Raw genomic sequence first — 54,729 nt, 5'->3', positions numbered from 1 at the left:
GATCCTCCTGCCCGAGATCGCGCTCACCCACGCCTTCCTCGAGCGTTTCCAGGATCGCTTCGGCGCCAAGCCGGCCGAGTGGCACTCCGACCTGCCGCCGCGCATGCGCGAGCGGGTCTGGCGCCAGGTCGCCGAAGGCCAGGTGCGGGTGGTGGCGGGCGCCCGCTCGGCGCTGTTTCTTCCTTTCATGGAACTCGGGCTGGTCGTCGTCGACGAGGAACACGACCCCGCCTACAAGCAGGAGGACCGCGTCTTCTACAATGCCCGCGACATGGCCATCGTACGCGCCCACATCGCCGGCTTCCCCGTCATCCTCGCCTCGGCGACACCGTCGATCGAAACCCGCGTCAACGCGCTGTCGGGCCGCTACGGTCGCGTGGCGCTTCCGGCGCGCTACGCCGAGGCCGCACTGCCGGACCTCAAGGCGATCGACATGCGCCGCTCGCCGCCCGCGCGCGGGGGGTTCCTGTCGCCCGTGCTCCTCGACGCCGCGAGAAAGACGCTTTCGCGCGGCGAGCAGGCGCTGTTCTTCCTCAACCGGCGCGGCTATGCGCCGCTGACGCTCTGCTGCGTCTGCGGTCACCGCTTCCAGTGCCCGTCCTGCTCCAGCTGGCTGGTCGAGCACCGGTTTCGTGGCCAGCTCGTCTGCCACCAGTGCGGCCACACCGAAGCGCGGCCGGAGGCCTGCCCGTCCTGCGGCGCGCTCGACCATCTCATCGCCTGCGGCCCCGGCGTCGAGCGCATCGCGGAGGAAGCGGTCGGCCATTTCCCGGATGCGCGTATCATCGTCCTGTCGTCCGACCTGCTCGGCGGCGTGCGGCGGCTGCGCCTGGAGCTCGAGGCCATCGCCAAGGGCGAGGCCGACATCGTCATCGGCACCCAGCTCGTCGCCAAGGGGCACAATTTTCCCAACATGACGCTGGTGGGCATCGTCGATGCCGATCTGGGTCTCGCCAACGGCGATCCGCGCGCCGCCGAGCGCACCTTCCAGCTTCTATCTCAGGTCACCGGCCGCGCCGGCCGCACCGGCAAGAAGAGCCTCGGCCTGCTGCAGACCTACCAGCCCGACCATCCGGTGATGAAGGCGATCGTCTCGGGGGACGCGGAAGCCTTTTACGACAAGGAGACCGACGAGCGGCAGCGCGCCGCCATGCCGCCCTTCGGGCGCCTTGCCGGACTGATCGTCAGTGCCGCCACCCGGGCCGAGGCCGAAGGCCATGCACGCACATTGCGCCGCGCTGCGCCACGTGCCGGAGACATCGACGTGCTCGGGCCCGCCGAGGCACCGCTGGCGCTGATCGGCGGCCGCCACCGCTTCCGCCTCCTCGTCCACGGCGACAAGCGCTCCGACATCCAGAAGTTCGTCCGCTCGATGCTGGCGGCGGCCGACAAGCCGCGCGGCTCGGTACGGGTGCAGGTCGACATCGACCCGCAGAGCTTCTTGTGAGGAAGTCGATGCAGACTCCTCGGCGTGGTTCCCCGGCTCTTTCCGGGCATCGTTGCCGGACGGAAGACCTCCACGATCCGGTGGCGAGAGGGGCCGATCGTGCCTGGCCTGTTGCGCTACGTCTGCGATGGCGATCCGGCGCTGAGGACGATCGTACGCGTCATCCGGGTTACGACCATGCTCCTGCGTGCAGCAGCGGCCTTTCTCGGTCGCGCGGCGGACTGGCCCGACGCGGTGCTGCTCGACGGCATGCGCGAGCACTATCCAGCCATCACATTGGATGACGCTGTCGAAATCGTCGAGCATCTCACCCCGATGGAGACAGAGGCGCAACAGCACGAGCCTTCTACGGTGTCGTGACGGACGAGCCGCGTCATCCTCCCCGCAGGAAGCCCCCGAATCTCCGCCCCGCGATCCGTCGCTGGCGAATCGCGCGGCGCGCCTGCTACAAGCGCCTGCGCTGCAGCAGGAACCCATCATGGAACTGACGCTCCCCTGGCCCACCACCACCGGCGAGGCGCTGGCCTTCGCTTCCGCCGTCGCGGCCATTCTCGCCGGGCTCGCGGCACTCATTCTTCCCGGTCCGTGGGCCGGCCTGACCGGAGAGCCGCGCGATCGAGCCGTTGCCTCCTCGGCGCTCAGGGCCGCGTCCGGCTTCCCGATCGGCCTCGGCATCGTCGCGATCATGCTGGCGCAACCGCTCCTCTACCTCGCGCTGGGCGTCGGCTGGTTCTTCTGCGCGGTCGGCCGCGCCGCCGCGCTGGCGGCCGACCGAACCGCCTATGGCATGGGGCTCGTGCGCCTGGGGTTGGACATCCTTCTGGCTGCCCTGCCGCTGGCCTATGCCTTCGGCTACCTGCCGTGAGAGGCGACAGGCCCCACCGGCGCCGTTTCGATGCGACAAAACTGACCCGAAACCATATGCCTCGGGTTGTTGCGAGTCCGGAATGCCTGTGCTAGACGGCAATCAACTTTCGGCCGGGGGATCGGCACGCTCGGATTTGCGGTCGAAAAAATTCAAATAGGTCAGAGGGTTAGCCGGCGTATCCCACTCGCGCAGCAATCCTGCGGCCATCTCAGGAAGAGAAGACCGTTCGTGGCACAGTCTACTTCGCCAGTTTCCGACGTCGCCGGGCGATACGCGGGTTCGCTGTTCGAGCTCGCGCTCGAAGAGAAGAGCGTTTCCCAGGTCGAGTATGATCTGCTCGCCTTCGAGGGCCTGATCGCGGAGAGCGCAGACCTGAAGCGGCTGATCGAGAGCCCCGTGTTCTCGGCCGACGACCAGTATCGGGCGATCTCCGCGATCGTCGAGAAGGCCGGACTGCATGGCCTCATCGGCAATTTCCTGAAGGTCGTCGCCAAGAACCGCCGGCTGTTCGCCGTCCCCGGCATCATCCGGGCGTTCCGCGCCATCGCCGCCGAGCATCGCGGCGAGGCCGTGGCCGAGGTCAAGGCCGCGCATGCGCTGACGCGCGAACAGGAGGCCGAACTCAAGGCCGCGCTGGCCGAAGTCGCCGGCAAGACAGTCACCGTCAAGGTCACGATCGATCCCTCCCTGCTCGGCGGTCTCATCGTCAAGATGGGTTCGCGCCAGATCGACACGTCGCTCAAGACCAAACTCAATTCGCTCAAGCTCGCACTTAAAGAGGTCGGCTGATGGACATCCGCGCCGCGGAAATTTCCGCAATTCTGAAAGACCAGATCAAGAACTTCGGCAAGGAAGCCGAAGTGTCCGAAGTTGGCCAGGTCCTGTCGGTGGGTGACGGCATCGCCCGCGTCTACGGCCTCGACAACGTCCAGGCGGGCGAAATGGTCGAGTTCCCCGGCGGCATCCGCGGCATGGCACTCAATCTCGAAACCGACAATGTCGGCGTCGTCATCTTCGGTGCCGACCGCGACATCAAGGAAGGCGACACCGTCAAGCGCACCGGCACCATCGTCGACGTGCCGGTCGGCAAGGGCCTGCTCGGCCGTGTCGTCGACGCGCTCGGCAATCCCATCGACGGCAAGGGTCCGATCGAGGCGACCGAGCGTCGCCGCGTCGACGTCAAGGCGCCCGGCATCATTCCCCGCAAGTCGGTGCATGAGCCGATGTCGACCGGCCTCAAGGCCATCGACGCGCTGATCCCGATCGGCCGCGGCCAGCGCGAGCTCGTCATCGGCGATCGCCAGACGGGCAAGACCGCCATTCTTCTCGACACCTTCCTCAACCAGAAGCCGCTCAACGATGGTGACGACGAGAGCCAGAAGCTCTACTGCGTCTATGTCGCCGTCGGCCAGAAGCGCTCCACCGTCGCCCAGTTCGTCAAGGCGCTCGAGGAGCGCGGCGCGCTGCAGTATTCGATCATCATCGCGGCCACCGCGTCGGATCCGGCGCCGATGCAGTTCCTGGCCCCCTTCGCGGGTTGCGCCATGGGCGAGTATTTCCGCGACAACGGCATGCACGCCGTGATCGGCTACGACGACCTGTCCAAGCAGGCTGTCGCCTACCGCCAGATGTCGCTCCTGCTGCGTCGTCCGCCCGGGCGTGAGGCCTATCCCGGCGACGTGTTCTTCCTGCATTCGCGCCTGCTCGAGCGTGCCGCCAAGCTCAACGACGAGAATGGCAAGGGCTCGCTCACCGCGCTTCCGGTCATCGAGACGCAGGCCAACGACGTGTCGGCCTACATCCCCACCAACGTGATCTCGATCACCGACGGCCAGATCTTCCTCGAGACCAACCTGTTCTTCCAGGGCATCCGTCCGGCGGTGAACGTGGGTCTGTCCGTGTCGCGCGTCGGCTCGGCCGCCCAGGTCAAGGCGATGAAACAGGTCGCCGGCTCGATCAAGGGCGAGCTCGCCCAGTATCGCGAGATGGCTGCCTTCGCGCAGTTCGGCTCCGATCTCGACGCCGCCACCCAGCGCCTCCTCAACCGCGGCGCCCGCCTGACCGAACTCCTGAAGCAGCCGCAGTTCTCGCCGCTGAAGACGGAAGAGCAGGTCGTCGTGATCTTCGCCGGCGTGAACGGCTACCTCGACAAGCTTCCGGTCAACAAGGTCGGCGAGTTCGAGCGGGGTCTGCTGACGCACATGCGTGCCGACGGCAAGGCCGTGCTCGAAGGCATCCGCGTCGAGAAGGCCCTGTCGGACGATCTGCGCGCGAAGCTGAAGGCCGAGATCGACGCCTTCGCCAAGAACTTCGGCTGAGCGGTCGGGAGTAGGGTCGAGGCATGCCGTCACTCAAGGATCTGCGAAACCGCATCGCCTCGGTGAAGGCGACGCAGAAGATCACCAAGGCGATGCAGATGGTCGCCGCGGCGAAGCTGCGTCGCGCCCAGGAAGCGGCGGAGGCGGCACGGCCGTATTCGCAGCGCATGGGCGCGGTGCTCGCCAACATCGCGGCCGCCGTGTCGGGCGACGACGCACCGGCACTGATGACCGGCACCGGCAAGGATGACGTGCATCTGCTCGTCGTCGCCACCGCCGAGCGCGGCCTGTGCGGCGGCTTCAACAGTCAGATCGCCCGTCTGGCGCGCGATCACATTCGCAGGCTTCTGCGCGACGGCAAGACGGTGAAGATCATCACCGTCGGCAAGAAGGGCAACGACATCCTGCGCCGCGACTTCGCCAAGCTGATCATCGAGCGCATCGAATTGCGCGAGGTGAAGCAGGTCGGCTTCGTCAATGCCGATGCCATTGCCCGCAACATCACCCAGCGCTTTGCCGCCGGCGAGTTCGATGTCTGCACGCTGTTCTATTCGGAGTTCAAGTCGGTGATCTCGCAGATCCCGACCGCGCAGCAGATCATTCCCGCCAGCGCGCCGGTGGTGCCGACCGCCGACGTCTCGGCGTCGTCGATCTACGAATACGAGCCGGATGCGGGCCAGATCCTGTCGGACCTGATCCCGCGCAACATCTCCGTCCAGATCTTCCGCGCGCTGCTGGAAAACGCAGCCGGCGAGATGGGCGCCAAGATGACGGCCATGGACAATGCGACGCGCAATGCCGGCGACATGATCAGCAAGCTGACGATCACCTACAACCGTCAGCGGCAGGCGCAGATCACCAAGGAACTGATCGAAATCATTTCGGGCGCGGAAGCGCTCTAGAAATCGAAGAGGGTAAGAGAAATGGCTAATGCAGCTACCCCGATGGGCGCGGCCGCCACCGGCAAGATCGCACAGGTCATCGGCGCTGTCGTCGACGTGTCGTTCGAAGGCGCCCTGCCGCCCATCCTGAACGCGCTGGAAACCGACAATGGCGGAAACCGCCTGATCCTCGAGGTCGCACAGCACCTCGGCGAAAACACCGTTCGCTGCATCGCCATGGACTCGTCCGAGGGTCTTGTGCGCGGCCAGCCGGTCACCGACACCGGGTCTCCGATCACGGTTCCCGTCGGCGAAGAGACGCTCGGCCGGATTCTCAACGTGATCGGCGAGCCGGTCGACGAGGCCGGTCCGGTGCCCTCGACCACGCGCCGCGCCATTCACCAGGAAGCGCCGGCCTATGTCGATCAGTCGACCGAGGCGCAGATCCTCGTCACCGGCATCAAGGTCGTCGACCTGCTCGCGCCCTATGCGCGCGGCGGCAAGATCGGCCTGTTCGGCGGCGCCGGCGTCGGCAAGACCGTGCTGATCCAGGAACTCATCAACAACATCGCCAAGGCGCATGGCGGCTATTCGGTGTTTGCCGGCGTGGGCGAGCGCACCCGCGAGGGCAACGATCTCTATCACGAGATGATCGAATCGGGCGTCAACAAGGATCCTCACGAGAATGACGGCTCGACCGCCGGTTCGAAGTGCGCCCTGGTGTTCGGCCAGATGAACGAGCCGCCCGGCGCCCGCGCCCGCGTCGCGCTGACCGGTCTCACCATCGCCGAGCATTTCCGCGATCAGGGCCAGGACGTGCTGTTCTTCGTCGACAACATCTTCCGCTTCACGCAGGCCGGCTCGGAAGTGTCGGCTCTGCTCGGCCGCATTCCCTCGGCCGTGGGCTATCAGCCGACGCTGGCCACCGACATGGGCCAGATGCAGGAGCGCATCACCTCCACCCACAAGGGTTCGATCACCTCCGTGCAGGCCATCTACGTGCCGGCCGACGATCTGACCGACCCGGCGCCGGCCACGTCCTTCGCCCACCTCGACGCGACGACGACGCTCAACCGTTCGATCGCCGAGAAGGGCATCTACCCGGCCGTCGACCCGCTCGATTCGACCTCGCGCATGCTCGATCCGCAGATCGTCGGCGAAGAGCACTACCAGGTGGCCCGTTCGGTGCAGCAGACGCTGCAGCGCTACAAGTCGCTGCAGGACATCATCGCGATCCTGGGCATGGACGAGCTGTCCGAAGAGGACAAGATCACCGTTGCCCGCGCCCGCAAGATCGAGCGCTTCCTGTCGCAGCCGTTCTTCGTCGCCGAGGTGTTCACCGGTGCGCCGGGGCAGCTCGTGCCGCTGGAAGACACGATCCGCTCGTTCAAGGGCCTCGTGGCCGGCGAGTACGACCATCTGCCGGAAGCAGCGTTCTACATGGTGGGGTCCATCGAGATGGCGCTCGAGAAGGCCCAGCGCCTCGCGGCCGAAGCGGCATAAACAACGATTGGCGAACAGGGAGTAGCGAATAGGTCTGGCCGGCTGACGAGGCGATTGTCCTTCGCCATTCGCCATTCGCTATTCGCTAGGTTTGAATGGCACAATCCTTCAAGTTCGAGCTGGTCTCGCCGGAACGACTGCTCGTCTCCGCGCAGGCCGAGGCCGTCGTCATACCGGCGACGGAAGGCGAGATGACGGTGATGGCGAACCACGCACCGGTCATGACCACCATCAAGCCGGGCGTGGTGGCGGTCACCCTGTCCGGCGGCAAGGTCGACCGTTACGTCGTGTTCGGCGGCTTTGCCGACATCCTGCCGGAAGGCTGCACGCTTCTGGCGGAGTCGGCCATCCACGTCGACGAGATCGACCGCGCCGACATCGCGCGCCGCATCAAGGCGGCCCAGGAAGATCTGAACGATTCCGTCGACCACCATGCGCGGACCAAGGCCGAGGAATATCTTGGCCAACTGACCACGCTGCAAGGCGCCATCCTGCCGGCCTGATCGGCCTGCGTCTGATGATCTGGAGAGCCGGGCCTTGCGCCTGGCTCTTTTCGTTTATGGTCGCCCGGTCGGCGCCGGGGTCGTTCTCCACGGCCTGGCCGCGTGGCTCAGCGCGCCAGGCCGAGGGGAACCGAAAACGACCAGGTGCTGCGACCGGCGCCAGCCGGGATCGGAGGGAAGGGCGCGGCCCGGCGCACGGAATCCAGCGCCGCCTGGTCGAGGTCGGACGAACCGGAGCTCTGGCTGATGCGGACCGAGCCGAGACCGCCGTCCGCCGTGACGACGAAGGCGACGTGGACGTCGCGCTGGGCGCCGCGTCGCGCGCCGCGCGATACCGACCGGACGGCGCGGCGCAGTTTCGAAGCGACCTGCCCCGGATAATTCGAAACGGCGGCATTGCCGGCCTGGCCGCTGCCGCGACCGGTTCCGCTTGCGGCCGAATTTCCGCGTTCGCTGCCGTCGGCCTGCCCGCGGCGCGAATCGCGATCCTGCTGGCCACCCGCGCCGGACGGGCGTCGCGATTCCGGTTGGCGTTGCGTCCGCGGCGCTTCCGGCTTCGGCCGAACGGTGGCTTCGCGCGCTACGGGTCGCTCCGGGCGGGCGGTCGGCAGCGGCACGTCCTCGGGCAACGGAATTTCCTCCATCGCTTCCACCGTCTCGACGAATTCGTCCGGCGATACGGCCTCCGACACAGGCGGCACGACCGCCAGCGCGGTCTCGATCTCGCGCGGGGTTTCGGGCTGCTCGGCCGTGAGCACGTCCGCCGCTTCGGGCGCGCCATCCGCGGGCTCCGCTACGGGCTCGACGGGCGCCAGTTCGGCGTCGCGTGCGATTTCCGCGGCTGGCATTCCGGGTACCACCGGCACTGCTTCGGCGTCCGGTTCGGTCTCCGGAACCACCGTGGCCGCGACCGGAACGTCGAAGGGCTCAGCCGTGTCCAAGGGCTCCACCGCGTGGGCCGGAATGGCCACCTGGGCCGGCAGCGTGTCGTCCGGTTCGATCGCCTCGACGACAGTCGCCGGCGCGGCCTCGACCGGTTCCGCCGTGATCGCCTCGGCGGATGGAGGTTCGACGGGCGCGGTTGGCGTCGCTTCGGCCGCCGTCGCTGTCGGGGTCGGCTCCACGGCCGTTGCCCGCGCGGTCTGGACCGGCGGCAAGGGAGGCTCGACCGGCTGCGTTTCGACAGGCTCGGCGACGTTCTGGACCGGCTCTGTGATATCCGGCTCGACATCTTGCCCAGCGGAAATGGCGTCGTCCATGGAACCGAGCAGCGCGATCTCCATCGCAGCCGAGCCCTCGATCTTCACCTCGTCCGGCAATTCGCGCAACAGCCAGGCCGCAGCACCGGCATGCAAGACCCCGGAGGCTAGGATCGCAACCGTCCATTTCAGGCTGCGGCTCATGGCGCCGCCCTTTCGGTCACGACGGTGATGCGGGTGGCGCCGGCGTCGCGCAGTTCGCCCACGATCGCAATCAGTCGTTCCGCTAGCAGGTCGCGATCCGCCGCGATCTTCACGGTGAGCGGGTCTTCCGGCAGCAGGAGATCCTTCTGGCGGACGGCGGCCACGTAGTCAGCCGCCGTCACCGCGTCGCCGCGGGCGCGCATGATTCCGTCGGCGGTGACGAAGAGCGCGTCCGGCGGCTCGGCCCGTTCGGACTCCAGCGTCGAGATCAGTGTCACGTCCTTGTCGAGCGGCGGCGTCAGCGTGCCGGCGATCAGGAAGAAGATCAGCATCAGGAAGACCACGTTGATCAGCGTGATCGTGCTTTCCTGCGGATTGCGCTTCGGGGGGCGGGCCAGGCGCATGCGATCACCTCGCGACCTGGAGGTTCAGCCGTGTGCCGTTGCGGATCGCCTCCACGGCGCCGACCAGTGCCTGCGAGGTCAGCCCTTCGCGCACGAGGATGACGGCCGAGGCGGCGCCCGCGTCCTGGAGCCGGACGAGTTCGGCGAGCGCCTGCTCGCGGGGAAGGCGCAGCCCGTTCACGGACCATTCCTCGTCGACCAGCCTGATGATCACGTCGGGCACGCCGCCTGATGCACCCTGTCCCGCGCGTCCGCCGGTGATCTCCACCTCGGCGAACTTGGCGAAGGTGGAGGTCAGCATGAAGAACAGAAGGAGCAGGAAAATCACGTCGATCAGCGAGGTGACCGAGATCGGCCTGCGCCTTCGCCCGATGGCGGGGTCAATGCGCATGGTGCGGTCCCGCGACCATTGGCGCGGACGGCACGGCATTGCCGGAGGCGGCGCGAAGATCGCCCATCGCCGTCTGCGAGAAGAAGCTGGTGGCTGTGGTCTCGATCGCCACGCGCTCGTTCTCGACGCGGGTTTCGAACCAGGTCAGCACGAGCGAGACCGGCATGGCGACGGCCAGGCCCGCGGCAGTGGTGAGCAGCGCGACCCAGATGCCGCCGGCCAGAATCGACGGATCGACCGCGCTGCCGGCGCCCTGAAGCTGGCGGAAGGCTTCGATCATGCCGAGCACGGTGCCGAAGAGGCCGAGCAGCGGCGAGATCTGGGCGATGGCGTCGAGCGCGCGGAAACCGCGCTGGAGTTCGTGCAGTCGCCGAAGCGCGATGCGACCGACTTCTTCCTCGACGATCTGGCGCGGAAGCTGGCGCCCCATCGACAGGCGCATGGCGGTGGCCAGCGCGGCGCCGACGGCCGAGCGGTCCTCCTCAGCAGTCCGGCGCGCCTCGGCGGCGTTGCCGTGAACCCAGAGATACATGGCGCGCTCGGAGCGGCCGTGAAAGCCGACGCGTTCTCGCCAGAACTGCACGAGCTTGAGGAGGATCAATGCGAGAGCGATCACCGACAGCGCCAGCAGGATGGCCACGACGGGACCGCCGAGCGCGAGGAGGTCGCGCATCTGCTGGATCATGTCTTCGGTCATGGCGGCATCCTGTCGATTGGGAATATGGTGGGGGCGACCGCGCCGGCGCGGCGCGGCCGGGTGCGTCAGCTCCCGAAGGAGATGTCCGACTTCGTCTCGGCGTTCAGGTTGCGGATGCAGGCCGAGGGCTCGACGCCTTCGCCCTCGCAAGCCACCGCATCGTTGACCAGCACCCGGCCGATGCTCGTGCAATCGGCGTTCGGCAGGTCGAACTGGCGCACCTTGGTCTTGCCGGCCGGCAGGTCCTTGAAATCCAATACGGTGAGGCGCTCGACGAGACCGCCCTGATTGAACAGGACGATCTCGAAGGCGGCGCGATCGAGCGCGGCGCCAAGGCCGTTCTCCACCACGAAGGTCAGGCGGCAGCCGGCCGCCGATGGCTCCAGCCCGTTGAACTCGAGGCGGAGCGAGGGGGCGGACGCCGGCTCCTGGGCCAGCGCCGCCCCGCCCGCAGGCAGCGACAACGCCAGGAGCACGGTCAGAATGCGTCGCGATGCCGCTGCGTTCGTCATCTCACCACCCGATCTGCTTGGCGAGGGAGAGCTTGAACGTGCGGCCGATGGCGCGGTCGTTGTTCAGGAACTCCTTGTAGTCCTGGTCGAAGACGTTATCGACGCCGGCGTTCAGCTCCCAACCCTTCATCTGCCCCTCGTCCGGCTTCCAGGAAAGGAAGACGTCATGGATGTCGAAGGCCTGGGCGTAGCGGGTCGAAGTGCCGATCGGTGCATCCGTGCGACGGGCCTCGTCCTGCGGATCGGCGACGATGCGGGCGCGCCACCCGATCTTCAGGCCATGCTGGGGCAGCTTGCCGCCCAGCGTGAAGGCCAGCTCGTGCGGGGCGATGGTGGTCAGGTAGGCGTTCGCGTCCGTGTCCTTGCCGACGACGTAGGAGTAAGCCGCGTTGGCGAAGACGAAGTCGCTGTCGTAGGCGGACTCGATCTCGAAGCCGTAGATCTCGGCATTGGCGATGTTGCGGTAGCCTTCGACGTTGTTGTAGCCGGATGCCATTCCGGTGCGGAGCGCGATGAGGTTCGAGACATCGTTGTAGAAGCCGGTGACCTTGACCTGCGCCGCGTCGCCGGCCTGGATCATGTCGTAGCCCGACAGCGCGAAACCGGCCTCATAATTGTTGGACTTCTCCTTCTCGAGGCTGAGGCTCGGATTGAAGGTCGACGAAGAACTCGACGTCGAGAAGATCTCGTCGATGGTCGGGAAGCGCTCGGTGTGGGCGATCGAGCCGAACACGGCGATGGTGTCGTTGAACCGGTAGTGCGCCGCGATCTTGGGCGAGATCGCCGTATCGGTGGTGTCGTCGGTGATGGGCGTGGGCGGGCTCCCATAGGCCAGACCGTCGCCCGGCGAGAGTCGGTGCCAGTCCAAACGCACGCCGGGGATGAGCGTCAGCTTCTCGTTCCAGATGAACTCGTTCTGGACGAAGACGCCCGTCTTGAGATCGGTGCCCTCGGGGTGGAACGAGACCGGCAGCAGGGTGCCGTTGTTGAGCCAGGCCTCGGCGACACGGCTCTGGTAGGTGGTCTGCGAGCCGACGGTGAGGAAGTTCTCCCAGTTGGCGCCGCTCCACCGCATCGTGTTCTGGGCGTTGAACTGCCAGGTGTCGTAGGCATAGTCGGAATCGCAGACGATCGCAAAACTGGTGCTGAGGCCGCAGGATGACCGCAGGTCGGCGTTGCGCTGTTCGTTGCTCGTGCTCGAGTAGGAGGCCGAGACCTTCACGTCCAGCATGTCGTTGTCGGAGAAGGGGTTCTCGTAGGAGACGATCGCGGTCTGGTCGAGCACGTGGCGATCGACCAGGCCGAAAAAGGCCGCGGTGCTGGTCTGCGACAGCTGCTGGTCGTCGAGGTCGGAGTTCCAGCGCTGATAGGAGGCGCTCACCTTGCCTTCCTCGCCGACGAGGAACGTGGACTTGATCAAGCCCGACCAGGCCTCGAAATTGGTTCCGATGACGTCGTTGCCGGCCCCGTCGGAGTAGACGTCGGCCTGGCGATAGTTGCCGGAAATGAGCAGGTCGGCGCCATTGGCGAAGCGTTGGGCGAAGGTAGGCGAGAACAGCCAGGAATTGCCGTTGCTGCTCCAGCTCGACTTCAGGCGAACGGCGGTGGTTTCGCCCTCGGCGATGAAGTCTGACGCGTCCTTGGTCTCGAAATTGATGACGCCGCCGAGCGCCCCCGAACCGTAAAGGGTGGAGGACGCCGGGCCGCGCAGCACCTCGACGCGCTTGTAGAGTTCGGGATCGGAGAAGAACGAACCCATGCGGTACTGCTCGTAGAACTTCTGCACGCCGTCGACATTGATGATGATGCGGCCGCCGTCGCCCGTGGTTTCCGGCGCGCCGATGCCGCGGATGTTGAAGCTCTGGCCGAGCAGGCGATCGGACCCCGTCACATTGACGCCCGGTACCGAACGCAACACGTCGCCGATCGTCTGTGGCTGCAGTTCGTCAATGTCCTCCTGCTCGACGACCGTCACCGACTGCGGCGTATCGATCGCCACCTTCTCCACCCCCGCGCCGAGGATCAGGCGCTGGAGCGTGGTGACGCGCCCCTGCTTCTGCGCGGCGGCATCCGCCTGCGTGTCCGTCGTATCCTGCGCATGCGCGATGCCGACTGCGGCGGCGGCGCAAAGCGCTGCGCTCCCAAGCAGTCTCGTTGCGTTCCGGCTCAACAGCCCCATACCCCATACTCCTGATCATACGGTTTCGCGCTGGCTGGCCCGGGGGCTTGCTGGCTTGTCATGTCCCGCTGAACGCTTGAAACTTGAGTCTTGCGCTCCGGTATTGCGTTCCGTATTAAACCTGATAATAGCTGTCAAGAAATCAATCGCGCTTTCCGACACGCCCAGCCAGCCCTTCGGCGAGCCAGGTGCGAACAGAGGTCCCGTCAGCCATGACCCGACACTTCAATCGTGCCGAATTCACCGATCGCCGCGAGCGGGCGTCCTACGCCACGCCGCAGGATCAGGATCGCCAGCAGCGCACCTACGAGGCCGAGAGGCCGCAGGTCCGGACGCTGACGAGCCAGTCCTTGTTCCTGGGCGACCACGAGATCGGAATCGAGCATCACGGCGCGTTCTATCGCCTCAAGATCACCCGCCAGGGCAAGCTCATCCTCAACAAGTAGGTGCCTGTATGACCTCGACGACCACCAAGCCCTCTCCGGCCGACATTCGACGCGCACGCGCGGAGAACCCGAAAGCGCGGGAGCGCGACGTGGCCAGCCAACTCTGCGTTTCGGAAGCCGATCTCGTCGCCGCCTCCTGCGGCGCCGGGGTGCGGCGCATCCGCGCCGACGTCGACGCCTTCCTGACCGGCGCCCCGTCGCTCGGCGAGGTCATGGCGCTGACCCGCAACGAGAGCGCGGTGCACGAAAAGATAGGCGCCTACGAGAAACCGGTGCTGGGCAAGCATGCCTCGATGGTGCTGGGATCGGAGATCGACCTGCGCATCTTCCCGCGCAGCTGGGTGCATGGCTTTGCGGTGGAGAAGGGCGAAGGCTCGGACATCAAGCGCAGCCTTCAGTTCTTCGACGCGGCGGGCGAGGCCGTGCACAAGCTGCATTTGCGCGACGCCTCCAATGTCGAGGCCTATGAAGCCCTGGTGGCCTCGATGTTGGCGGACGACCAGTCCGACGAGATCGTCGTGACCGCCGCGCCTGCGAAGAAGGCGGACAATGACGACGACGCCCGTCCGCATGCCGACGACCTGCGCGAGCGCTGGAGCCGGATGACCGACGTGCATCAGTTCGTCACCATCCTGCGCGACCTGAAGCTTTCGCGCCGGCAGGCGGTGGAACTGGTCGGGCCGGAATTCGCCTGGCGGATCGACGATGACGCCGTGCCGGCGATGATGCGGCTTGCGGCCCACGAGGCGCTGCCGATCATGTGCTTCGTGGGCAATGGCGGCTGCATCCAGATCCATTCGGGACCGATCGCCGAGATCAAGCCGATGGGGCCGTGGATCAACGTGCTCGATCCCACCTTCCACCTGCATCTGCGGACCGACCACATCACCGACGTCTGGGCGGTGCGCAAGCCTAACGTCGACGGCCACGTCTCGTCGATCGAGGCCTATGGGGCCGATGGGCAGATGATCATCCAGTTCTTCGGCCAGCGCAAGGAAGGCTCGGATGAGCGCCGCGAATGGCGCGGGATCGTCGAGGGCTTGCCGCGCGTCCAGCAGTCGTCCGCAGCCTGAGGAGACCGTCATGACCGTATCGATCCCGGGGCGCCTGCTTCGCCGGGCCGGCGCCGTCTGCTTCACGCTCGGCCTCACCCTCGTACCGCTGGTCGCGCCTGATCGCGGTGACATTGCGCGCGCCTCGCAGGTCGACACCATTCCGGCCGAGGCGAAACGCATCGTGTCGGTCGGCGGATCGCTGACCGAGATCGTCTTTGCGCTGGGTGCGCAGGACCGGCTGGTGGCGCGCGACTCGACCAGCACATACCCCGTTGAAGCCGAAACCTTGCCGGATGTCGGCTACATGCGGGCGCTGTCGCCGGAAGGCGTGCTCTCGGTGCAGCCGGACGCGATCCTGCTGCTCGAAGGCAGTGGTCCGCCGGAAGCGGTGGAGGTGCTGCGCAAGGCGAGCGTACCGATGATCTTCGTCCCGGAGCGCTTCGACAGCGAAGGCATCCTGGTCAAGATCCGCGCCGTGGGTGAAGCGCTTGGATTGCGTGCCGAGACGAAGCGCTTCGAGGCGGAGGTCGCCGCCGACCTCGAGAAGGCCGTGGAGGCGACGGCTGGAATCGCCGAGCGCAAGCGGGTTCTGTTCGTGCTCAGCCTTCAGGGCGGCAAGATCCTCGCGTCGGGCGAAGGCACCGCGGCAGCCGGCATCATGGCGCTGGCCGGCGCCGACAACGCCATCGGCGGCTTCACCGGCTATCGCCAACTCACCGACGAGGCGGTGATCGAGGCGCAGCCGGACGTCGTTCTGGTGATGGCACGCGAGGGCGATCTCGCCATCTCGCGCGACGAGATCATCGCCCATCCCGCCATCGCGGCGACGCCGGCCGGCGAAAACGAGGCCGTCATAGCCATGGACGGGCTCTATCTGCTCGGCTTCGGCCCTCGTACGGCACAGGCAGCGCGCGATCTGGCCACCGATCTCTACGGCAACCGCGCCGGCAACTGACGGGCCCCGAATGACCGACGAGACAATGGACGCGCGTGCGGTCCTGCATCGTCCCGAGGGCGATCGCAGCGCCCGGGCGCGGCTGGCGATCATCATCTGCGCAGTGCTGCTGGTCGTCATCGCGCTCGGCAGCCTGGGCTGGGGGGCGTCCGACGCTTCGGCGCTCGGCGTCGTGCTCGACATGATCTCGGGCGGCGCCGAAAGCGTGCCGGCGCGCGACCGCATCATCGTCTGGGACATCCGCCTGCCGCGCATCATACTGGGGATGTTGATCGGCGCGTCGCTGGCCGTTTCGGGCGCCGTCATGCAGGGACTGTTCCGCAATCCTCTCGCCGACCCCGGCATCGTCGGCGTCTCGGCCGGGGCGGGGCTTGGCGCGATCGGCGTCATCGTGCTCGGCGGCAGTTTCCTGGCGCCGGTGACCGCCGCTTTCGGCATCTATGCGCTCCCCTTCGCCGCTTTCCTGGGTGGATTGGCGACGACGCTGATCCTGTATCGGGTCGCGACGCGGCGCGGGCAGACCTCGGTCGCCACCATGCTGCTCGCCGGCATTGCGCTCGGCGCGCTGGCGGGCGCGGCGTCCGGCCTGCTGGTCTATGTCGCCGACGACCGTCAACTGCGCGACCTGACGTTCTGGAACCTCGGTTCGCTGGCCGGCGCGACCTGGACCAAGATCGCGGCGGCCGGGCCGATCATCGGGCTGACCCTGGTCGCCTCGCCCTTCCTGGCGCGGGGGTTGAACGGCCTGAGCCTCGGCGAGACCACCGCCTATCATCTCGGCATTCCGGTCCAGCGGCTGAAGAACGTCGCCATCGTCATGGTGGCGGCGGCCGTCGGCGCCTCGGTCGCGGTGTCGGGCGGGATCGGCTTCGTCGGCATCGTGGTTCCGCATCTGCTGCGGCTGGCGATCGGGCCCGACCACCGCTATCTGCTGCCGGCCTCGGCGCTGCTCGGCGCCTGCCTGCTGCTCGTCGCCGACGCGGTCAGCCGCACCATCGTGGCCCCGGCCGAGTTGCCGATCGGCATCGTCACGGCGGCCGTCGGCGCGCCCTTCTTCCTGTGGATCCTGCTGCGCCGGCGCGGGCTCCTGGACCTTTGATGCCAAGAGAGTGAACCCATGATCGAAGCAATGGACGTGTCCGTCCACATCGGGTCCAGGCGGATCGTGACGGGCGCCGATTTCCAGGCCGCGCCCGGCGAGTTCGTGTCCATCGTGGGTCCCAACGGGTCCGGCAAGACGACCTTCCTGCGCGCCCTGTCGGGCGACCTCGGCTACGAGGGCGAGATCGTCATCGGCGGGCGCGACATGCGACACCTGAAACCGTGGCAACTGGCAGGCATCCGCGCGGTGCTGCCGCAGGCGGCGACGCTGGCCTTCCCCTTCACGGTGCGCGAGGTGGTGAAGCTCGGCCTGACGGCCGGCCGTTCGGGCGTCCTGCCGGGCGAGGACGAGCGGCTGCCGGAGCGGGCGCTCGCCAAGGTGGATCTCGAAGGCTTCGCCGGGCGCCTCTACCAGGAGCTGTCGGGTGGCGAACAGCAGCGGGTGCAACTGGCGCGGGTTCTCTGCCAGGTCTGGTCGCCGGTGCTCGACGGCGTTGCGCGATACCTGATCCTCGACGAGCCGGTGTCCAGCCTCGACATCAAGCACCAGCTCGTCATCATGAACATCGCCCGCGATTTCGCCCGCCGCGGCGGCGGCGCGATCGCGATCCTGCACGACCTCAATCTCGCGGCGATGTATTCCGACCGCATCTATGTCATGCATCGCGGCCGGATCGCCGCGGCCGGAACGCCTGTCGACGTGCTTCGCGACGACGTGATCGCGCGGGTGTTCGAATGCGAGCTGAGGGTCAACGTGCTCCCCTCCGGCGGCGTACCCTATCTCCTGCCGCAATCGGTGGCGCGCGCGGCGGGCTGAAGAGCGACGCTGCGTCAGGCCAGCTGGTCGGCCCTGGAGCGCGTGTCCTGGAGCGCGCGCAAACGCGGTGCGAAATCGTGGTCCTCAAGAAAGTTGCTGCAAAGTCGTCGCCGAGGCGCTAGTGCTCCGATTCTGACGTTTTGCATCACGCTTCGACAAGCCTATGAGCAAAGGGCGGATTCACGGGGCCACTCGTAAGCTCAAGCCTTTGGCGACGCTATGGGTTCGACTTTTGAACTGTCGCTTGCCGTGAACGGGACGACATGTCAGATCGCTCCAGTACGGGGTTAGCCACGGGCGCTGGAAAGGGCTTCGTCGAACGTCATGGTTGTTGCGGCAGGACTCGAGGCGCGCCGTCCGGACGCCCAGGCAGCTGACCAGGCGCCGAAATCTCCGCGCGACCGGCTGCCGTCGCTGCTCTCGCGGCTCCCGGCCTTCCGCGCCACGGTCGAGACGGCGACGCGCCGCGAGCGTATCATTGCCTATGGCGTCTCCCTCGCCATCGTGCTCGTGGCGATCGCCGCGCGGTTCCTGGTGGATCCCTACCTGCCCCCCGGCTTCCCCTATCTCACCTTTTTCCCGGCCGTGGTTCTGACCGGGTTCTTCTTCGGCATCTATCCGGCGTTGATGAACAGCGCGATTTCAGGCCTGGCCGCCTGGTACTGGTTCATCCTCCCGGTCGAGAGCTTCGCGCTGACCTCCCAGTCGGTCACGGCGCTCGGCTTCTATTTCCTCGTCATCGGCATCGATCTCGGCCTTCTGCAGCTTCTCCTCGTCGCCTATGCGGCGCAGGTGCGCGCGCGCGAGGAACTCACGCGACACCTGCAGCTTCAGCAACTGGTCTCGGCCGAAGTGGACCACCGGCTGAAGAACCTGCTTGCGACCACGAGCGGCCTCGTGGCCTTGTCGCAGCGCCACGCGACGACGCCGCAGCAGCTCGGCAACCAGCTGCGCCAGCGGATCCAGGCGATGGGGCACTCGGTCTCGGTCTTGCGCGGTTCCTCGCATGGCGGTCGCGCCGACATCCGCGACGTCATACGGGCGGCGATCGAGCCGATGGGGGTCACCGAAGGAGAGCGACTCTCTTTCGACGGGCCGCGGCTCGACATCAACGGAACGTCGATCGTCCCGCTCAGCCTGATCATGCATGAGCTGGTGACCAACGCGCTGAAGTATGGTGCGCTGTCGGCGGAAGGCGGAAGCATCCACATTTCGTGGCGCCATGTGGAGGCACAGGCGCCCCTCGGCAACGAGGCCGGATCGGCGACGATCGAACTCGTCTGGCAGGAACAGGGCGGCCCATTGGTCACGGTTCCGACGACCCAGGGCTTCGGGACCGATCTCATCCTGAGGATGGCGTCCAGTTTCGGCGGGCAATCCGACATGAAGTATGAGCCTACCGGTCTGGTCGTGCGTTTCGGAATGGATGCGCGCAGCGTTCTGGCGGATGCGGAGTAGGCGGAACTGCGTCAACTGACCGTCCGGCCGCCAGCGCTGCCCTCGGGCGGTCCCGGGTGATCGCCGATGCTATGGGTGGACAGAACGGGTTCAGGGCGGCAAAGATGCCAGTGCGAAGCCACTCCGGACGGAACGCTGCATGCCCGACGCCCAGTCAGACGATCGCCGCGCGCTCTCCGTTCCCCCAACGCCCTTCCGCCTGAAGGCGACGGTGACCTTGGCCGCGCTGCTTCTCGCCGGGCATCAACCCGCGCTGGCGGCTTGCCCGCAGGAACTCGCGATCTACACCGACCGGGACCGGCTCGCCTCGATCGAGTTCCGGCCCGTCGCGCCTGACGAGGCCGTCTACACCGGGGAATTCCGCGTGCTGTTCCCGCAGAACGACACCGTCGCCGACGGCATCGTGATGTGGACAGAGCGGGTGCCGCGACCGACCGGGATCGTCATGCATGACTGCCCCGAGGGTGACGTGACCGGTGAGGAACTCGCCGCCTGTACGGTTTGGCAGGGCGTGATCTACGCGGTGGACGAGGCCGGCGAGATCGGTCTCCTGCCGAGACAGGGACCGGCTGCGGCCAGGCTGCTGTTGCCGGATTTCGGCCCTTCGGTTCGCCATTCCGCTCTCTTCGGGGCGGACGGGATCAGCATCGTGCCGTGGGACGTCTTCGAGATGAGCGGGTGCCAGGAATGACCGACGAGAGACACAATCTCCTGATCACCGGCGGCGGACGTGGCATCGGGGCGGCGGTGGCGCGGCACGCGGCACAGCGCGGCTGGCGCGTGGCGATCAACTACGCGCGTGATTCGCTGGCCGCCGAGACGCTGGTGCGCGCCATCGAGGCGGAGGGTGGCGAGGCCTTTGCGGTGCGCGGCGACGTCGGTTCCGAGGACGAAGTGCTGGGCATGTTCGCCACCGTTGATGCCCGTTTCGGCACGCTGCATGGGCTGGTCAACAGCGCCGGCATCGTCGCGCCCAAGGCGCGGCTGGACGAGATGAACGTGTCGCGACTGGAGCGGATCATGCGTGTCAACGTGATCGGCACGATGCTGTGCGCCCGCGAGGCGGTGAAGCGGATGTCGACCCGACACGGCCATGGCGGCGGCGCCATCGTCAACGTGTCGTCGGTGGCGGCTGCGTTGGGCAGTCCCGCCGAGTACATCGACTACGCCGCGTCCAAGGGCGCGGTCGATACTTTCACCGTGGGGCTGGCGCGCGAGGTCGCGGAAGAGGGGATCCGCGTCAACGCGGTTCGGCCGGGAATCATCGCCACCGGCATTCATGCCTCCGGCGGTCAGCCGGATCGCGTCGAACGTCTGAGAAGCGTCGTGCCGATGAAGCGGGAAGGCAGCCCCGACGAGATTGCATGGGCCATACTCTGGCTTTTGTCCCGCGAAGCGTCCTATACGACGGGCGCAATTCTGGATGTCGGCGGCGGACGCTGAACGCTCGAACGAAAGGGTTTTTACATGGCTTATGACGTGGTTGTCATCGGAGGCGGGCCGGGCGGCTATGTCTGCGCCATCAAGGCCGCGCAGCTCGGCCTGAAGACGGCGGTGGTGGAGAAGCGGTCGACCTTCGGCGGAACCTGCGTGAACGTCGGCTGCATCCCCTCGAAAGCCCTGCTGCATGCGACGGAAATGTTCGCGGAGGCCAGCCATGGCTTCGACGATCTCGGCTTCACGACCGGCAAGCCCAAGCTCGACCTGCCGAAGATGATGGCGCACAAGCAGAACACCGTGGACCAGAACACCAAGGGCCTCGACTTCCTGTTCAAGAAGAACAAGATCGACGGCATCCGGGGCACGGGGCGCATCCTCGGCGCCGGCAAGGTTGCCGTGACCGCCGAGGGCGGCAGCGTTTCGGAGCTCGAGACGAAGAACATCGTCATCGCCACCGGTTCGGACGTGGCCGGCATCCCCGGCGTCAGCCTCGAGATGGACGAGAAGGTCATCGTGTCGTCGACCGGCGCCCTGGTCCTCGAAAAGGTGCCCGGACATCTCGTGGTCGTCGGCGGTGGCGTCATAGGCCTCGAACTCGGCTCGGTCTGGGCGCGGCTCGGCGCAAAGGTCACCGTCGTCGAATATCTCGACACCATCCTCGGTGGCATGGACGCCGAGGTCGCCAAGCAGTTCCAGCGTATCCTCGGCAAGCAGGGTATGGAATTCAAGCTCGGCGCCAAGGTGACAGGCGTCGTCAAGGGCAAGAAAGGCGCGACCGTGACCTTCGAGCCGGTGAAGGGCGGCGAGGCCCAGACCGTCGAGGCCGACGTGGTGCTGGTCGCCACGGGACGCAGACCGTTCACTGCCGGTCTCGGTTGCGAGGAAGCCGGCATCGCGCTCGACGAGCGCGGGCGTGTGAAGACCGACGGCCATTTCAAGACGACGCTCGACGGCGTCTACGCCATCGGCGACGTGATCGTCGGGCCGATGCTGGCGCACAAGGCCGAGGACGAGGGCGTGGCAGTGGCCGAGATCCTCGCCGGGCAAGCCGGGCACGTGAACCACGACGTCATTCCTGGCGTGGTCTACACCAGCCCGGAAATCGCCTCGGTCGGCAAGACCGAGGAGGAGCTGAAGAAGGCCGGCATCGAGTACAAGGCGGGCAAGTTTCCGTTCTCGGCCAATGGCCGCGCCCGCGCGGTGCTGAAGACGGAGGGCTTCGTGAAGATCCTCGCCGACAAGACCACCGACCGGGTGCTCGGCGTGCACATCATCGGCCAGGGCGCCGGCGAGCTGATCCACGAGGCGGCGGTGCTGATGGAGTTCGGCGGCTCGTCCGAGGATCTCGCCCGCACCTGCCACGCGCATCCGACCATGTCGGAAACGGTGAAGGAAGCCGCGTTGGCGACCTTCTTCAAGCCGATCCACATCTGATCCGATTGTCTTTGAAGACCAAGAAGGCCCCCTGCGCCATGCGCGGGGGGCCTTCTTCATTCCTGCGGATCAGGTGTTGGCGCGTTTACTGCGCCGGCTGGATCGGCTGCGCCGGATCGGCCGGCTGGATGGGCGGCAAGGTCTCGTCTGCCGCTGCCGGCTCGTTGGCCGGAGCCGGCTGTTCGGCCGGGATCGAAGCGGTCGGCGTGTTGTCGGTCCCCATCGGCTGTGTCACCTCGGGCGTAACGCCGGCCGTCTCGTTGGTGTCCGCGCCGCCCATGAAGCTGAAAGCGATGACGGCGAGAAGTACGATTGCGACGGCGAGAGTCGCGCCGGCCAGACCGCGCGGTGCCGACGATGCGCGCGGATAGTCGCGCGGCTGAACATAGGCCGGATCATTGCGAAGCGCAGGATCGTCCTGGGTCAGCGGTTCATCGTAATCCCGAACGATCGCACCGGGGACGATGGGATCGACCAGGCGGTCTGGGGCATTCGGATCGCGGGGATCGCGAGCGTTGCGCGGGTCACGGTTGTCGGGATAGGCCATTGCAAATCCTCCTTCGAATTACGTTTCGCAACCACAACGGAGGCGGCCCCGTCAGGTTGCATCACGAAGCGCGACAGGGTGGCGGAGGGACGTGAGCGGATGGCAGCAGAGGAATGCGTTCAACGCATGGGCGAAACGGCGTAGCCCGAGGCGCGCAGCATTGCCACGAGCCCGCGCTCGCCCGGCAGATGCAGGGCGCCAACGGCGATGAAGGCGCCGCCCGCGTCGAGGAACGGCATGGCGTTCCTGCGCATGGTTTCGTTTCGGGTGTCGATCATCACCGTCTCGAAGGCCTCGTAGCCGGAAGCGTCTTCCTCCGGCAGCACGGCCCGAAACAGCGGCCAGATCATGCCGATCTCCTCCCGGTGGTAGAGGATGACCATGGTTTCGAAAATGTCGGCCATGCGGTCGCCGAGATCGAGCGTGGCAATGAGCCCGTCAATGTGAAACTCGAGCGGCAGCGACGCCATCGCTTCGAGCTGGCCGATCATGGTTTCCAGGCCCTCGACGGGCTTTCCATCGGTCCTCGCGTCCTGCGCGAGCTTCACGTCGAGGATCCGCAGGCCGGCGGCCTGGCGGGCGGTCTCGCAGGCCGGGATCGCGAGCGCAGCCGCCAGCATCCACGGCTTCATCTTGCTGACGCTCGCCGGTGGAACGCCCCGCGCCGCCAAGGCGTCCTCGATGATGCGCACCTTGTCTGCCGGCAGCGACGAGGTGAGGGTCGTCCCGTCGGTGTACATCATCAGGTCCGGACGCTCGACCATCGCGGCCATCATCTTCGCCTGGTCGAGAATGTCGGTGGTTTCGATGACCACGGTCCGGGCGCCGTGGTAGGCGCTGCGGGCGGCGTCGGGCAGGTCGGTCACACGCGGATCGGTCAGGTGCATGGTGCCGAACAGCCAGGACGGCTCGACGCCGGGCTTCTCCACCTTCCAGAGCAGGTTCGAACCATTGGACACGGCCGATGCCTCTGCCCGGAGCCTTGCGAACGTGTCGGGATCCTCTGCCTCGATCTGTGCCAGCAGGTCCGTGCCGGTGCAGGCCGCGACCTCCGCTCTCGCCTGCGAGATCAGCAGCAACGTTGCAAGCAAGCCCAGCGCCAGCAGCACGTTGGCGGCGGCGAGCAGGCGCAGGGCCAGGCGGGCAGCGACGTCGAAGGAGAACGGCGGTCGGTTCATGATCGCAGGCGTAGCGCAAGAAGACGGCGAAACCGTTAAGCCGATCCGGCAATTCGAGGGCATCTGTGCTCAGGCGCGCGGATGGGCGCTGTCGTAGATGTCGAGCAGCCGGCTGGTGTCGACGCCGGTGTAGACCTGCGTGGTCGACAGGCTGGCATGGCCGAGCAGTTCCTGGATGGTGCGCAGGTCCCCGCCCCGCGCCAGCAGATGCGTGGCGAAGGAGTGGCGTAGCGCGTGCGGCGTGGCGCTGTCGGGCAAGTTGAGCGCCGAGCGCAGCCTGCGCATCTCGCGCTGGACGATCGAGGGATCGAGCGGGCCGCCGCGCACGCCGCGAAACAGCGGGCCGTCGGCCGGCAAGTGCCATGGGCAGAGGCGACGATACTCGGCGACCGCCCTCAGCCCGACCGGGAGAACCGGGACGAGCCGTGTCTTGCCGCCCTTGCCGGTGACGCGAATGGCGCCTTCGCCACGATCGAACTGGCCAGCCGTCAGGTCGAGCGCCTCGGAAATGCGCAAGCCGGAGCCGTAGAGCAGCGTCAGCACGGCGGCGTTGCGCGCGGCGATCCAGGGCTCCTCGGCGAGCTGTTCGCCAGCCGAAACCACCCGCAACGCGTCGCCGGCCGCCAGCGGACGCGGCAGCGACTTGGGCAGCTTCGGCGAGCGCAGGGCGGCGGCGCCCGCCGCGTTGGCAAGGCCCTTGCGCTCCAGATGGCGCAGGAAGGAGCGGATGGCGGCGAGCCCTCGGCTGACCGTCCGGGCGCCGACGCCCTCCTTGCGGCGGTAGGCGAGAAAGGCGCGAAGGTCGGCCGGCCGCAGCGCGGCAACGTCCTTCAGGCCGGGCGCTCCGCCGCAATGACCGGTCAGGAACTGGAAGAACTGCCGGGTGTCGCGCTCATAGGCTTCGATGGTCAGGGCGGCCAGCCGCCGTTCGCGCGCCAGCATGCCGAGCCAGCCGTTGCGGGCCTCCATCAGGTCTGGCTTCGCGGCGACGAGAAATTCCTGCATGGACGCTCCAGGTTTTGAGCCGCATCATCGCGCTCCGGCCTTAGCGCTTGGTGAATGCGGGAATTGCATTGCTGCCGGCAATGCCGCAAGAGCAGGGAAATACGGGGCCTCCCGCCCCGTTCCCATCGAAACGGGACTGGCGAACGTGACGACGAAGCTTGAACATCCGGTCCTGATGGCGGTGATCGGCGCCGCGCATGGCATCAAGGGCGAGGTGCGGGTCAAGTCCTTCACCGGCGATCCCCAGGCGCTCGGCGATTACGGTCCGCTCACTTCCGCCGACGGGCGCGTGTTCGAGGTGCTCGGCCTCAGGCCGCAGAAGGAGGTGGTCGTCGTCCGCTTCAAGGGCATCAAGGACCGAAACGCGGCCGAGGCGCTGGCCGGCACCGAACTCTTCGTCGACCGCTCCGCGCTGCCGCCGGTCGCCGACGAGGAGGAGTTCTATCATGCCGACCTCGTGGGTCTCGCGGTGATCGACGAGCAAGGCGTGCGGCTCGGCACCGTCAAGACCATGCACGACTATGGCGGCGGCGACATCGTCGAGGTGGCGCTCACCGGCGCGCGCTCGGTGCTGGTGCCCTTCACCAAGGCCGCCGTGCCGGCGATCGACATCGCGGCCGGCACGATGACCGTCGACCGGGTGGGGGCCGGGCTGGTGGAGGACGAGGACGACGATGCGCCGCAGGACGGCCGGCCGCCGCACGGGTCCGATCGCCCGCGCGGGCCGAAGCCGTCCGGAGGCAAGCGGTGAATTTTCGCGCCACGGTCCTGACGCTCTATCCGGAAATGTTTCCGGGCGCGCTCGGGCTTTCGCTCGCCGGCCGCGCGCTGGAGCGCGGCGACTGGACGCTCGACACGGTGCAGATCCGCGAGTTCGGGCTCGGCCGGCATCGGGCCGTGGACGATACGCCTGCCGGCGGCGGGGCGGGCATGGTGCTGCGCGCCGACGTTCTCGCTGCGGCGATCGATCATGCGACGCCGGAAGGCGACAGGCGGCCGCGCCTTTTGATGAGCCCGCGCGGCAAGCCGCTGACGCAGGCCAAGGTGCGCGCGCTCGCCGCCGGCCCGGGTGCTGTGATCGTCTGCGGGCGCTTCGAGGGCGTCGACCAGCGCGTGATCGAGGCGCGCGGGCTCGAAGAGGTGTCGATCGGCGACTACATCCTGTCGGGCGGCGAACCGGCGGCGCTGGTGCTGCTCGACGCGGTGGTGCGGCTCCTGCCCGGCGTCATGGGCAACGAGGCCTCGGGCGGCGAGGAGAGCTTCGAGAACGGGCTGCTCGAGCATCCGCACTACACCCGTCCGCCCGAATGGGAAGGCCGCGCCATCCCCGAGGTGCTGATGTCGGGCAACCATGCCCGGATCGCGGCCTGGCGGCGCGCCGAGGCGGAGCGGCTGACGGCCGAGCGGCGGCCGGATCTGCTGATTTCTGCTCAGCCCACCCAGAAGTAATAGCCGGCCAAAAACAGGCCGATGGCGATGACGAGGGCGCGGACGATCGCCTGTGGCACGCGTTTGGCCGCCCAGACCCCGGCATAGCCGCCGAGCGCGACGCCCGGGACCATGAAGGCCACCTCGAGCCACGCCACCACGCCGCCCGAGACGAAGACGACGATGGCGACGGCGGCGATGACGATCGCCAGCATGTTCTTCAGGGCATTCAGGCGATGATAGTCGCCGCTCTCGGTCAGGCCGAGCGTTGCCAGCATCATGACGCCCATGCCGGCGCCGAAGAAGCCGCCATAGATGGCGGTGCAGAACTGCACGATCCGGCCAGGCAGCGAGCCGACCTTCGCCTCCTCGCCCGGCGCGCGCGGCTTGGGCTTCAGCCAGGGGCCGGCGGCAAACAGCGCGGTGGCGGCGATCAAAAGCCAGGGCACCATCGCCTTGAAGGACGGATTGTCGAGCGCGAGCAGGATGACCGCGCCGACCAGCGCGCCTGCCGCCGAAACGGCGCAGAGCGCCAGCGCGCCGCGCCACATGTGGCGGATGTCGCTCCAGTAGGCGAGCGTGGAGGTGACGTAGCCGGGGAACTGGGCGATCGAGGAGGTGGCGTTGGCCGAGATCGGCGGAATGCCCGCCAGTGTCAGCGCGCCGAATGTGATGAAGGTGCCGCCGCCGGCCACCGCGTTGATGGCGCCGGACGCGAAGCCGGAAAGGAAGAGCAGGCAGGCGAGGAGGAGTGTCAACGGGGTGTCCGGTCAAGCGAGGCGGGCGAAATTTCAGCCGGTCTAGGAAGATTACCGGTCCTGTGCAATGGTCCAGAGGCGGTGCGGTCGCCGCCGAGCCATCGTTTTCGGAATTTCGCGACCGCCTGCGAGCTAGTCTGCGGCGTCCGGATCGCCCGGGCCCGCGCGAAATTCGCCCGCGAAGGCGTGACAAACGGTGCGGAAGCGTGTATGTGCCCGCCCGAACCGGACGTTCATCGAGCCGGACCCGTCAACAATGTACGGTGAATTCGCCCCTGCCTTCTCCGGAAGGCATAACCGAGCGGTCCAGAACCGCGAGGCGAGCGCAGGGCGCTCTGGCTGTCGAAGCAAGAAGAGGTTTGAGACGATGGACATCATCCGTCAGCTCGAGGCCGAACAGGCCGCGAAGATCGAAGAAAAGCGCAAGCTCCCCGAATTCCAGCCCGGCGACACGGTTCGCGTGCAGGTGCGCGTCACCGAAGGCACCCGCACCCGTCTGCAGGCCTATGAGGGCGTGTGCATCGCCCGCGCCGGCTCGGGCTTCCAGGAGAACTTCACCGTCCGCAAGATCTCCTACGGCGAGGGCGTCGAGCGCGTGTTCCCGGTCTATTCGCCGCTGGTCGAGGCCGTCGAGATCGTGCGTCGCGGCAAGGTCCGCCGCGCCAAGCTCTATTACCTGCGCGATCGTCGCGGCAAGTCGGCCCGCATCGTCGAGAACACGAGCGTGCGCGCCCGCAAGCTGAACGACAGCGAGCGCGAGGCCATGCTGGCCGAGAAGGCCGCCGCCGCCGCCGCGAAGGCCGAGGCTCAGGCCGCCGAGAAGGCCGCTGCCGCCGAGGCCGCGAAGTAGGACCGGCTTGATTTCACTGGATCGGGAAAAGGCGGCTTCGGCCGCCTTTTTCATGCCACGGGCGTCCACGGCATGGCTTGCGACGGTCGAGGCCACTATTGGGCCAGATCGAAATAAGGCGCGCTTTCCGTCAGCCCATCGGCTAGACGAATAGCCAATGACCGGAGCCGCCCCTGCCGCGCTCCGCGGCAACTGGCATTGCTGACGATCCCATGATCCCATCCGAAACGTCGACGACCATCGAGCGCTACGCCGCGTTTCGCCATGGACCTTTCCTGCGCTACTGGCTGGCGCGCTTCCTGACGACCTTCACCACGCAGATCGTTTCGGTGGCCGTCGGCTGGCAGGTCTACGACCTGACGCGCGACCCGTTCGACCTCGGCCTGGTTGGCCTGATCCAGTTCGCCCCGGCGCTTCTCCTGGTGCTCGTCACGGGAGCCATTGCCGACCGCTTCGGCCGCCGCCTGGTGATGGGCATGTCGGTGGTCTTGGAAACCGCCTGCGCCATTGCGTTGTTCGTCATGTGCATCGGCGGCTTCGTGTCCACCACGGTGATCTTTTCGACGCTCGCCGTGTTCGGCGTGGCGCGCGCGTTCTTCGGCCCGGCGGCAGCGTCGCTGGTGGCCAATCTCGTTCCGCCGAAGGACTTCGCCAATGCGGTCGCCTGGAACTCGTCGGCCTGGCAGACCGCGACCATCGTCGGTCCCGTGGCGGGCGGGCTGATCTACGGCCTTTCTCCGGAGGCCGCCTACGGTACCGCCGCCGTTCTCATGAGCGTGGCCGCCGTGCTGATCTTCTCCATCCCGAAGCCGGCGCAGAAGACGGAGACCGAGAAGCCTTCGCTGGAAACGCTGTTTGCCGGGTTCCGCTACATCTGGAGCGAGAAGGTGGTGCTCGGCGCGATCTCGCTCGATTTGTTCGCCGTGCTGTTGTCCGGCGCGGTCGCCCTGCTGCCGGTCTACGCCCGCGACATTCTCGAACTCGGACCCTGGGGCTTGGGCTTGCTGCGCGCGGCGCCGGGCATCGGCGCGATCGGCGTGGCGATCTGGCTGACCGGCCATCCGATCCGCGACCATGCCGGCATCGTCATGCTGTTCTTCGTCGCGATGTTCGGCGCCTTCACCATCGTGTTCGGCGTGTCGACCATCCCCTGGCTGTCGATCCTGGCCTTGGCGATGCTGGGCGCAACCGACATGGTCAGCGTCTACATCCGCGAGACGCTGATCCAGCTGTGGACGCCGGACCGGGTGCGCGGACGGGTGAATGCGGTCAACATGGTGTTCGTCGGCGCCTCCAACGAACTGGGCGAATTCCGGGCCGGAACCATGGCCGCCTTCGTAGGAACCGTGCCGGCCGTGGTGTTCGGCGGCATCGGCGCGATCGGCATCGCCGGCCTGTGGGCCTGGCTGTTCCCGGCGCTGCGCAAGGCGCGCCGCCTCGACGGGCGTACCTGAACCGGCTGCCCGACATCCGTCCCGACGGTGCTCGTCAGGCGCGGCGTTTCTCGTCCGGATGGCGGTTCGGGCTGTGGAAGACCAGGTCGAGGAAGTCGCCCAGCCAGCGCTTCAGGTGCATGTCCCAGATGAAGCGGCCGCCGAGGTGGTCGCGGCCCTGCTGGGCGCCCGGCAGGACGAAGCGATGCGCGCCGCGCACCACCCAGCGCTGCATCATGGCGCGGGTCAGTTCCGCATGGAACTGGATACCCCAGGCATTGGCGCCATAGCGGAAGGCCTGATTGGGATAGGCGTCGGCCTTCGCCAGGAGTGTGGCGCCGGATGGCAGCGAAAAGCCTTCGCGGTGGAACTGGTACACCATCTCCGGCCAGTGAACGAGTTCGCGGCCGGCTTCGGTCGGCTCGATCGGATACCAGCCGATCTCGACCAGACCGTCCTGGTGGCTTTCGACCTTGCCGCCGAGATGGTTGACGAGCATCTGCGCGCCGAGACAGATGCCGAGGAACGGCTTGTCCTCCTTCAGCGGCACCGACAGCCAGTCCGTTTCGCGCCTCACGAACTCGTCGGCATCGTTGGCGCTCATGGGGCCGCCAAAGACCACCGCTCCGGCATGATGCGACAGCGTTTCGGGAAGAGGGTCGCCCAGGGGCGGGCGGCGGATGTCGAGGTCGAAGCCGCCTTCGAGCAGCATGTGGCCGACGCGGCCGGGGCTCGAGAGCTCCTGATGCAGAACGACGAGGATTTTCGGCTTGGCGGCCTTCGGCATGGACTGTCGATCAGAGCTCCGGTTCATCGGTGCGGTTCGGATCGGCCTTCTGGCGCATGGCGACCCGGTCGCGGCGATCGACGCCGATCAGCTCGGCGACGCGCCAGACGATATTGTCCTCCAGTTCGCTCATCTCGCCATCCGCAAAGACGATTTCCCACATGATTCCGATGAACTCGATGCGGGCCTGTTCGTCGAGATGCCGTTTCAGGACCGAGGTGAAGGCGTAGAGATCGACCGACTGATGGACCTGCTCTTCGGCCCTGGCGACGAACTCGTCGAGTTCCCGTCCTGCAAGGCCGTAGGCGCGCGTCAGCGCCTCGCGAAGCTTGGCGCGTTCGGCATCCTCCTCGACGCCGTCCGCCTCCATCACATGGACCATGAGCGCGGCGGCGGCCAGGCGGGGATCATCGGAATCGTCCTGCGCCCGGTCACCGCCGGCGCCTGGAAGATCCTTGAGGAACTTCATGAAACGATCAAACATCAGCGTCTCCGGCCATCGGTCGTGTGCGTATGCGCCATGGTGGGTCAGAACAGCCGGAAGCGCTTTGTTTCGGTCTCGTCCCGTTCGGTCGGATCGACGCCGGGATCGTCGGGCCTGGGCGCGACGGCAACGTCTTCGTCCGGAGGCGTCGCGCTGGAATCATTGGCGGCCGTCGGCAGGACCGGCGCGATCGGCTCCGGCTGCCTTGCCGGTTCTACCGGTTCCTCGGTTTCCGGAACATGCGCTGCTGGTGCGGCTGGCGGCGAAGCCATCGCAGGCGCACCCGCGGGCACCGCGGTCTTTGCCGAAGGCTTGCCGGGCTCGGCCGACGTCTCGCCCTTCGTTTCGGGCTTCGGCTCGACGATGATCGTCTCCTCGCCCATGTCCGTTTCGATGACCGTCGGCGGTATGGTCAGTGCTCGGCCCAGCAGCACGGGCTCGGCGAGAGGCGCGTCGTCGTCATCGTGCTCGACCAGATGCAGGGGGCGCTCGACGGGCGTCTTCCACTCGAACGCGTCGAGCTTCCCGGTCACCGGCGACAGCGGTGCCCAGCGCTCGGAAACGACGCCGTCGGCAATCCAAACTGGATCGCGCGGCGCGCGCACGGCGCGCGCCAGCCATTGGCGGATGCGGCCCTGGTCGCCGGTATCGGCCTCCTCGATGTCGGCCATCATCAGATAGCCACCCTCGCGCGGGTCGATGCGCAGTGCCTCTTCGGCGGCGGCGCGGGCAAGCCCGAGCTCGCCCGCCTCGAGCGCGACACGCGCCACCGTCAGCGCGGACAGGGCATTGTTCTCGCGCTGCGACTTCAGCTTCTTGGCCCTTGCCAGGTGATCGAGGGTGGAATCGCCGTGGCGCGCGTTCACGTAGGCTTCGGCGATCTCGGGATGGGCGGTCTTGCGCCAGGCGGTTTCCAGGATCTTGGCGCCCTTGCGCAGGTCGCCTTGCCGGAACAGCGCCTTGGCGGCGAAGACGGCGGCAGGCACCAGGTCCGGCGCAAGGCGGTTTGCCTCGATCGCGGCATTGCGGGCGGCGAGCGGATCGCGCTCCAGCATGTCCTTGGCCTTGGCCGTGAGCAGCACCGCGCGCAGGCGGTTCGCCTTGGCGGCATCGATCAGCTTGGTCGAGCGCTGTGTTTCCAGGAGGGCGAGCGCGCCGTCCCAATCGCCTTCGGCCGACCGTGCCTCGAGCGTGGCGCCCGAGGCCCAGCCAAGCTGCGGCGCGATTTCGGCGGCGCGTTCGGCATAGTGCCGCGCCACCTCGCGGTCGCCCAGCCGCTGGGCTTCCAGATAGAGACCACGCAGCCCCAGCACGCGCATCTCCGGGTCTTCCAGCATGGCCTCGAATTTCTTGCGCGCGGCGGCGTGGTCGCCTTCGAGCAGCGAGGCCTGCGCATCGAGCAGATGGATCAGCGGTTCCTGGTCCGAGCTGATCAGTTTCGCCGCCTGGCGGTTCATCTGGCGGGCAAGCGCGCCGTCGCCGGCTCCCGCCGCGATCATGCCTGTCGACAAAGCCTGGTACCCGCGATCACGCCGACGAACGCGGAAATAGCGAGACACGGTGTAGGGGCTGTTCCAGATGGCCTTCAGCAGCCACCACGAGATCATGACGGCTGCAACGATGGCGGTGACGAACACCGCGGCCGCCATCAGCGTCAGCTCGTACTGGTAGCCGTCGAAGGTGAGGACCAGATCGCCCGGGCGATCCGCCAGCCAGGCAAAGCCGAGACCAAGCGCGAAGACGAAGAGGATGAACAGGAGGATGCGCAGCATGGTCTATCCTTCCTGGGTCCGCAGCGCGCCCGACAGGGCCCGCTCCGCGAGTTCGTCGGCGGTCTGGCGTGCCTTGACCCGGGCGATGAACTCGGCGCCGGCCTGCTTCGCGGGCTCCGGCAGGCTTTCGTATTCGCTGGCCGCGCGAGTGTAGTCGCCGGCCAGGATGGCGGCCTCCAGGCGCGCGGCAATGGCGCCGACGTCGTCGCCCTCGACGTCGCCGATCGGCCTGACCTTGACGACGGACTGCATCGAATCGAACAGCCGACCGAACAGGCCCGCATCCTCGGCCGGAGGCGCTGCGGCCGCGATCATCCGGTCCACGGCGGCATCGACCTCCTGGCTGATCGCCGCGCGTGTCGGCACACCGCTCGCGGCTAGGCCGCGAAGGTCGGCGATCTCCGGCGCGTCCGGCGCGATCGACGCATAGGTCTCGAGCTCGGCCATGAAGGGACCGCCGCGATCGATGGCCGCCTTCAGGCCGGCGGCTGCGATGGCAAGCGCGATGCCGGGGTTGGATGCCTGCTCCTCGATCTGGCCCGCCAGTTCGTCGATGCGGTCGTCGACGGCCGCGAGACGTTCGTCGAGTGACGTGATGCGGTCGGGAAGGCCGGCTGCGGCCTGGGCTGCCGCCTGCGCGGCCTGGGAAACCTCGCCAAGCCGGCTCTCGACCGCGTCGATCCGCTCCGTCAGTGGCGCGAGATCGACGGTTTCGCCGATGCCCGTGCCGGCGCTCTGGCCGAGTGACGCCACGGTGGCTTCCAGTTCGCTCATCCGCTGGTCGAGCGCCTGCAGACCGGCTGCATCGCCGCCTTCGCCTTGCGAAATGGCGGAGCGAAGCTCGGTCACGTCGGTTCGGAGCTGATCCACCGCGCCCGCGAGTTCGTCGAGACGGGCGGCCTCGGCCGGGTCCGTCGGGGCGGCACCGCCGCCTGCCGCGACCTGATCGCGCAGCGCCGCAAGCTCGGCGCGCAGGTCATCGAGGCCCAACGGTTCACCCGGTTCGACGGAGGCGCCCGGGGAAGGCAGGACGCCGGCATATTGCAGCGCGCCCGCGCCGGCCAGGACGACGATGCCGCCGACGATGCCGGCCGCGATCAGCGAGAGGCCGCCGCGCCTGGGAGCCGCCTTGTCGCCGTCGGAACCGGTGGTCGTGCCGGCGGTCGGTCGGGGGGTCGGAGAGGGTGCGGCGCGGGACGAGGTTGCGGACGACGAAGCCGAGGCTGACGCGTCGCGACCAAAGACCGGCTGGGGGCCGCGGGGGGTGGCGCTGCTGGAACTCGTATCCTTGGAAGCCGGCGGAGGGGAGGATACGGAAGCCCGGGCAGGGGAGGACGCAGGAGCGGCGGGCGCGGCCTTGAGGGCGCCATCCTGCGAGGCGCCATCCTTTGCCGCGACGGGCTTCGGGGCGCCCGGCTCTTTCGACGCCGTCTCCTTGGTCTCGGACGTCGCCTCGTCGACCCTGGGCGCGTCCGGTCCCTGTGTCGTCCTGGCCGCTTCCGCAGCGATCGGCCTCGGGTCGGACGTCGCCGTCTTCGCACCAGAACCTGGATTCGCCTCGGCGCTCGCCGTGCTCTTGGCAGGCGCGCCAGGATTCGCCGGCTTGTCCGATGCAGGCGTCGCCTCGGGAGCCCGCTTGACGTCGGCGGGGTCGAGGTCGATCGTCACCGGGTCGCGGTGCGTCTTCGAGTGACGGATCTTCGGTGGTCTGGCCATTCCCTGCTCCGGTTCGGCTCCATCGACGACGGGCCGCTTCCTATCATGACATTCGCACGTGCAACACGGACATGGGTAGCATTTTTGCGTCAGCCGGAGGGAAGGAGAGCGAGCAGGGCGTCTTCGGTGGGCTCCATCGCCACATAAGTCCGTGGATCGTCAAGGGTTCCGAGCGCGGCGGCAACCTGTGCCGAAAGGCAAAGGAAGGACGCGTCGGCGAGGGCGTCGGCGGTTTCCGTCCAGGCAAGGGCCGTGGCCATCGTGCGTGCCGTCTCGGGCGAATAGAGCAGCACCGCGTCGACCGGATGGCTGGCCGCCGCGAGCGCGGTGGCCACTTGCCAAGGCGGCACGAAGCGGGTGTCATAGACCTCGACCGCCTCCACATTCATCCCGGCCCGCCCCAGCGCCTGCTCGAATTCAGGGCGCCGGACGCGGCCGCAGAGATAGAGGACCGTCGCGCCGGGCGGCTCTGTCGCCGCGATCATCGCCGCCAGCGCCGCACCGTCGCCGTCCGCGGACCGGACGTCCGTGAACCCGGCCCGCCGGGCCGCTTCCGCCGTCCTGCCGCCGACCGTGCGGCAAGGCATCCCCAGCAGCGCCGACGGAACGGTGACGAGATGGCGCAAGGCGTTGGCGCTGGTGGCCGCGATGAGGTCGACCCTGCCTGCCGGCGGCAGGACGGGGGCGAGCGGGCCTATCTCGCTCAGCGGCAACACCACCGGCGCGTGTCCGGCCTCGGTGAGTCGCCTTGCCGTGGCGGTCGCGCCGGGCTCCGGGCGGGTGACCAGAACCCGGGCCACGTCTTCAGGTCCAGTCGGAGAAGAAGTCCGGCCCGGCCTTCGCCCGGATGCGGGCGCCGGCATCGCGGCCGATCGCCTCGGCATCGCCCGCGTCGCCATCGGCGGCGATCTCGTGCGTCTCGCTGCCATCCGTCTTCAGGATCATGCCGGTAAAGCGGATGCGCCCGCCTTCGATCACCGCATTGGCGGCAATGGGCGTGCGGCAGGAGCCGTCGAGCGCGGCGAGAAAGGCGCGTTCGCAGATCAGGGCCAGGCCCGTGTCGCGGTGGTGGATCGGCGCGAGGAGCGCTTCGATGCGCTCGTCGCCCTGGCGGCATTCGATGCAGATGGCCCCCTGGCCCGGCGCCGGCAGGAAGTCGTCCTGCGGGAGAATCGAGGTGACGACATGCTCCAGCCCGAGCCGCCGCAGCCCGGCAAAGGCGAGCAATGTGGCGTCGACCGCGCCCTCGGCGAGCTTGCGAAGCCGTGTCTGCACGTTGCCGCGATACATGACGACGTCGATGTCGGGCCGGAGACGGCGGATCTGCGCCTGCCGACGGAGCGAGGACGAGCCGATGGTGGCGCCCTGCGGCAGGTCGGACAGGGTCTTGACGTCGCGGCCGATGAAGGCGTCGCGCACATCCTCGCGCTCGAGGAAGGTTGCGATGTGGAGGCCGGGCGGAAGGGTCGTCGGCATGTCCTTGGAGGAATGCACGGCGAGGTCGATGCGGCCGTCGAGCAACGCCTCCTCGATCTCCTTGGTGAAAAGGCCCTTGCCACCGGCTTCCGACAGCGGCCGGTCCTGGATGCGGTCGCCGCTGACGGAAATGACCTCGATGGCGAAGGCCGCCTCGGGCAGCGTGTGCGCCGCCATCAGGCGCGCGCGGGTCTCGTGCGCCTGCGCCAGCGCCAGCGCGCTGCCGCGTGTTCCGATCCTGATCGGTTGTGTTTGCATCCTCACCGGTCCGTGTTAACCCGTCCGCATCCGGAGGGCCTCCCTCCGCCCTACCTACCGGCGAAAGGTCATGCGGGCAATGATGCTCACCGCAAATGGCGAGATCAGAATGCTTGGCATCGAGACGAGCTGCGACGAGACGGCGGCCGCAGTCGTCGCCTGGCGGGAAGGCAGTCCGCCGCGCATTCTGTCCAACGTCGTCCTGTCGCAACTCGAGGAACATGCCGCCTTCGGCGGCGTGGTGCCCGAAATCGCCGCGCGGGCGCATGTCGAGGCGCTGGACGGGATCGTCGAGGCGGCGCTCGCGGAGGCCGACATCACCCTCGACGGCATCGACGCGGTGGCCGCGACCGCCGGACCCGGCCTGATCGGGGGGCTCCTGGTCGGGCTGATGACCGCAAAGGCCATCGCCGCCGCGACCGGCAAGCCGCTGATCCCGATCAACCATCTCGAAGGCCACGCGTTGTCGGCCCGGCTGATCGGCGACGTCGCGTTCCCCTACCTGATCCTGCTCGTATCGGGCGGCCACACGCAGATCCTGCTGGTCGAAGGGCCGGGACGCTACGAGCGCTGGGCCTCGACCATCGACGACGCCATCGGGGAAGCCTTCGACAAGACGGCCAAGCTGCTCGGTCTTCCCTATCCGGGCGGACCCAATGTCGAGCGGGTCGCCCGGAGCGGGGATCCCATGCGCTTCGATTTCCCGCATCCCCTGAAGGGCGAGGCGCGGCCGGACTTCTCCTTCTCCGGCCTGAAGACGGCGGTGCGGCAGGCGGCGACCGCCATCGCTCCCCTGTCTGATCAGGACGTGGCCGACATCGCCGCTTCGTTCCAGCGCGCGATCGTGGAAACGCTGGCCGATCGCGTGGCGCGCAGCCTGGAGCGGTTTCGCGCCGAGCGGCCGCAAGCGCCCGCGCCGACGCTGGTGGTGGCCGGCGGCGTCGCTGCCAACGGGCCGATCCGCGCGGCGCTGCTGTCATTGTGCGACAAGCACGGCTTCGCCTTTCTCGCGCCGCCGGCCGCACTGTGCACCGACAACGCCGCGATGATCGCCTGGGCCGGCATCGAGCGGCTTCACGCCGGCCTCGGCGCCGACGCGGCCGCGGACGCGATGGAATTGGCGCCGCGCTCGCGCTGGCCGCTCGACCTCAATGCCGCACCGCTCGTCGGCGCGGGCAAACGGGGGGCCAAGGCATGAGCACTGCACCGCGCATCGCCGTGCTTGGCGGCGGCGCCTGGGGCACGGCGCTCGCACAGACGCTGACCGTGGCCGGCAATCGCGTCCGCCTGTGGGCGCGCGACGTCGCGACCATCGATGCCATCAACCGCGATCATTCCAATCCCCGCTACCTGCCCGGCATGGCACTGCATCCGGATCTGACGGCGTTCGACGACCTGTCCGCCGCGCTCGACGGCGCGGAGTGCGTCCTGTCCGTGGTGCCGGCCCAGACCACGGCGGCGGTGCTGTCGCAGGTAAGACACGTCATCGCCTCCGGCGTTCCGATCGTGTTGTGCGCCAAGGGGATCGAGGCGGGAACCGGCCGTTTGATGTCGGACGTCGCCCAGGCAATCCTGCCGTCGAACCCGCCGGCCGCCCTGTCCGGGCCAAGTTTCGCGGCCGACGTCGCGGCGTCGCTGCCGACTGCCGTGACGGTGGCCGCGCTGGACACCGACACCGCCGCGCGGCTGGCCGTGTTCCTGTCGACGCCGACGCTGCGCTGCTACTCCAGCGACGATCTGGTCGGTGTCGAGGTGGGCGGCGCGTTGAAGAACGTGCTGGCGATCGCGGCAGGGGCCGTCGTCGGTGCCGGGCTGGGCGCCAGCGCGCAGGCCGCTCTGGTCACCCGCGGCTTCGTCGAACTGCGCCGGATCGCGGCCTCCTTCGGCGCCCGCCCGGAGACGCTGATGGGCTTGTCAGGCCTCGGCGACCTGATGCTGACCTGCGGCTCCGGCCAGTCGCGCAACTTCGCCTACGGGCGGACGATCGGACGTGGCGAACCGATCGACGGACTGCCGCTGGCCGAGGGTGTCGCAACCGCCGGTATCGCCCGCCGGATCGCGCAGGAGCGCGGCATCGACGCCCCGATCACCGAAAGCGTCGCGATGATCCTTGACCGGACGATCACGGTGCGCGAAGCCGTATCGAACCTCCTCGCGCGGCCGCTGAAAAGCGAGAGCTGACGCGGGCAGGTCTTCGAGAACGGGGGATTATCGACATGCTGTTCGCGGTCATCTGCAACGACAAGCCCGGAAGCCTGCAACTGCGCATGGACACACGGCCAGACCACCTCACCTTCCTTGAAAAGCTGAACGCCGACGGCGCGCTGGCCCTGGCTGGCCCGTTCCTCGACAGCGAAGGCAAGCCGAATGGCAGCCTGGTGGTCATCGATGCGCCCGATCAAAAGGCGGCGGAACTGTTTGCCGCGCAGGACCCCTATGCCAAGGCGGGTCTCTTCGCCTCCGTCGAGATCCGCCCCTGGAACTGGACCTTCAACAAGCCGGAGACCGCATGATGGCCTATTGGCTGTTCAAGTCGGAGCCCTTCAAGTGGTCGTGGGAGATGCAGAAGGCGAAGGGCGCGGCCGGGCAGGAGTGGGACGGCGTGCGCAATTATCAGGCGCGCAACAACATGCGGGCGATGCAGGTCGGCGACAGGGGGTTCTTCTATCACTCCAACGAGGGCAAGGAGATCGTCGGGATCGTGGAGGTCTGCGGGCTGGTGCACCCGGATTCGACGAGTGCCGATCCGCGCTGGGAATGCGTCGACGTCCGCGCCGTGGAGGACATGCCCAAGCCGGTGTCGCTGGAGGCGGTGAAAGCCAATCCCAAACTGGCCGAGATGGCGCTGGTCAAGTCGATGCGGCTGTCGGTCCAGCCGGTGCGCGACGAGGAATGGGACGAGGTCTGCCGCATGGGCGGGCTCCTCTGATCCGTCGCCCTTCATGAAAATCCTGACGCCCGATCGGGCGGACGGCTTCATTCGCGCCAACACGGCGCTGCGCGCGCCGCCGCACGTGCCGGAAATCCTGCTGCATCTCGCCGACGAAGCGCACGACCTGTGGCACCGGACGGAGGAGGAACTCCAGGAGATCGGCTTGCAGCCGCCGTTCTGGGCCTTCGCCTGGGCCGGTGGCCAGGGGCTTGCCCGCTATGTGCTCGACCATCCCGAAACGGTTGCCGGCAAGCGCGTCCTCGACTTCGCGACAGGTTCGGGCCTCGTCGCCATCGCGGCGGCGAAGTCCGGTGCGGCCGACGTGCTCGCCGCCGACATCGACCGGTTCTGCGCGGCGGCCGTCGCGCTCAATGCGTCGGTGAACGGGGTCGCGGTGGCTTTCACCGACGCCGACCTGACCGGCGACGACGGCGGCTGGGACGTGGTGCTGGCCGGCGACGTCTTCTACGACCGCGAGATGACGGATCGCCTGCTTCCGTGGTTCTCGACCCTCGTCGCGCGCGGCGCGACCGTCCTGGTCGGCGATCCCGGCCGCTCCTACCTGCCGCGCGACCGGCTGTCCTTCCTCGCCGAATACCAGGTGCCGGTGACGCGGGCGCTGGAGGATGCCGAGGTCAAGCGCACGACGGTGTGGCGCTACGGCTGACGCCGCCGGCGGGTCTATCTCATCACCTTCAGCACGGATCCGCGATGGAGCAGCGGCAGCAACCGCCGCATCGTCGCCGGCGAGACCGCGATACAGCCTTCGGTGGCCAGATAGCCCGGCTTGGCGATGTGAAGGAAGATGGCGCTGCCGCGGCCGCGGATCGCGGGACGCATGTTCCAGTCGAGAACCGCCACCACGTCGTAGAGCCGGTCGGCGCGCTGCATGGTTTCGCAACTGGCCGCATAGGGCAGGCGGACGGGACGGTTGTAATTGCGGTCGCCCGGCGCGTCGCACCAGCCGAGCCACGGTGCCGCCGGCAGGATCGCGAGCCGGGTGGGGGGCGGCCATCCGCGCTCGGGCCGACGATAGCCCCAAAGCAGTTTCATGGCGCCCAGCGGCGTGCCGCCGTCGCCCTCGCGCTTGAAGGCGGTGATGCCGCCGCGTCCGAGCGCGCAGGGAAAGACGGTGCCGGCGGCGGCGAGCAAACCGCGGGTTGCTTGCCCGGGTCGTGCGCGGACGACGATCGGCGCCTGCTCACGACCTATTTTGCGGGGAGGCATCTTGCGTTCACGTTTTTTCGGGTAGGATACCAATTGAAAACAAATCACGGTGAACGGCTTCCACAGTTTCGGCGCGTTTCCTAGAAGAATGGTCTTCGGACGGGCTGTCGACATGAAAAACTGGATTCCAAGATGACGTCACGCACAATCCTGATCGTCGATGACGACGACGACCTTCGCACCACGCTGGTGGAGCAACTCTCGCTCTACGAGGAATTCCGCGTGATGCAGGAGGCGAACGCGACCAAGGGCGTCGCGACGGCGCGAGCCGGCCTCATCGATCTCCTGATCATGGATGTCGGCCTGCCCGACATGGATGGGCGCGAGGCGGTGAAGCTGCTGCGCAAGGGCGGCTTCAAGTCGCCGATCATCATGCTGACGGGACAGGACACCGATTCCGACACCATTCTCGGTCTGGAAGCCGGCGCCAACGACTACGTGACGAAGCCCTTTCGCTTCGCGGTACTTCTCGCCCGCATCCGAGCGCAGTTGCGCCAGCACGAGCAGAGCGAGGACGCGACCTTCGTCGTCGGTCCCTATACCTTCAAGCCGAGCCAGAAACTGCTTCTCGACCAGCGCGGCGGCAAGGTGCGGCTGACCGAGAAGGAGGCCTCGATCATCAAGTATCTATACCGAGCCGGGCAGAAGGTGATCACGCGGGACGTTCTGCTGGAAGAGGTGTGGGGCTATAATTCGGGCGTGACGACGCATACGCTCGAAACGCACGTTTATCGTCTGAGGCAGAAGATCGAGCGCGATCCTTCCAATGCCGAAATTCTTGTGACAGAAAGCGGCGGATACAAGCTCGTTCCCTGAGTCGGCAAATCCATCTCGCCGGGCTGGGAGCCGGGTGGGGGGAAGCCCGGGACAGCTTCATGACGCTAGAAGACGATATCGGCATTCTGGCCGGCGTGGAGATTTTCGAGGATTTCACGCCCGAGCAGATGCGCTTGCTTGCCTTCGGCACGGAGCGTCTGAAATACACGATCGGCCGCGAGCTCTACCGCGAAGGCGACGTGGCCGACAGCGCCTATGTCGTGGTCTCGGGGATCGTCGCCCTGGTCCGCGACACCGGTGCAGGACGCGTCGTCGTCTCGCAGTGCGGCCGCGGCTCGGTGCTCGGCGAGCTGGCGCTGATCATCGAGACCAAGCGCCTCACGGGAGCGGTCGCCACCGGCGACGTCGAGGTCGTGAAGCTCAACCGCGCGCTCTTCCGGCGCATGCTGGAGGAGTATCCGCAGGCCGCGGCGATGCTGCATCGACGGTTGTCGCTGGGCCTCACCTCGATGATCGCCAAGATCGAGAGCATGGCTCCGAAGTTCCAGTAGACCGCGGGCTAATCCGTGACACGCTCTAAGCCAGGTCGAACCGGGCGATGACCGGCACGTGGTCGGACGGGCGCTCCCAGCCGCGCGCCGCCTTCAGCACCTCGATGCCGGACAGGCTCTCCACGAGGTTCGGCGACGACCACACATGATCGAGGCGGCGGCCCCGGTCGGCCGCTTCCCAGTCGCGGGCCCGGTAGCTCCACCAGGTGTAGATCTTCTCGGGCGGCGGCGTGTGGATGCGCATCAGGTCTGCCCAGCCGCCCTGCAGGCGCATCGATTCCAGGCCTTGCGTTTCCACTGGCGTGTGGCTGACCACCTTGAGGAGTTGCCGGTGCGACCAGACGTCGTCCTCCAGGGGGGCGATGTTGAGGTCGCCGACGAGGACCGCGGCATTCTCGCCATCGTGGAGGGCCGCCACGGTGCGCATTTCCTCGATGAAGTCGAGCTTGTGGCGGAATTTCGGGTTGATGGCCGGGTCGGGCTCGTCGCCGCCGGCCGGGACGTAGAAATTGTGCAGCAGCACCGACCTGCCGCCCGCCTCGAACCGGGTGGAGAGATGGCGGCAATCGTCATTGTCGCAGAAGCGCCGCTTCTCCACGATCTCGAGCGGCCGGCGGGAAATCGTCGCGACGCCGTGGTAGCCCTTCTGGCCGCTGATCGCGACGTGCTCGTAGCCGAGCTGGCGAAAGCCGTCGGCGGGAAAAAGGTCGTCCGGGCACTTGGTCTCCTGAAGGCACAGGACGTCGGGCTGATGTTCGCGCAGGAATTTTTCCACCAGCGGGAAGCGCAGGCGCACCGAGTTGATGTTCCAGGTGGCGATCGTCAGCGGCATGGCGTCTTCCGTGCGGGGGCGTGAACGGGAAAGGGCCGCCGCGCTGCCGCGGCGACCCTTCGAACCGTTCTCATTCCGGGACGCCGAAATCAAGCGTCGGTGCCCGCTATTCCCGACAAAGCGTGGGCGCCGTCGCGCAGGCTATTTGCCGCGATTGGCGCCCTGGCCCTGCGAGGCCTCGGTGATGCGGGCGTAGTCGATGGTGAAGACGCTGGGGTCGAAGGCAACCCCTTCCTGCACGTTGTAGATCATCACGGTGGTGTCCTTGCCCTTGGCGTCCGTGATGGTCCACTGCCGTAGCTCGTAGCTCTTGGGATCGAACATCATGGTGATGGTCGAATCGCCGAAGATCGACTTGTCCTGAAGCTGGATGGTGGTCAGGTCTTCGTCCTGGCGCACCGAGCGCACCTTGTTGCCCGACAGGTCGATGCGGGTGTCGAGCAGCAGCTTGAGCGGCGTCTTGGACAGCGGGTAGAGGTCCCAGGTGTTCAGCCTGCCATTGTTGATGACGACCGACTGGCCATCGGCGATGACCCGGAAGTCGGACGGCTCCTCGTAGTTGAAGCGAATCTTGCCGGGCCGCTCGATGAAGAACTTGCCTCCGGTCTGCTCGCCCTTCGGACCGAACTGGACGAACTCGCCGGTCATGGTGCGAACACCGGCGAAGTGATCGGCGATCCTCTGCGGGTCGGCGCCCTGCGCGCTGGCCTGCGTGGGCGGCAGGATCGTCAGCGCGGCAGCCGCGGCGATGGCGAAAGCAGCGGCGGCGCGTCGGACGCGGCCCGGACGCGGGGCGGTTGATGCGGTCATGTCTCCGAATCTCCTGTTCATGCCTCATCGCTAGGAAGCGACTGCGGCTATAGTTTGGCCCCGCGATCCCGACGGCCCGACTCAGAACGGATCGTCTTCCTCGGTCGGAACCAGAATCTCGCGCTTGCCGGCGTGGTTGGCCGGGCCGACGATGCCTTCCTGCTCCATCCGCTCGATGATGGAGGCGGCGCGATTGTAGCCGATGCCCAGCCGTCTCTGGATATAACTGGTGGACGCCTTGCCGTCGCGCAAGACCACGGAGACGGCCTGGTCGTAGGGATCGTCCGATTCGTCGAAGTTTCCGCCGCCGGAACCGCCCGAACCGCCGCCCTTGCCGGACGGCTCGTCGTCCTCGTCCTCGTCGTCTTCGGTGATGGCGTCGAGATATTCGGGAACGCCCTGCAGCTTGAGGTGTCCGACGACCTTCTCGACCTCGTCGTCGGAGACGAAGGGGCCGTGGACGCGCTGGATGCGGCCGCCGCCGGCCATGTAGAGCATGTCGCCCATTCCGAGCAGCTGTTCGGCGCCCATCTCGCCCAGGATGGTGCGGCTGTCGATCTTCGACGTCACCTGGAAGGAAATGCGGGTGGGGAAGTTGGCCTTGATGGTGCCGGTGATGACGTCGACCGAGGGACGCTGCGTGGCCATGATGACGTGGATGCCGGCGGCGCGCGCCATCTGTGCCAGGCGCTGCACTGCGCCTTCGATATCCTTGCCGGCCACCATCATCAGGTCGGCCATCTCGTCGATGATGACGACGATGTAGGGCAAGGGCTTCAGGTCGAGGCTTTCGGTCTCGTAGACCGCCTCGCCCGTATCACGGTCGAAGCCGGTCTGGACGGTGCGCGAGATCGCCTCGCCCTTCTTCTCGGCCTGGATGACGCGCTGGTTGAAGCCGTCGATGTTGCGCACGCCCACCTTCGACATCTTGCGATAGCGGTCCTCCATCTCGCGCACGGTCCATTTCAGCGCGACGACGGCCTTCTTGGGGTCGGTGACGACGGGGGTCAGGAGGTGCGGGATGCCGTCATAGACCGACAGTTCCAGCATCTTCGGGTCGATCATGATCAGCCGGCAATCCTCCGGCTTCATGCGATAGAGGATCGACAGGATGAAGGTGTTGATGGCGACCGACTTGCCCGAACCGGTGGTGCCGGCCACCAGAAGGTGCGGGAACTTGGCGATGTCGGCGATGACCGCCTCGCCGTTGATGGTCTTGCCGAGCGCCAGCGCCAGCTTGGCCTTCGACTGCTCGAAGTCGCGGCTGGCCAGCAGTTCGCGCAGGTAGACCGTCTCGCGCTTGGCGTTGGGCAGTTCGATGCCGATGGCGTTGCGGCCGGGCACCACGGCGACGCGGCAGGCAATGGCGCTCATCGAGCGGGCAATGTCGTCGGCAAGGCCGATCACCCGGCTCGACTTGATGCCGGGGGCGGGCTCCAGTTCGTAGAGCGTGACCACGGGGCCGGGGCGAACGTGGATGATCTCGCCCTTGACGCCGAAATCCTCCAGCACGCCCTCGAGAAGGCGGGCGTTCTGCTCCAGCGCATCCTTCGACAGGCTGGGATCGCGGACCACGTTCTTGGCTTCCGACAGGAAGTGCAGCGACGGCATCTCGAAAGTGTCGGTGCCGATGAAGCTCGTCTGCGCCTCGCGCTCCAGGCGGGCGCCGGGCAGAGGCCGCGGTGCGGGGGCCTCGACACGCGCCTGTCCGGGCGCGGAGCGGAAGTTGCGCACCGTGGTATCGCCGGCTGGCGCCGGCTGGCGCTGGGTCTGCGCCGCGACCCTCGGCTGCACCGGGGCCTGCACGGCCATGAACTCGTCCTCGTCGTCCTCGTCGGGGTCGAGTTCTCCCGTCGGCAGGTCGAAGTCGGGTTCGGATGCGAAGGCGGGTTCGACACGCGGTCGCCGCAGCGGCTCGCCTGCCGAAGGCGCCAGGCGTTCGTCCCGCGAAACGACGAAATCGAGCAGGGGGTCATCGTCCTCGGGGCCAACGGCGGCGCGGCGCGCGGGCAGCCTGGCTGCGCCCATCGCGCGCCGCACGAAGGCGCTCAGGAACAGCCACCAATGCACCACGGCGCCGATGACCGCGAAGCCGCGCTCTTCTTCCATGTCCTCATCGAGGTCGTCTTCGTCCACCGCCTCGTCGGCATCGAGGTCGAGCGCCTCGCGGCCGATCAGGCCGGTGGCGAACAGCATCAGCCAGGCGGCGGGGATCGCGGCGGCGACGGCGCAGGCCATGGCCAGCCAGCCGCCGGGATATCCATCGGAGAACAGGGCGGGGATCTTGAGGACCATGTCGCCCGCCACGCCGCCAAGGCCGGTCGGCAGCGGCCAGGTTTCGGGCGCGGCGATGCAGCCGGCCAGCGCCGCCGAAAGCACGGTCGCCCCGAACCAGGCTGCACCGCGGCGCGGCAGCCGGTCGAGCCCACGTGCGGCGACGAAGAACAGTCCCCAGGCGAAGGCCGGCAACAGGCCGGCGACCGATGCCAGGCCGAAGAACTGCATCGCGAGGTCCGACAGGACCGCGCCGGGATAGCCCATCGCGTTGGTCACCGCGTTCGACGTCGCGTGGCTGAAGCTCGGATCGGCGACGTTCCAGGTGGCGAGGCTCGCCACGGCAAAACCGCAGAAGCCCAGCAGCGCAAGGCCGATGGAGCGCATCAACTGTCGGCGCAGGAAGGTCTGGATGCCGTATCCGATGCCGGACAGGGCGAAGGCGGCGGACGGGCCTTGACGCATACAATCTATCCTCTGGTCGCGCATCGGCCCGGCCTCTGAAGCGGTTCCGATGCACGTCCAGACTAAGGGCAGGCGGTTAAAGCGCCATTAACCATGGCCCTCCCCGGCGGCCTTCGGCATCAAAAAAAGGGCCCGGCGAACCGGGCCCCAAGCTTGGGAGGATATCGAAGTCCGGACGGCTCAGAAGCGCGTGCCGGCCGCCGTGAACTCGGGATAGGCTTCGACGCCGATCTCGCTCTTGTCGAGGCCGAGCATTTCCTGCTCCTCGGTCGGGCGCAGGCCCATCACCGCCTTCAGGATCAGCCAGACGATGGCGCTGGTCACGGTGATGAAGATGCCGATCGCCGCGATGCCGATGATCTGGACGCTGAAGGAGGCATCGCTGTTCGACCACGGCACGATGAAGGTGCCCCAGATACCGGCCAGGAGGTGGACCGGAATGGCGCCGACCACGTCGTCGATCTTGAGCTTGTCGAGGAGCGGAACCGCGAAGACCACGATCACGCCGCCGATGCCGCCGATGATGACCGCCTGCAGGATGGACGGAGCAAGCGGCTCTGCCGTGATCGACACCAGGCCGGCCAGGGCGCCGTTCAGCGCGAAGGTGACGTCGACCTTGCCGTAGACGATCTGCGACAGGACGATGGCGACGACCACGCCCGCGGCGGCGGCGATGTTGGTGTTGACGAAGATGCGGCTCACGTCGGAGACGTCAGCGATCGTGCCCATGGCGAGCTGGGAAGCGCCGTTGAAGCCGAACCAGCCGAGCCACAGGATGAAGGTGCCGAGCGTGGCGAGCGGGATCGACGAACCCGGCATCGGATGGACGATGCCGCCCTTGCCGTACTTGCCGATGCGCGGGCCGAGGATCAGGGCGCCGGCGAGAGCCGCCCAGCCGCCGACCGAGTGGACGAGCGTCGAGCCGGCGAAATCGGAGAAGCCCATTTCGTCGAGCCAGCCCGTGCCCCATTCCCAGGAACCCGTGATCGGATAGAGGAAGCCGGTCAGGACGACCGTGAAGATCAGGAAGGGCCACAGCTTGATGCGCTCGGCAAGCGTGCCGGAGACGATCGAGGCGGTGGTGGCGCAGAACACCATCTGGAAGAACCAGTCGGACGCCGCCGAATAGCCGGTGTCGAGGGCGGCCGCTGCCTCGCCGTCGGCGCCGAGGCCGACCGTCTCGAGCACTTTCGGCGAGAACCATTCACCGAAATAGCCGCCGTCGACGCCCGAATACATCAGGTTGTAGCCGACGAGCCAGTACATGAGGCCGGCGATCGAATAGAGAGCGACGTTCTTCAGGCTCTGCATCGACACGTTCTTGGAACGGACGAGGCCGGCCTCCAGCATGGCGAAGCCGGCCGCCATCCACATGACCAGGAAACCGCCGATGAGGAAGAGCAGCGTGTTGAAGATGTAGGCCGTGTCGGCAATGGTGGCGAACTCCGGCGCCGCGGCCGCGGCCTCGGCCGCTTCGACAGCCGGGGCCGCCGTATCCTGCGCGAAGGCCGAAAGCGTTCCGATGGCCAGCAGGGCCATGCCGCCAAGGGCGGGCCGTGCCAGCTTGTTGAAGAGGGAAGGGCTGTTCATTTCTGTCTCCTTGAAATCGGAATGGCTCTCAAAGCGCATCGACGTCGGTCTCGCCGGTGCGGATGCGCACGGCCTGGTCGATCCCGTAGACGAAGATCTTGCCGTCGCCGATCTGGCCGGTCTTGGCGGCGCCGCTGATCGCGTCGACGGCCTTGTCGACCATGTCGGAACTCACCGCGAGTTCGATCTTGATCTTGGGCAGGAAGCTGACGGCATATTCGGCGCCGCGATAGATTTCCGTGTGCCCCTTCTGACGTCCGTAGCCTTTGACTTCGGTGACGGTCAGCCCCTGGATGCCCACGGCGGTGAGCGCCTCGCGCACCTCGTCGAGCTTGAAAGGCTTGATTATAGCCATCACGATCTTCATCAGGTTTCACCCTTCGATTGTGCGGGTTCCCGCGTTTACAGACACTCCCGTTCGCCTTGCCGACGTCCGGTGCGTGGTCATGCAGATTCAAGCTCCGTGCCAAGTCGCGCAAGGAGGCCTCAACCCGTTGGAATAAAGGGTGAATCACATGCCCGGACAGCATCGCTCTACCGCGCTGCACAATTCAGCGGGCTATAATCTGGGCAAAAATGAGAAATTGCCTATATTTTAGGCTTTTGAGCGCAGCCTGATCAGTCCTTCCTGCGCGACGGATGCAATCAGCAACCCCTTCCGATTGTAGAGAGAGCCGCGCGACAATCCCCGCGAGCCCGACGAGGAGGGGCTGTCCTGGGTGTAGAGCAGCCAGTCGTCGAGCGGATCGTCACGGTGGAACCACATGGCGTGGTCGAGGCTCGCCACCTGCAAGTCCGGGTCGAAGATCGCGCGGCCATGCGGAAACGTGGACGTGTCGAGCAGGGTCATGTCGGAAAGATAGGCCAGGATCGCGCTCTGGATCGGCCATTCGGCAGGCACGGGTCCGGTGGCGCGGATCCAGATGTTCTGGTGCGGCGGAAGCTTTTCGCGGCTGACATAATGCTCGATGGCGACCGGTTTGATCTCGAGCGGGCGGTCGCGAGCCCAGAAGCGCCGGATCACTTCCGGTACCCCGTCGACGGTCTCCAGCAATTCGCGCTGCGTCTTCAGATCCTCGGGCGGGGGCACGTCCAGCGGCATGGGGACCTGGTGGTCCAGGCCCTCCTCGACGAGCTGGAACGAGGCCTCCAGCGAAAAGATGGCATGGCCGTGCTGGATCGCGACGACGCGTCGCGTGTTGAAGGAGAGGCCGTCGCGGATGCGGTCGACCTCGTAGACGATCGGCACCTTGGTGTCGCCGGGGCGCATGAAGTAGCCGTGCAGCGAGTGGACGCGGCGGGCAGGGTCGACGGTGCGCTGCGCGGCGACGAGCGCCTGGCCGATGGTCTGGCCGCCGAAGACGCGCTGCCAGGCGGTCTGCGGGCTGCGACCACGAAACAGGTTGTGCTCCAGCCGCTCGAGGTCGAGTATGGACAGGAGTTCCTGCATGGCTGAAGACATCGTCTCTGGCTCCTTCCACCGACTGTCGGTCCTGCCGATGCGCCGGTTTCGACCAGTCTTGCAGGTGAAGTCAAGTTGCGGCGCGCCGCCGCGAGGAGTTGGACGATGACACAGGAAGCACCGGAGCGCACCGACATCGTGGTGGCGGGCGCGGGCTATGTGGGACTGGCCGCCGCCGTGGCGATCGCGCAGGCGCGGCCGGGTCTCCGGATCGTCATGGTGGATGCCGCGCCGGCCGGGGTGTGGGAGCGCGACGGGCGCGCGTCCGCGGTGGCGGCCGCTGCGCGGCGAATGCTGGAACAGCTCGGCTGCTGGGACGAGATCCTGCCGCACGCCCAGCCGATCACCGAGATGATCGTCACCGATTCGCGCACCTCCGACCCGGTTCGCCCCGTGTTCCTGACCTTCGACGGCGAAGTGGCCGACGGCGAGACCTTTGCCCACATGATCCCCAACAAGGCCATGAACGCGGCGTTGCGCCGCCGCGCGGGCGATCTCGGCATCGCGATCCGCGAGGGCGTCGCGGTCGAGGGCTTCGAGGTGGACGGCGCGTCGGTCGCGGTCAGGCTCGCGAACGGCGCGACGATGGCGGCGCGCCTGCTGGTGGCAGCCGACGGGGTCAGGTCGCGCCTGCGCGACATGGCCGGCATCAAGACCGTGCACTGGGACTACGGCCAGTCGGGGATCGTCTGCACGGTGGCGCACGAGCGCCCGCATGAAGGCCGGGCGGAGGAACACTTCCTGCCCGCCGGCCCCTTCGCGATCCTGCCGCTGAAACCCGGCGAGGACGGGACCAACCGCTCGTCGATCGTCTGGACCGAGCGCACCGCCGACGCCGACCGCCTCGTGGCCCAGGACGACATCGTCTTCGAGACCGAACTGGAGCTGCGCTTCGGCCTGAAGCTCGGCGACATCCGGGTCGACGGGCCGCGCAAGGCCTGGCCGCTGGGACTCACGCTGGCGCGCGAATTCGTCGCGCCGCGCTTCGCGCTGGCCGGTGACGCCGCGCACGGCATCCACCCGATCGCCGGCCAGGGGCTCAACCTCGGCTTCAAGGATGCGGCCGCGCTGGCACAGGTGGTGGTCGAGGCCGATCGCCTCGGTGAAGATATCGGCGCGGTCGACGTGCTGGATCGCTACGCAAGCTGGCGGCGTTTCGACACCGTGCAGATGGGCGTAACCACCGACGTGCTCAACCGCATGTTTTCGAACGATTTCGGCCCGCTGCGGACGATCCGCGACATCGGCCTCGGCATGGTCGACCGCATGCCAGCGCTGAAGGAGTTCTTCATTCGCCAGGCGGCGGGCCTGGCTGGCCCTGCACCCAACCTGCTGCGCGGCGAGCCGATCTGAGCCGACATCCCCTGGCGCGATGCGAAGGTCCCCGCCGGAGCGATCCGGCGGCAGGGCCGCGAACCGTCGTGCAGCGCACTCCGCACACAGGGTGCCGTTGCATCCGCATCCGCACTCTCCGGTGAACGGTTGCCGCCGCGGTGCGTTGAGGCCATGCTCCGCCTCGATGCGGTGAGCCACCCCAAGCAGGAGTTACCCATGGATCGTCATGCCACAGCCGTATGGACCGGAACGCTGAAGGAAGGAACCGGAAAGCTGGAGGCGCAAAGCGGCGCGCTGAAAGGCCTGCCCTATTCCTTCAAGTCCCGGTTCGAGGACGAAAGCGGACAGGCCGGAACCAACCCCGAGGAACTGATCGCCGCAGCGCATGCGGGCTGTTTCGCCATGCAATTCTCGCATTTCCTGGCCGAGAACGGCACGCCCGCCGAAAAGCTCGACGCCAAGGCGGTTGTGACCCTTGTCCCCGGTACGGGGATCACGAAGAGCGTGCTGCACGTCACCGGAACGGTGCCGGGCATCGATGAAGGCACGTTCCTGGCGCTGGCGGACAAAGCCAAGGCCGGGTGCCCGGTCTCCAAGGCGCTCGGCGCCATCGAGATCGCGCTCGACGCCAGGCTGGCCTGATTGGAAAACCAGCCGGCGCGACGACGCGTCGGTGGTCTGGCAGGCCGATGTCAGGCGATTGCCGGCATCGGCCGCTTCGGGATGCCGGGCGTTGCAGCGTGGCTCTTCAGGAAGTCCGCAAACGCCGCTGCCGGCATCGGTCTGGCCACCTGGAAGCCCTGCACCTGGGTGCAGCCCAGGTTGCGCACCCAGGCCAGTTCGCCCGCGCTCTCGACACCCTCGGCGGTGGTGATCATGTTCAGCGACCGCGCGATCCCGACGACGGCCGAAATGATGGCGTTCCGTTCCTTGATGGCCGCGCCGCCGGAAACGAACGAGCGGTCGATCTTCAGCTTCGACACCGGAAAGCGCGTGATGTAGCCGAGCGACGAATAGCCGGTGCCGAAATCGTCGAGCGCGATCCGGACACCCATCGCGTTCATGTCGCGCATGAACTCCTCGGCCTGGGTTCCATGTCGCACGAAGACCGCCTCGGTGATCTCGATTTCGAGCCGTTTGGCGGCAAGCCCGCTCTCCGCGAGGGCGGTGCGAACGATCTCGCTGGTCCCGTTTGTCACCAGCTGAGCGGGTGAAACGTTCACGGCCACGCTGACGTCTTCCGGCCAGGATGCGGCGTCCCTGCAGGCCTGCGACAGCACCCATGCGCCGATCCGGCCGATCTGGCCGGTCGATTCGGCGATGCCGATGAAGACGTCGGGCGACAGAAGGCCGCGCCTCGGATGCCGCCAGCGCAGCAAGGCTTCGGCGGCCACGGCACGCATCGTGCTGGCGTCGACGATCGGCTGGTAGTGCAGTTCCATCTGCCCCGCCTCGACGGCGAGCTTCAACTCTTCGGCGAGCCCGCGCTTCTCGTCGGCCGCCTTCTGCATGGCCTCCGAAAACAGCGCCACCGATCCACGCTGCTCGACCTTGGCGGCGTAAAGCGCGGTGTCGGCATTGCTCATCAGGCGATCGATGTCCTCGTCTGCCGATCTTGGAAGGGCCAGCCCCGCGGTTCCGCCGACGGATACGGTGCTGTCACCGATGGCGATGGGGGCCGAGATGGTGGTCACGATCTCCCCCAGCAACGAGATCATGGTGTCGGCGTCGCATTCGCATTCCAGCAGCACGCCGAACTCGTCGCCTCCCAGCCTGCCGATCGTGACGCCCTCCCGCGCGAAGTCATGCAGGCGCAAAGCGATCCTGGCCAGCAGTTCGTCGCCCGCGGCGTGACCGAGGGTGTCGTTGACCTGCTTGAAGCCATCGAGATCGAGGCTGGCGATCCCGATCGTGAGGCCGCCCTTGCGGCAACGCTCGATGGCGCGTTCGGCGCAATCGCGGAAATGGGTGCGGTTCGGCAGTCCGGTCAGCTGGTCGGTCGTCGCCATCCAGACGATGCGGTCCTTCGCCAGCTTGGCGTCGGTGACGTCGGATCCGACGCCGCGCCAGCCCGAGACCGCGCCGTTCGCGTCCAGCAGGGGGCCGGCCGTGATCGACCACCAGCGGGCGCCGAGGGGCCCTTCGGCTTCGACCAGCAGATCGCGAAACGCCTTGCCGGACGAAAGCGCGGCGAAGAGGCTCTTCTCCCCCGCAGGGGCGAGCAATTCGCCGAAGCGCCGGCCGGTAAGGTCGCCGGTGTGTTCCGTCACGACGTCGAGAAAGCGGGGCGAACAGGACACGATGCGCAGATGCGCGTCGAGTTCGAACAGCCAGTCAGACCCGTTCTCCTCGAATTCGTTGAGAAGCAGCTGGATGACCTCGCCATTGTGCTTCAGCGCCGTCTCCGCCTCGAAATGCTCCACGAACAGTTTTCCGGTCCCGAACACGGCATAGGTGACGGTAATGGCATAGGCGAGCAGCAGAACCGCAATCACGCCGGCATGGGAAACGTCTGTCCGCAGCAGTCCCACGAGGCTGCCCGTCACCAGGGCCAGGACATAGGCGGTGCCGGCAGACGGGATGGTGGCCAGCGCGAACGCGCCGCAGCAGATCATTCCGGTGACCAGCGTCCCGATGAGAATGTGGCCGCCCTGGTCGAGCTCCGGATACCAGATTGCGGGAAGAACCCCCCAGAGCCCGCCGAGCAATGCCGCCTGGTAGGTCGTTCGCCATAGGCCGCGCGACGAGACGGTGCGCCGCGGCGGCCGCTCGCGGTTCGCGTACCAGACCTGCGTGCCCCGGACAGCGAACGCACAAACGGCAAGGCCCCACAGGACCAGCGGAAATGGATCGTCGACGAGATGAAGGATGCCGACGACGACGCAAAGGGCGTTGACGACATTGGCGGCCATCATGATCGGTGTATAGCGGAGCATCGAACGCATCTGCGCCGCGCGAACGCTCGAAGCCTCGACCGACGTGTCGGAAGCCAGACCGCTGAGGCGATACCAGCGGCCGGCCGGCGTCCCTTCGAGGAGCGCCCGAAGCGAGGTCATTGCGGTTGTGAAAGGCTGACGAAGAGAGGCCACGGGATACCGGCGAGTTGTCGATCTCGCGCGATAAATAGAATGCGCAGGCATGCCAACCGGTTAACACGCTTCACGCAACGGAACGTTCGCGGCGTTTCGAGGCGCCAAGCTGCAAACAGGATTGACGAAGTTTAAACGGGGGCAGCCGTCGTGCGCGGCAAGAAAACAAAACGGAATCAGGTGGGCGAGCGGCGCTCGCCCGATCCCCTGGTCAGCGAGGCTCGGGGCGGCTCAATGGGCAGGAATGCCCTGGTACGCGGCATTGCCCCACAGGGTCTTGACCCGGTCCGTTCTGCCGCAGGCGGCCCGGTAGTAGCGATAGCGGATCGGATTCTTCTTGTAGTAGTCCTGGTGATATTCCTCCGCCGGCCAGAACGTTCCCGCCATCTCGACCGGCGTCACGACCGGCTTGCCGAGTTCGGCCTGGGCGATTGCCTTCGCCTTTTCCGCTGCCTGCTTCTGTTCGGCGTTCGCTGCGTAGACGGCGGTGGTGTAGGCGTGGCCGCGATCGCAGAACTGTCCGCCCGCGTCGGTCGGATCGACCGAGCGAAAGAAGATGTCGACGAGCTGCGCATACGAGACCTTCGAGGGGTCGAAATCGACCTTCAGGACCTCGCGGTGGCCTTCATGGTTCGGATAGGTGGGGTTCGCCAAGGTGCCGCCGGAATAGCCCGACGTGGTCGCGGTCACCCCCGGCACCTTGTCCATGTCGGATTCGATGCACCAGAAGCAACCGCCCGCGAAGATGGCGGACTGGGTCTGCTGCGCGGCGGCAGGGGTTGCGGAAGCGGCGAAGGCGGCAAGCGTGGCGGCGATCAGAATGCGCAGCATGGCGGAACTCTCCCTGTTTCGCAGAGAGGTAGCGCCGTCCCGCCCGGTTTCAAAATCAAGCGCCAACACGCTTGCGTGACATCATCCGGCGACGAGCGTGTCGTAGGCGTCGAGCGCCTCGGCGCCGTAGATCATCGATGGGCCGCCGCCCATGTAGACCGCGACGCCGATCGTCTCCAGCACCTCCTCGCGGGTAGCGCCGTACTTGATGGCGGCCTTGACGTGGAAGGCGAGACAGCCGTCGCAGCGCGCGGCGATGCCGATGGCCAGCGCGATCAGCTCCTTGGTCTTCGAATCCAGTGCGCCCGGCGCGATGGCAGCCTTGGCGAGCTGCGCGAAGCCGGCGGCGACGTCCGGAATGCCGCCGCGAACCGCGGTCATGCGGCGGTTGGTCTGGTCGATGAAGTCGTTCCAGTTCGTGGTCGCCATTGCGCGGCAAACTCCCTTTCCGTTGTCGGGAGGGGTCGTAGCCCGCAGCGCGCGCGGCCGGCTTGACGCGGATCAATCGGCGCGGAGTGGCATCGAAAAAGGATTCAGCCGTTCCCGGTCAGGCGCTCGACCAACGCCCGCAGGTCGGCGACCTCGGCTTCGAGCGCGGCGACGCGGGATTCGAGATCCGACGTTTCGGCCGTGGAAAAGGCGCGCGCCGGCGAAGCGGCACGCGGGGCAGCGGCGACGGGGCCGCAGAGCAGATGGGCGTAACGATCCTCGCGCTGGCCGGGGCCGCGCTCGACCAGTTGGACGAGCGGCGTCTTGCGACCGATCAGCAGGTCCAGATCGGCCAGCAGTTCCTCCAGATTCGCGTAGCGTGCCATGCGCTCGGCGCGCGCCATCAACTCATGGGCGGTCTGCGGACCGCGCAGCAACATCAGGCCGACGAGCGAGGTCTGGCCGCGCGTCAGCGAAAAGCGCTGCGAGAGAAGATGTTCGAAACGCTCGACGCGCGAGCCCGACACCTGCCGCACCAGCCCCTTGTCCATCAGCGACTTGAAGGAGCGGTGGATGTCGGCCGGTTCGAGGCTCATCACCGGCTCGCGCGCCGTCTTCTGG

General features: G+C 67.3%; 57 protein-coding genes (2 of these 57 only partly in view). 30 read left to right on the top strand and 27 right to left on the bottom strand.

The genetic code is table 11. The annotated features are described in order from the left end of the window. The 8 genes from EJC49_RS01525 to EJC49_RS01490 form a co-directional block, all read left to right on the top strand. A protein-coding gene (locus tag EJC49_RS01525) for a primosomal protein N' (protein ID WP_126697678.1) crosses the window boundary here: on the top strand, positions 1 to 1,447 show its 3' portion. Its footprint begins 737 nt before the window's first position; 1,447 of the gene's 2,184 nt are visible here — the last part of the coding sequence; its start codon lies off the left edge, out of view; it ends in the stop codon at positions 1,445 to 1,447. A 99-nt stretch (positions 1,448 to 1,546) separates the two neighbouring features. Continuing rightward, on the top strand, positions 1,547 to 1,807 hold the full coding sequence (locus EJC49_RS01520; RefSeq protein ID WP_245453214.1) for a hypothetical protein: 261 nt from the start codon (positions 1,547 to 1,549) through the stop codon (positions 1,805 to 1,807). A 118-nt stretch (positions 1,808 to 1,925) separates the two neighbouring features. Next, the gene (locus tag EJC49_RS01515; protein ID WP_126697676.1) at positions 1,926 to 2,312 is read left to right on the top strand and encodes a DUF4345 domain-containing protein; all 387 of its coding nucleotides are present in this window, start codon (positions 1,926 to 1,928) and stop codon (positions 2,310 to 2,312) included. A 231-nt stretch (positions 2,313 to 2,543) separates the two neighbouring features. Next, positions 2,544 to 3,104: a F0F1 ATP synthase subunit delta gene (locus EJC49_RS01510; RefSeq protein WP_126697675.1), complete on the top strand. Its 561-nt coding sequence runs from the start codon at positions 2,544 to 2,546 to the stop codon at positions 3,102 to 3,104. Next, entirely contained in the window at positions 3,104 to 4,633 is a 1,530-nt protein-coding gene (gene atpA, locus EJC49_RS01505; protein WP_126697674.1) for a F0F1 ATP synthase subunit alpha, read from the top strand. The genes EJC49_RS01510 and atpA overlap by 1 nt, the downstream gene beginning before the upstream one ends. A gap of 23 nt (positions 4,634 to 4,656) precedes the next feature. Further along, positions 4,657 to 5,535, top strand: coding sequence for a F0F1 ATP synthase subunit gamma (locus tag EJC49_RS01500; protein ID WP_126697673.1), 879 nt, complete (start codon positions 4,657 to 4,659; stop codon positions 5,533 to 5,535). Positions 5,536 to 5,556: 21 nt separating this feature from the next. After that, positions 5,557 to 7,017 carry a F0F1 ATP synthase subunit beta gene (atpD, locus tag EJC49_RS01495; RefSeq protein ID WP_126697672.1) on the top strand — a complete coding sequence of 487 codons (1,461 nt, stop codon included), beginning with the start codon at positions 5,557 to 5,559 and terminating at the stop codon, positions 7,015 to 7,017. A 95-nt stretch (positions 7,018 to 7,112) separates the two neighbouring features. After that, a complete protein-coding gene (locus EJC49_RS01490) occupies positions 7,113 to 7,520 on the top strand; it encodes a F0F1 ATP synthase subunit epsilon (protein ID WP_126697671.1) in 408 nt (135 codons plus the stop codon). Positions 7,521 to 7,627: 107 nt separating this feature from the next. Here EJC49_RS01490 and tolA read toward each other — a convergent pair whose 3' ends face one another. The 6 genes from tolA to EJC49_RS01460 all read right to left on the bottom strand — a co-directional run bounded on the left by tolA (position 7,628) and on the right by EJC49_RS01460 (position 13,106). Then, positions 7,628 to 8,923, bottom strand: a complete 1,296-nt coding sequence (gene tolA, locus EJC49_RS01485) for a cell envelope integrity protein TolA (protein ID WP_126697670.1) — start codon at positions 8,921 to 8,923, stop codon at positions 7,628 to 7,630. Beyond that, a complete protein-coding gene (locus EJC49_RS01480; RefSeq protein ID WP_126697669.1) occupies positions 8,920 to 9,327 on the bottom strand; it encodes an ExbD/TolR family protein in 408 nt (135 codons plus the stop codon). Before EJC49_RS01480 ends, tolA begins: the two co-directional genes overlap by 4 nt. Before the next feature lie 4 nt (positions 9,328 to 9,331). Then, positions 9,332 to 9,718 carry a biopolymer transporter ExbD gene (locus EJC49_RS01475; protein ID WP_126697668.1) on the bottom strand — a complete coding sequence of 129 codons (387 nt, stop codon included), beginning with the start codon at positions 9,716 to 9,718 and terminating at the stop codon, positions 9,332 to 9,334. Then, positions 9,708 to 10,415, bottom strand: coding sequence for a MotA/TolQ/ExbB proton channel family protein (locus EJC49_RS01470; RefSeq protein WP_126697667.1), 708 nt, complete (start codon positions 10,413 to 10,415; stop codon positions 9,708 to 9,710). Before EJC49_RS01470 ends, EJC49_RS01475 begins: the two co-directional genes overlap by 11 nt. 65 nt (positions 10,416 to 10,480) lie before the next feature. Continuing rightward, positions 10,481 to 10,927, bottom strand: a complete 447-nt coding sequence (locus tag EJC49_RS01465; RefSeq protein ID WP_126697666.1) for a hypothetical protein — start codon at positions 10,925 to 10,927, stop codon at positions 10,481 to 10,483. Position 10,928: 1 nt separating this feature from the next. After that, complete coding sequence (locus tag EJC49_RS01460) at positions 10,929 to 13,106, bottom strand: TonB-dependent hemoglobin/transferrin/lactoferrin family receptor (protein WP_126697665.1); 2,178 nt, start codon at positions 13,104 to 13,106, stop codon at positions 10,929 to 10,931. A gap of 212 nt (positions 13,107 to 13,318) precedes the next feature. Between EJC49_RS01460 and hemP the strand changes: the two genes are divergently transcribed. From hemP to lpdA, 9 genes are all read left to right on the top strand, one after another. Then, the gene (gene hemP / locus EJC49_RS01455; protein ID WP_126697664.1) at positions 13,319 to 13,552 is read left to right on the top strand and encodes a hemin uptake protein HemP; all 234 of its coding nucleotides are present in this window, start codon (positions 13,319 to 13,321) and stop codon (positions 13,550 to 13,552) included. A gap of 8 nt (positions 13,553 to 13,560) precedes the next feature. Further along, on the top strand, positions 13,561 to 14,625 hold the full coding sequence (locus tag EJC49_RS01450; RefSeq protein WP_126697663.1) for a hemin-degrading factor: 1,065 nt from the start codon (positions 13,561 to 13,563) through the stop codon (positions 14,623 to 14,625). 10 nt (positions 14,626 to 14,635) lie between these two features. Beyond that, the gene (locus EJC49_RS01445; RefSeq protein WP_126697662.1) at positions 14,636 to 15,562 is read left to right on the top strand and encodes a heme/hemin ABC transporter substrate-binding protein; all 927 of its coding nucleotides are present in this window, start codon (positions 14,636 to 14,638) and stop codon (positions 15,560 to 15,562) included. Between the two features lie 10 nt (positions 15,563 to 15,572). Next, entirely contained in the window at positions 15,573 to 16,661 is a 1,089-nt protein-coding gene (locus EJC49_RS01440) for a FecCD family ABC transporter permease (RefSeq protein ID WP_126697661.1), read from the top strand. Positions 16,662 to 16,679: 18 nt separating this feature from the next. Next, entirely contained in the window at positions 16,680 to 17,480 is an 801-nt protein-coding gene (locus EJC49_RS01435) for a heme ABC transporter ATP-binding protein (protein WP_126697660.1), read from the top strand. Positions 17,481 to 17,804: 324 nt separating this feature from the next. Next, a complete protein-coding gene (locus tag EJC49_RS01430; RefSeq protein ID WP_126697659.1) occupies positions 17,805 to 18,938 on the top strand; it encodes a sensor histidine kinase in 1,134 nt (377 codons plus the stop codon). A 139-nt stretch (positions 18,939 to 19,077) separates the two neighbouring features. Further along, positions 19,078 to 19,629, top strand: a complete 552-nt coding sequence (locus EJC49_RS01425) for a hypothetical protein (RefSeq protein WP_245453213.1) — start codon at positions 19,078 to 19,080, stop codon at positions 19,627 to 19,629. Beyond that, a complete protein-coding gene (locus EJC49_RS01420; protein ID WP_126697658.1) occupies positions 19,626 to 20,381 on the top strand; it encodes an SDR family oxidoreductase in 756 nt (251 codons plus the stop codon). The genes EJC49_RS01425 and EJC49_RS01420 overlap by 4 nt, the downstream gene beginning before the upstream one ends. Before the next feature lie 24 nt (positions 20,382 to 20,405). Continuing rightward, positions 20,406 to 21,812: a dihydrolipoyl dehydrogenase gene (gene lpdA / locus EJC49_RS01415; protein ID WP_126697657.1), complete on the top strand. Its 1,407-nt coding sequence runs from the start codon at positions 20,406 to 20,408 to the stop codon at positions 21,810 to 21,812. An 85-nt stretch (positions 21,813 to 21,897) separates the two neighbouring features. Here lpdA and EJC49_RS01410 read toward each other — a convergent pair whose 3' ends face one another. From EJC49_RS01410 to EJC49_RS01400, 3 genes are all read right to left on the bottom strand, one after another. After that, positions 21,898 to 22,359, bottom strand: coding sequence for a hypothetical protein (locus EJC49_RS01410; RefSeq protein ID WP_126697656.1), 462 nt, complete (start codon positions 22,357 to 22,359; stop codon positions 21,898 to 21,900). 119 nt (positions 22,360 to 22,478) lie between these two features. Next, a complete protein-coding gene (locus EJC49_RS01405) occupies positions 22,479 to 23,537 on the bottom strand; it encodes a TraB/GumN family protein (RefSeq protein ID WP_126697655.1) in 1,059 nt (352 codons plus the stop codon). Between the two features lie 69 nt (positions 23,538 to 23,606). Next, a complete protein-coding gene (locus tag EJC49_RS01400) occupies positions 23,607 to 24,542 on the bottom strand; it encodes a tyrosine recombinase XerC (protein ID WP_126697654.1) in 936 nt (311 codons plus the stop codon). A 175-nt stretch (positions 24,543 to 24,717) separates the two neighbouring features. Here EJC49_RS01400 and rimM point away from each other — a divergent pair, with 175 nt between their 5' ends. Together rimM and trmD are read left to right on the top strand one after the other, a co-directional pair. After that, positions 24,718 to 25,293, top strand: a complete 576-nt coding sequence (gene rimM, locus EJC49_RS01395; protein ID WP_245453217.1) for a ribosome maturation factor RimM — start codon at positions 24,718 to 24,720, stop codon at positions 25,291 to 25,293. Then, positions 25,290 to 25,991 carry a tRNA (guanosine(37)-N1)-methyltransferase TrmD gene (trmD, locus tag EJC49_RS01390; protein ID WP_126697652.1) on the top strand — a complete coding sequence of 234 codons (702 nt, stop codon included), beginning with the start codon at positions 25,290 to 25,292 and terminating at the stop codon, positions 25,989 to 25,991. Before rimM ends, trmD begins: the two co-directional genes overlap by 4 nt. Here the strand turns inward: trmD and EJC49_RS01385 are convergent. Continuing rightward, positions 25,973 to 26,728 (bottom strand): sulfite exporter TauE/SafE family protein, encoded by a 756-nt coding sequence (locus EJC49_RS01385; RefSeq protein ID WP_126697651.1) that lies wholly within the window; start codon positions 26,726 to 26,728, stop codon positions 25,973 to 25,975. The two genes, trmD and EJC49_RS01385, sit on opposite strands and share 19 nt — an antisense overlap. A gap of 367 nt (positions 26,729 to 27,095) precedes the next feature. Between EJC49_RS01385 and rplS the strand changes: the two genes are divergently transcribed. Further along, on the top strand, positions 27,096 to 27,578 hold the full coding sequence (rplS, locus tag EJC49_RS01380) for a 50S ribosomal protein L19 (RefSeq protein ID WP_126697650.1): 483 nt from the start codon (positions 27,096 to 27,098) through the stop codon (positions 27,576 to 27,578). Between the two features lie 212 nt (positions 27,579 to 27,790). Then, complete coding sequence (locus tag EJC49_RS01375; protein ID WP_126697649.1) at positions 27,791 to 29,032, top strand: MFS transporter; 1,242 nt, start codon at positions 27,791 to 27,793, stop codon at positions 29,030 to 29,032. Between the two features lie 34 nt (positions 29,033 to 29,066). Here EJC49_RS01375 and EJC49_RS01370 read toward each other — a convergent pair whose 3' ends face one another. From EJC49_RS01370 to hemC, 6 genes are all read right to left on the bottom strand, one after another. Further along, complete coding sequence (locus EJC49_RS01370; protein WP_126697648.1) at positions 29,067 to 29,798, bottom strand: glutamine amidotransferase; 732 nt, start codon at positions 29,796 to 29,798, stop codon at positions 29,067 to 29,069. 10 nt (positions 29,799 to 29,808) lie between these two features. Continuing rightward, positions 29,809 to 30,282: a tellurite resistance TerB family protein gene (locus EJC49_RS01365; RefSeq protein WP_126697647.1), complete on the bottom strand. Its 474-nt coding sequence runs from the start codon at positions 30,280 to 30,282 to the stop codon at positions 29,809 to 29,811. A 44-nt stretch (positions 30,283 to 30,326) separates the two neighbouring features. After that, positions 30,327 to 32,054, bottom strand: coding sequence for a heme biosynthesis protein HemY (locus EJC49_RS01360; protein WP_126697646.1), 1,728 nt, complete (start codon positions 32,052 to 32,054; stop codon positions 30,327 to 30,329). A gap of 3 nt (positions 32,055 to 32,057) precedes the next feature. After that, positions 32,058 to 33,770, bottom strand: a complete 1,713-nt coding sequence (locus EJC49_RS01355) for a hypothetical protein (RefSeq protein WP_126697645.1) — start codon at positions 33,768 to 33,770, stop codon at positions 32,058 to 32,060. Positions 33,771 to 33,859: 89 nt separating this feature from the next. Continuing rightward, a complete protein-coding gene (locus tag EJC49_RS01350) occupies positions 33,860 to 34,570 on the bottom strand; it encodes a uroporphyrinogen-III synthase (RefSeq protein WP_126697644.1) in 711 nt (236 codons plus the stop codon). Positions 34,571 to 34,574: 4 nt separating this feature from the next. Beyond that, complete coding sequence (hemC, locus tag EJC49_RS01345) at positions 34,575 to 35,504, bottom strand: hydroxymethylbilane synthase (protein ID WP_126697643.1); 930 nt, start codon at positions 35,502 to 35,504, stop codon at positions 34,575 to 34,577. Between the two features lie 82 nt (positions 35,505 to 35,586). Between hemC and tsaD the strand changes: the two genes are divergently transcribed. Genes tsaD through EJC49_RS01320 form a run of 5 tightly spaced genes read left to right on the top strand, consistent with a single transcriptional unit; the run spans position 35,587 to position 39,103 of the window. Then, positions 35,587 to 36,702, top strand: a complete 1,116-nt coding sequence (gene tsaD / locus EJC49_RS01340; protein ID WP_126697702.1) for a tRNA (adenosine(37)-N6)-threonylcarbamoyltransferase complex transferase subunit TsaD — start codon at positions 35,587 to 35,589, stop codon at positions 36,700 to 36,702. Continuing rightward, a complete protein-coding gene (locus EJC49_RS01335) occupies positions 36,699 to 37,685 on the top strand; it encodes an NAD(P)H-dependent glycerol-3-phosphate dehydrogenase (RefSeq protein WP_126697642.1) in 987 nt (328 codons plus the stop codon). The genes tsaD and EJC49_RS01335 overlap by 4 nt, the downstream gene beginning before the upstream one ends. Positions 37,686 to 37,720: 35 nt before the next feature. Further along, a complete protein-coding gene (locus EJC49_RS01330; RefSeq protein ID WP_126697641.1) occupies positions 37,721 to 38,017 on the top strand; it encodes a YciI-like protein in 297 nt (98 codons plus the stop codon). Next, the gene (locus EJC49_RS01325; protein ID WP_126697701.1) at positions 38,017 to 38,433 is read left to right on the top strand and encodes an EVE domain-containing protein; all 417 of its coding nucleotides are present in this window, start codon (positions 38,017 to 38,019) and stop codon (positions 38,431 to 38,433) included. The genes EJC49_RS01330 and EJC49_RS01325 overlap by 1 nt, the downstream gene beginning before the upstream one ends. Positions 38,434 to 38,446: 13 nt before the next feature. Next, the gene (locus tag EJC49_RS01320) at positions 38,447 to 39,103 is read left to right on the top strand and encodes a class I SAM-dependent methyltransferase (protein ID WP_126697640.1); all 657 of its coding nucleotides are present in this window, start codon (positions 38,447 to 38,449) and stop codon (positions 39,101 to 39,103) included. Between the two features lie 14 nt (positions 39,104 to 39,117). Here the strand turns inward: EJC49_RS01320 and EJC49_RS01315 are convergent, their stop codons facing one another. Continuing rightward, positions 39,118 to 39,663 (bottom strand): L,D-transpeptidase family protein, encoded by a 546-nt coding sequence (locus EJC49_RS01315; RefSeq protein ID WP_170314563.1) that lies wholly within the window; start codon positions 39,661 to 39,663, stop codon positions 39,118 to 39,120. Positions 39,664 to 39,795: 132 nt separating this feature from the next. On the opposite strand from EJC49_RS01315, the gene EJC49_RS01310 reads away from it, so the two are divergent. Then, positions 39,796 to 40,479, top strand: a complete 684-nt coding sequence (locus tag EJC49_RS01310; protein WP_126697638.1) for a response regulator transcription factor — start codon at positions 39,796 to 39,798, stop codon at positions 40,477 to 40,479. Between the two features lie 59 nt (positions 40,480 to 40,538). Then, positions 40,539 to 40,991 carry a cyclic nucleotide-binding domain-containing protein gene (locus EJC49_RS01305; protein ID WP_126697637.1) on the top strand — a complete coding sequence of 151 codons (453 nt, stop codon included), beginning with the start codon at positions 40,539 to 40,541 and terminating at the stop codon, positions 40,989 to 40,991. 25 nt (positions 40,992 to 41,016) lie between these two features. Here EJC49_RS01305 and EJC49_RS01300 read toward each other — a convergent pair whose 3' ends face one another. From EJC49_RS01300 to EJC49_RS01275, 6 genes are all read right to left on the bottom strand, one after another. Further along, positions 41,017 to 41,823, bottom strand: coding sequence for an exodeoxyribonuclease III (locus tag EJC49_RS01300; RefSeq protein ID WP_126697636.1), 807 nt, complete (start codon positions 41,821 to 41,823; stop codon positions 41,017 to 41,019). Positions 41,824 to 41,964: 141 nt separating this feature from the next. After that, a complete protein-coding gene (locus EJC49_RS01295; RefSeq protein ID WP_126697635.1) occupies positions 41,965 to 42,633 on the bottom strand; it encodes an outer membrane lipoprotein carrier protein LolA in 669 nt (222 codons plus the stop codon). Between the two features lie 81 nt (positions 42,634 to 42,714). Then, entirely contained in the window at positions 42,715 to 45,372 is a 2,658-nt protein-coding gene (locus EJC49_RS01290) for a DNA translocase FtsK (protein ID WP_126697634.1), read from the bottom strand. 180 nt (positions 45,373 to 45,552) lie between these two features. Then, on the bottom strand, positions 45,553 to 46,962 hold the full coding sequence (locus EJC49_RS01285; protein WP_210211731.1) for an ammonium transporter family protein: 1,410 nt from the start codon (positions 46,960 to 46,962) through the stop codon (positions 45,553 to 45,555). A gap of 28 nt (positions 46,963 to 46,990) precedes the next feature. Further along, the gene (locus EJC49_RS01280; protein ID WP_126697632.1) at positions 46,991 to 47,329 is read right to left on the bottom strand and encodes a P-II family nitrogen regulator; all 339 of its coding nucleotides are present in this window, start codon (positions 47,327 to 47,329) and stop codon (positions 46,991 to 46,993) included. Positions 47,330 to 47,557: 228 nt separating this feature from the next. After that, a complete protein-coding gene (locus EJC49_RS01275; RefSeq protein WP_126697631.1) occupies positions 47,558 to 48,424 on the bottom strand; it encodes an acyl-CoA thioesterase in 867 nt (288 codons plus the stop codon). Positions 48,425 to 48,529: 105 nt separating this feature from the next. Between EJC49_RS01275 and EJC49_RS01270 the strand changes: the two genes are divergently transcribed. Together EJC49_RS01270 and EJC49_RS01265 are read left to right on the top strand one after the other, a co-directional pair. Further along, the gene (locus EJC49_RS01270; RefSeq protein ID WP_126697630.1) at positions 48,530 to 49,777 is read left to right on the top strand and encodes a ubiquinone biosynthesis hydroxylase; all 1,248 of its coding nucleotides are present in this window, start codon (positions 48,530 to 48,532) and stop codon (positions 49,775 to 49,777) included. A 198-nt stretch (positions 49,778 to 49,975) separates the two neighbouring features. Next, the gene (locus EJC49_RS01265) at positions 49,976 to 50,401 is read left to right on the top strand and encodes an OsmC family protein (RefSeq protein WP_126697629.1); all 426 of its coding nucleotides are present in this window, start codon (positions 49,976 to 49,978) and stop codon (positions 50,399 to 50,401) included. Positions 50,402 to 50,451: 50 nt separating this feature from the next. Here the strand turns inward: EJC49_RS01265 and EJC49_RS01260 are convergent, their stop codons facing one another. The 4 genes from EJC49_RS01260 to EJC49_RS01245 form a co-directional block, all read right to left on the bottom strand. Further along, the gene (locus EJC49_RS01260) at positions 50,452 to 52,695 is read right to left on the bottom strand and encodes a putative bifunctional diguanylate cyclase/phosphodiesterase (RefSeq protein ID WP_170314561.1); all 2,244 of its coding nucleotides are present in this window, start codon (positions 52,693 to 52,695) and stop codon (positions 50,452 to 50,454) included. A gap of 384 nt (positions 52,696 to 53,079) precedes the next feature. Beyond that, positions 53,080 to 53,679 (bottom strand): peptide-methionine (S)-S-oxide reductase MsrA, encoded by a 600-nt coding sequence (msrA, locus tag EJC49_RS01255; RefSeq protein ID WP_126697627.1) that lies wholly within the window; start codon positions 53,677 to 53,679, stop codon positions 53,080 to 53,082. A gap of 81 nt (positions 53,680 to 53,760) precedes the next feature. Next, positions 53,761 to 54,108 carry a carboxymuconolactone decarboxylase family protein gene (locus EJC49_RS01250; RefSeq protein ID WP_126697626.1) on the bottom strand — a complete coding sequence of 116 codons (348 nt, stop codon included), beginning with the start codon at positions 54,106 to 54,108 and terminating at the stop codon, positions 53,761 to 53,763. Positions 54,109 to 54,212: 104 nt separating this feature from the next. Continuing rightward, on the bottom strand, positions 54,213 to 54,729 hold the 3' portion of the coding sequence (locus EJC49_RS01245) for a YceH family protein (RefSeq protein WP_126697625.1). The gene runs 134 nt beyond the window's last position; 517 of the gene's 651 nt are visible here — the last part of the coding sequence; its start codon lies beyond the right edge, outside the window — the gene reads right to left on this strand; its stop codon occupies positions 54,213 to 54,215.

Source organism: Aquibium carbonis (genome assembly GCF_003970795.1).
In the GTDB taxonomy this organism is placed as follows: domain Bacteria; phylum Pseudomonadota; class Alphaproteobacteria; order Rhizobiales; family Rhizobiaceae; genus Aquibium; species Aquibium carbonis.
This window is presented reverse-complemented; position numbering and strand designations above follow the sequence as displayed.

What these genes read in the sequence shown, in the direction of transcription:
- EJC49_RS01285 (WP_210211731.1), bottom strand. Translation starts at nt 46,962, where the DNA reads ATGAACAGCCCTTCCCTCTTCAACAAGCTGGCACGGCCCGCCCTTGGC.
- hemC (WP_126697643.1), bottom strand. Translation starts at nt 35,504, where the DNA reads ATGCAAACACAACCGATCAGGATCGGAACACGCGGCAGCGCGCTGGCG.
- EJC49_RS01410 (WP_126697656.1), bottom strand. Translation starts at nt 22,359, where the DNA reads ATGGCCTATCCCGACAACCGTGACCCGCGCAACGCTCGCGATCCCCGC.
- tolA (WP_126697670.1), bottom strand. Translation starts at nt 8,923, where the DNA reads ATGAGCCGCAGCCTGAAATGGACGGTTGCGATCCTAGCCTCCGGGGTC.
- EJC49_RS01315 (WP_170314563.1), bottom strand. Translation starts at nt 39,663, where the DNA reads ATGCCTCCCCGCAAAATAGGTCGTGAGCAGGCGCCGATCGTCGTCCGC.
- rplS (WP_126697650.1), top strand. Translation starts at nt 27,096, where the DNA reads ATGGACATCATCCGTCAGCTCGAGGCCGAACAGGCCGCGAAGATCGAA.
- lpdA (WP_126697657.1), top strand. Translation starts at nt 20,406, where the DNA reads ATGGCTTATGACGTGGTTGTCATCGGAGGCGGGCCGGGCGGCTATGTC.
- EJC49_RS01500 (WP_126697673.1), top strand. Translation starts at nt 4,657, where the DNA reads ATGCCGTCACTCAAGGATCTGCGAAACCGCATCGCCTCGGTGAAGGCG.
- EJC49_RS01265 (WP_126697629.1), top strand. Translation starts at nt 49,976, where the DNA reads ATGGATCGTCATGCCACAGCCGTATGGACCGGAACGCTGAAGGAAGGA.
- EJC49_RS01280 (WP_126697632.1), bottom strand. Translation starts at nt 47,329, where the DNA reads ATGAAGATCGTGATGGCTATAATCAAGCCTTTCAAGCTCGACGAGGTG.
- EJC49_RS01275 (WP_126697631.1), bottom strand. Translation starts at nt 48,424, where the DNA reads ATGTCTTCAGCCATGCAGGAACTCCTGTCCATACTCGACCTCGAGCGG.
- EJC49_RS01400 (WP_126697654.1), bottom strand. Translation starts at nt 24,542, where the DNA reads ATGCAGGAATTTCTCGTCGCCGCGAAGCCAGACCTGATGGAGGCCCGC.
- EJC49_RS01470 (WP_126697667.1), bottom strand. Translation starts at nt 10,415, where the DNA reads ATGACCGAAGACATGATCCAGCAGATGCGCGACCTCCTCGCGCTCGGC.
- EJC49_RS01270 (WP_126697630.1), top strand. Translation starts at nt 48,530, where the DNA reads ATGACACAGGAAGCACCGGAGCGCACCGACATCGTGGTGGCGGGCGCG.
- EJC49_RS01310 (WP_126697638.1), top strand. Translation starts at nt 39,796, where the DNA reads ATGACGTCACGCACAATCCTGATCGTCGATGACGACGACGACCTTCGC.
- EJC49_RS01320 (WP_126697640.1), top strand. Translation starts at nt 38,447, where the DNA reads ATGAAAATCCTGACGCCCGATCGGGCGGACGGCTTCATTCGCGCCAAC.
- EJC49_RS01475 (WP_126697668.1), bottom strand. Translation starts at nt 9,718, where the DNA reads ATGCGCATTGACCCCGCCATCGGGCGAAGGCGCAGGCCGATCTCGGTC.
- EJC49_RS01515 (WP_126697676.1), top strand. Translation starts at nt 1,926, where the DNA reads ATGGAACTGACGCTCCCCTGGCCCACCACCACCGGCGAGGCGCTGGCC.
- EJC49_RS01260 (WP_170314561.1), bottom strand. Translation starts at nt 52,695, where the DNA reads ATGCTCCGCTATACACCGATCATGATGGCCGCCAATGTCGTCAACGCC.
- EJC49_RS01290 (WP_126697634.1), bottom strand. Translation starts at nt 45,372, where the DNA reads ATGCGTCAAGGCCCGTCCGCCGCCTTCGCCCTGTCCGGCATCGGATAC.
- rimM (WP_245453217.1), top strand. Translation starts at nt 24,718, where the DNA reads ATGGCGGTGATCGGCGCCGCGCATGGCATCAAGGGCGAGGTGCGGGTC.
- EJC49_RS01435 (WP_126697660.1), top strand. Translation starts at nt 16,680, where the DNA reads ATGATCGAAGCAATGGACGTGTCCGTCCACATCGGGTCCAGGCGGATC.
- EJC49_RS01440 (WP_126697661.1), top strand. Translation starts at nt 15,573, where the DNA reads ATGACCGACGAGACAATGGACGCGCGTGCGGTCCTGCATCGTCCCGAG.
- EJC49_RS01305 (WP_126697637.1), top strand. Translation starts at nt 40,539, where the DNA reads ATGACGCTAGAAGACGATATCGGCATTCTGGCCGGCGTGGAGATTTTC.
- EJC49_RS01480 (WP_126697669.1), bottom strand. Translation starts at nt 9,327, where the DNA reads ATGCGCCTGGCCCGCCCCCCGAAGCGCAATCCGCAGGAAAGCACGATC.
- atpD (WP_126697672.1), top strand. Translation starts at nt 5,557, where the DNA reads ATGGCTAATGCAGCTACCCCGATGGGCGCGGCCGCCACCGGCAAGATC.
- tsaD (WP_126697702.1), top strand. Translation starts at nt 35,587, where the DNA reads ATGCTCACCGCAAATGGCGAGATCAGAATGCTTGGCATCGAGACGAGC.
- EJC49_RS01330 (WP_126697641.1), top strand. Translation starts at nt 37,721, where the DNA reads ATGCTGTTCGCGGTCATCTGCAACGACAAGCCCGGAAGCCTGCAACTG.
- EJC49_RS01465 (WP_126697666.1), bottom strand. Translation starts at nt 10,927, where the DNA reads ATGACGAACGCAGCGGCATCGCGACGCATTCTGACCGTGCTCCTGGCG.
- EJC49_RS01420 (WP_126697658.1), top strand. Translation starts at nt 19,626, where the DNA reads ATGACCGACGAGAGACACAATCTCCTGATCACCGGCGGCGGACGTGGC.
- EJC49_RS01325 (WP_126697701.1), top strand. Translation starts at nt 38,017, where the DNA reads ATGGCCTATTGGCTGTTCAAGTCGGAGCCCTTCAAGTGGTCGTGGGAG.
- hemP (WP_126697664.1), top strand. Translation starts at nt 13,319, where the DNA reads ATGACCCGACACTTCAATCGTGCCGAATTCACCGATCGCCGCGAGCGG.
- EJC49_RS01375 (WP_126697649.1), top strand. Translation starts at nt 27,791, where the DNA reads ATGATCCCATCCGAAACGTCGACGACCATCGAGCGCTACGCCGCGTTT.
- EJC49_RS01425 (WP_245453213.1), top strand. Translation starts at nt 19,078, where the DNA reads ATGCCCGACGCCCAGTCAGACGATCGCCGCGCGCTCTCCGTTCCCCCA.
- EJC49_RS01360 (WP_126697646.1), bottom strand. Translation starts at nt 32,054, where the DNA reads ATGCTGCGCATCCTCCTGTTCATCCTCTTCGTCTTCGCGCTTGGTCTC.
- EJC49_RS01365 (WP_126697647.1), bottom strand. Translation starts at nt 30,282, where the DNA reads ATGTTTGATCGTTTCATGAAGTTCCTCAAGGATCTTCCAGGCGCCGGC.
- EJC49_RS01250 (WP_126697626.1), bottom strand. Translation starts at nt 54,108, where the DNA reads ATGGCGACCACGAACTGGAACGACTTCATCGACCAGACCAACCGCCGC.
- EJC49_RS01445 (WP_126697662.1), top strand. Translation starts at nt 14,636, where the DNA reads ATGACCGTATCGATCCCGGGGCGCCTGCTTCGCCGGGCCGGCGCCGTC.
- EJC49_RS01370 (WP_126697648.1), bottom strand. Translation starts at nt 29,798, where the DNA reads ATGCCGAAGGCCGCCAAGCCGAAAATCCTCGTCGTTCTGCATCAGGAG.
- EJC49_RS01355 (WP_126697645.1), bottom strand. Translation starts at nt 33,770, where the DNA reads ATGGCCAGACCACCGAAGATCCGTCACTCGAAGACGCACCGCGACCCG.
- EJC49_RS01295 (WP_126697635.1), bottom strand. Translation starts at nt 42,633, where the DNA reads ATGACCGCATCAACCGCCCCGCGTCCGGGCCGCGTCCGACGCGCCGCC.
- EJC49_RS01430 (WP_126697659.1), top strand. Translation starts at nt 17,805, where the DNA reads ATGGTTGTTGCGGCAGGACTCGAGGCGCGCCGTCCGGACGCCCAGGCA.
- EJC49_RS01460 (WP_126697665.1), bottom strand. Translation starts at nt 13,106, where the DNA reads ATGGGGCTGTTGAGCCGGAACGCAACGAGACTGCTTGGGAGCGCAGCG.
- EJC49_RS01490 (WP_126697671.1), top strand. Translation starts at nt 7,113, where the DNA reads ATGGCACAATCCTTCAAGTTCGAGCTGGTCTCGCCGGAACGACTGCTC.
- atpA (WP_126697674.1), top strand. Translation starts at nt 3,104, where the DNA reads ATGGACATCCGCGCCGCGGAAATTTCCGCAATTCTGAAAGACCAGATC.
- EJC49_RS01300 (WP_126697636.1), bottom strand. Translation starts at nt 41,823, where the DNA reads ATGCCGCTGACGATCGCCACCTGGAACATCAACTCGGTGCGCCTGCGC.
- EJC49_RS01405 (WP_126697655.1), bottom strand. Translation starts at nt 23,537, where the DNA reads ATGAACCGACCGCCGTTCTCCTTCGACGTCGCTGCCCGCCTGGCCCTG.
- msrA (WP_126697627.1), bottom strand. Translation starts at nt 53,679, where the DNA reads ATGCTGCGCATTCTGATCGCCGCCACGCTTGCCGCCTTCGCCGCTTCC.
- EJC49_RS01450 (WP_126697663.1), top strand. Translation starts at nt 13,561, where the DNA reads ATGACCTCGACGACCACCAAGCCCTCTCCGGCCGACATTCGACGCGCA.
- EJC49_RS01335 (WP_126697642.1), top strand. Translation starts at nt 36,699, where the DNA reads ATGAGCACTGCACCGCGCATCGCCGTGCTTGGCGGCGGCGCCTGGGGC.